Here is a 48,266-nt window from a genome sequence, read left to right on the forward strand (position 1 = left end):
CATCGCGGCCGGAGGCCGCTCCCACGACCCTGGCTCAGGCGGCTGGCTTCTTCTCGCCGATGCGGGGCTCGGTGCCTCGCATCAGGCGCTGGATGTTGTCGTAGTGACGGGCGTAGAGGAATACCACCATCACGCAGATCGCAGTGACCAGCCAGGGGTCTGGCTGGATCAGGGCGACGTAGAGCGGGGTGGCCAGCGCGGCGATCAGGGCGGCCAGGGAAGAGTACCGGAAGATCGCCGCCGCCAGCAGCCAGGTGAGGACCACCAGCGCCCCCATCGGCGGGCTGATGGCCAGGGTCACGCCCAGCGCGGTCGCGACGCCCTTGCCGCCCCGGAAGCGGAAATAAAGCGGGTACAGGTGTCCCAGGAACGCGGCCAGTCCGACCAGGCCGACCATCCAGCCCGGGTCGTCGGGGCCCAGTTGCATTACGATGAACACCGGCAGCCAGCCCTTCGCGACATCGCCGAGCAGGGTCAGCGCCGCCCCGGTCTTGCTGCCGGCGCGGAGCACGTTGGTCGCGCCGGGGTTGCCGGAGCCGAGGCCGCGCGGGTCCGGGAGGCCGAGCATCCGGCTGACGACAATGGCCGACGAGATCGAGCCCAGCAGGTAGGCCACCAGTACGCTTATGATGATCAGCCCCATGCCCGTGTTTCCAATGCCCCGGCGATCGAAGATGCGCCATGATACGCAACCTGACGCCTCCGCTTCATCCGGGCCGCGGCCGAGGGCGGGATTGCCGCGCCCCCACCCCAGCCCTCTCCCGCAAGCGGGGGAGGGAGGCGGTCGTGTTCAGGAGGGTTCCGGGCCGACCGCGGTGCTGATCCACGGCTGGGGCTTCGACCCGGGGATCTGGCAGCCGCTATGCGAGGCCCTCGGTCCCCGGCGGGTGGTGCTGCCGGCGCTGCCGGGTCACGGCGGGCGCGGGGATGGGGAGCGGCTCGCCGACCCCTCAGCCGCCGCCCGCGCGGTCGAGGAGCAGCTGCCGGCGGACCTGGTCGAACCGGTGTGGATCGGCTGGTCGCTCGGCGGGCTCGTGGCGCTGGCACTGGCGGCGCGCTGGCGCGGTCCGCAACGGCTGGTGCTGGTCAGCGCAACGCCGCGCTTCACCGTCGCCGATCAGTGGCACTCGGCACTCGAGCGGACGGCGCTGGCCGCCTTCGCCGCGGAGCTGGAGCGGGACCGACCCGCGCTGGAGCGTCACTTCGCCGCGCTCTGTGCCGACGGCGCGCGCGCTCCGGGCCGGCTGCGCCGGCAGCTGCTGGCGCGGATGGACGCGAGTCCGGCGGCGCTGTCCGGGCTGCGTGCGGGCCTGCAGGCCCTCGACGCTGGCGACCTGCGGACGGTCTGGGCCGGGCTGGATGCACCGGTTGCCGCCTGGATGGCGCGGCATGACCGGCTGGTTCCGGCCGGGGCCGCCGACGCGCTGATGGCCTTGCGGCCCGACGCGCGCATGCGCACGAGCGATGGCGGGCATGCGTCATGGCTGGAGGATCCGCAGGCGCTGGCCGGCTTTGTCGAGGAGGTGATGGCTTGAGCAATGTGTTCCAGATCGACAAGCGCAAGGTCCGGTCCGCCTTCGATGCGGCAGCCGCCGACTACGAGCAGCACGCGGTGCTGCAGCAGGAGGTGCTGGGCCGCCTGCTCGAACGGCTGGATCTGATCCGGCTGCAGCCGCGGCGGGTGATCGATCTTGGCTGCGGGCCGGGCGATTCGCTCCGGCCGCTGGCCCGACGCTACCGCAAGGCGCGGATCGCCGGTCTCGACCTGTCCCCGGCGATGACCGCGCGGGCCCGCAGCCGGGGCCGCTGGCCGCGGCGGCCCTGGGCGGTCTGCGCCGACATGGAGCGGCTGCCGCTCGCGGACCGGAGCTTCGACCTGGCGGTGTCCGCGGCCGCGCTGCAGTGGGTGAACGACCTGGACGGGGTCTTCGCCGAGGTGCGCCGCACGCTGGCTCCGGGCGGGCTCTGGCTGTTCGCGACCTTCGGGCCGGACACCCTGCGCGAGCTGCGCGCGGCCTTCGCGGCGGTGGACGCCGCCGGCACACCGCATGTGAATGCCTTCATGGACATGCACGACATCGGCGACGCACTGGTCCGCGCCGGGTTCGCGGATCCGGTGATGGACCAGGAGACGCTGACGATGACCTATCCCGACTTCCGCTCCCTGCTGCAGGACCTGCGCCGGATCGGCGTGCGCAACGCGCTGGCGGGAAGGGCGCAGGGCCTGTTCGGCCCGCGCCGGCTACAGGCGGTGGAGGCGGCCTATCGGGCGGAGTTCGCCCCGGAGGAACGTCTTCCCGCGACCTGGGAGGTGGTCTACGGGCATGCCTGGGTGCCGGATGCGCCACCGCCGTCGGGGATGCCCGGACGCTTCATTCCGATCCGCCCCGCGCAATGAATCCCCTGCCGGCGACGCCGGCGAGCCAGCCCGGGAGACGCGTCCGGGTCGCGGGGTGACCGGGTGAACCCGCGCGCCGGGAGTGCGCCGGCCCGCGAAGGGATTCGCCTGGTGATGCCCTGGCGCGGCCACCGGAGAGACCCACCGCGAGTGCTGGTCTTGCTTTTTTCTGGCGGATTCTTGGGGTACAGTTCCCCTCCCCCGGCGCGCCGGGCAGACCGTGTTCCCCGCAGGCAAGGTGGATAATCGTTATGTCGGAAACTGCAGCAACCGCCGGGTCCGTGCCGGCTTCGACGGCTGTTCCCGCGGAACAGTACAACTACGACATCGTCAGGAAATTCTCGATCGCGGCGGTCATCTGGGGCGTGCTCGGGATGGCGGCCGGGGTCTGGATCGCCTCGCAGCTGGCCTGGCCGTTCCTGAACTTCGACATCGCGCAGATCACCTTCGGGCGCTTCCGCCCGGTGCACACGACGCTGGTGATCTTCGGCTTCGGCGGCAACGCGCTGTTCGCGACCTCCTATTACATCGTTCAGCGAACCTGCCAGGCCCGCCTGTACGGTGACCGCCTGGCCCTGTTCACCTTCTACGGCTGGAACCTCGCGCTGGTCCTGGGTGTGATCAGCTACACGTCCGGCATCACGCAGGGCCGCGAGTACGCCGAGTTCGCCTGGCCGCTCGACATCCTGATCGCGGTCACCTGGGTGGTGTACTTCTGGGTCTTCCTGATGACCCTGATGCGCCGCAGCCAGCCGCACATCTACGTGGCGAACTGGTTCTTCATGGCCTTCATCCTGGCCACCGCGCTGCTGCACATCTTCAACAACCTCCAGGTGCCGGTGAGCCTGACCAGCGCCTCGTCCTACTCGCTGTTCTCGGGCGTGCAGGACGCGATGACGCAGTGGTGGTACGGGCACAACGCGGTGGGCTTCTTCCTCACCGCCGCCTTCCTCGGGATGATGTACTACTTCGTGCCCAAGCAGGCCGGGCGCCCGATCTATTCCTACAAGCTGTCGATCATCCACTTCTGGGCGCTGGTCTTCCTCTACATGTGGGTGGGCGCGCACCACCTGCACTGGACCGCGCTGCCGGACTGGGTGTCGACCCTCGCCGCCACCTTCTCGATCCTGCTGCTGCTGCCCTCGTGGGGCGGGATGATCAACGGCATCATGACCCTGTCCGGTGCCTGGCACAAACTGCGGACCGACCCGATCATGCTGTTCCTGATCACCGCGCTGTCGTTCTACGGGATGTCCACCTTCGAGGGGCCGATGATGTCCCTGAAGAGCGTGAACGCGCTGTCCCACTACACGGACTGGACCGTGGGTCACGTGCATTCGGGAGCGCTCGGCTGGGTGGCGATGATCACCTTCGGTTCGCTGTATCACCTGATCCCGCGGTTGTGGAACACGAAGATCTTCAGCCTGCGGCTGATCTACATCCACTTCTTCCTGGCCACGATCGGCATCGTGCTGTACATCGTGTCGATGTGGGTGGCCGGGATCGGTCAGGGCCTGATGCTGCGGGCCTTCGATCAGTACGGCAACCTGGCCTACACCTTCACCGAGTCGGTGGTCTTCCTGCACAAGCCCTACGTGGTGCGGGCGATCGGGGGCGGTTTCTTCCTGCTCGGCATGCTGCTGATGGCCTTCAACATTGCCATGACCATCCTGACGGCGAGGCGTGCGGCGCCGGTGGCCGATGAATCCCGCGCCACCGCTGCCAGCGCATCCTGAGGGGAGTAGCCAGACCATGAAGCATGAAAGTGTCGAGACCAACGCCGGTCTGCTGGTCATTCTGACCCTCGCGGTGATCAGCATCGGCGGTCTGGTCGAAATCGTGCCGTTGTTCTACATCGACGACACCATCGAGGAGGTCGAGGGCGTGCGCCCGTACACGCCGCTGGAGCAGCGCGGCCGGGACATCTACTTGCGCGAGGGCTGCTACACCTGCCACTCGCAGATGGTGCGCCCGTTCCGTGACGAGATGCTGCGCTATGGCCACTACTCGCTGGCCGCGGAATCGCAGTTCGATCATCCCTTTCAGTGGGGGTCCAAGCGCACCGGGCCGGACCTCGCGCGCGTCGGTGGCAAGTACTCCAACGAGTGGCAGGTGCAGCACCTGATCAAACCGACCTCGCTGGTGCCGGAATCGATCATGCCCGGCTATCCGTGGCTGGCCAGCACGCCGCTGGACTTCTCCGACGTCGAGGATCGGATGATCGCGCTGAAGCGGGTCGGCGTGCCCTACTCGATCAACCAGCAGGAGCTCGAGGCCAACGTCGAGCGCTTCGGTGAGGAGACCGCGGCCATGCTCGACATCAACCAGGCAGAGGACAACCTGATCGCGCAGGCCCAGCAGGAAAATTTCGACGGCGACCCGTCGTTCATCTCCGAGATGGACGCCATCGTGGCCTACCTGCAGGTGCTGGGAACCATGGTGGACTTCAACGAGTACTCCGAGGGCGAGTTTGCGGACTTCCGCTAGCGGACCACGAGGCTGCGGGAACACGGCATGAGGATCTGCAATGGCTGAGTTCTGGAGCTGGATCACTGATCTGGGCAACAGCAAGATCGTCGCGCTGCTGCTGTTCATGGGCACGTTCATCGCGATCGTGATCTACCTCTTCTCCAGCAGCCGGCGTTCCACGCGGTTCGAGTCCTACCGCTACATTCCGCTGGACGACGAGGATTCCCCGATGGATCCGAATGCCGCCTCCGGCGATCGCAACAAGGGCGAAAAACAGTCATGAGCACGAACGAGAAACCGAGCAAGAAGCCTGGTGAGGTCGATACCACCGGCCACGTCTGGGACACGAACCTGGAGGAGTACAACAACCCGCTGCCACGCTGGTGGTTGTGGGGCTTCTACGCGACGGTCGTGTTCGCGGTCGTGTACTGGATCCTGTTTCCCGCCTGGCCGGTCGGTGACGGCTTCACCAAGGGGCTCAATACCGTCACCTTCACGGAAGACGGCGAGGAGGTCACCACGCACTGGAATACCCGCTCGCTGCTCGCCCGCGACATGCAGACCGGCACCCAGGCGGTACGTCAGCGCGAGATGCTGGAGACCGTGGGCGCGATGGAGTACGACGAGATCCTCGCCGACGTCGACGCGATGGGCTTCGTGAACGCCTACGCGAAGGGCTCCTTCGGGACCTGGTGCGCGGCCTGCCATCAGACTGGCGGGGCCGGCGTGGTGGAGCAGTACCCGAACCTGCGCGATGACCACTGGCTCTGGGGCGGCACGGTGGAAAAGATCGAGGAGACCCTGGTTCTGGGTCGCCTGGGTTACATGCCCGGCTACCGCGAGAGCCTGAACAGCGACCAGCTGGAAGAGGTCGCCTCGTACGTGCTCTCCCTGAACGGTTACGAGATGAACGACGAGGCCGTCAGCGCCGGAGCCGAAATCTTCACCGGTGAACTCGGCGGCTGTTTCCAGTGCCACGGCATGGATGCGGCTGGCCGCACCTCCCAGGGCGCGCCCAACCTGACCAACAACATCTGGGGACTGGTGGACGTACCCGGAGCAGCAGACGATGCCGAGCGGGTCGCGCGGGTCGCATCCTACGTGAGCGGCGGCGTCCAGCGCGTGATGCCCGCCTTCTCGGATCGCCTGTCGCCGACGGAAATCAAGGTGCTCGCCGCCTACGTGCACTCCCTGGGCGGCGGCCAGTAGCACGGAAGACCCGCCGGCGCCCGCCCCTGGGCGGGCCGGGCCGCCCGGGTGCCGCGCGGCCTCCCACAAGCCCGCCATGCCTTCTGGTCAACCCGGGGGGCTCGGGGTCTAGAATGACCGCGACGATCGGAACCGGTCATGCACAGGACGGCCCCCCGGCCGAGGCGTCACACGTTGTTGTATCCGCGAAGCATGCCGGCAGACGCCGGCCGGTGAGTCCGTGATGTCCCAGACGCTGTTCGAGGCACGCACCCCGATCCATCCGCGATCGGTGAGCGGGCGTTTCCGTAACCTGAAGACCGGCATTCTGCTGCTCGCCTACGGGGTCTTCTTCCTGCTGCCGTGGCTGCGCTGGGAGCGCGAGACGGGCCCTTCACAGGCCGTGCTGTTCGACATCCCGAACCGGCGCTTCTATCTCTTCGACCTCATCGTCTACCCGCAGGACATCTTCTGGCTGGCCGGTCTGCTGATGATCGCGGCCCTGCTGCTGTTCTTGGTCACCGGTATCGCCGGACGGGTCTTCTGCGGCTATTTCTGTTTCCAGACCCTGTGGACCGACGTCTTCATGTTCCTGGAGCGCCGGATCCAGGGCGAGCGGCCGGCGCGCATCCGGCTGTCGAAACAGCCGTGGAACGCCGAGAAGATCCTGAAACTCGGCGCCACCCACGCCAGCTGGCTGCTCGTCGCCTTCGCGACCGGTCTCGGCTTCGTGCTCTACTGGGGCGACGCGCCGGCGCTGGTGCGTGCCTTCTTCACCGGCGATGCGGCCAATGCGGCGTACATCACCGCCGGCCTGCTCACGCTGACGACCTACACCTTCGCCGGACTCGCCCGCGAGCAGGTCTGCACCTACATGTGTCCCTACGCCCGGTTCCAGTCGGTGATGTTCGACCGCGACACGCTGATCGTCTCCTACGACCAGACGCGCGGCGAGGGCTCCGCCGGGCGGGCCAGGCCCACGCGCGACCTGAAGAGCCGCGAGCAGCGGCAGGAGGCGGGCGTGGGCGACTGCATCGACTGTGGCTACTGCGTTCAGGTCTGCCCCACCGGCATCGACATCCGCGACGGACTGCAGATCGAGTGCATCCACTGCGCGCTGTGCGTCGATGCCTGCGATACGATCATGGACAAGCAGGGCTGGCCGAGAGGCCTGATCCGCTACACCTCCGAGAGTGCGCTGGAGGGCCGGAAGACGCGCTTCCTCAAGCTCAAGACCGTTGGCTACGGCAGCGCAATCCTGGTCGTCACCGGCCTGCTGGTGCTGAGCATCCTCGGTCGGGCGGAACTCGATGCCAGTGTGAGCCAGGTACGCCAGCCACTGTTCGTCCAGATGTCGGACGGCAGCACCCAGAACAGCTACGAGATCGCGCTGAACAACAAGACCCAGCGCAGCCTCGACCTCGACATCGAGGTCGTCGGTCTGGAGGGTGCCACGCTCGACCTCGGACGGATCGAGGAGATCGAACTCGAACCCTCGCAGCGCACCACCGTCCTCGCGCGCGTGCGCTACCACCCCGACGAGGAGCATCCCGCGCGTCTCCCGCTGCAGTTCGAGATCACCGACCGCGACGGCACGATGGATCCGGTCCGTGTCAGTTCGCAGATGAGCCTGCGCCCGTGAGTCGCGCGGACGTCGGCAATGGGGTATGTTCAGCGGCCCGACGAGTGGAGCGTTGGGGTTCCAAGCAGCTTCGAAGGGCTGAAGGGGGGCTGCTTCCCGCGGGTGTCGGCAGCAGGGATGCTGCCGTCAAGCCTACATGGATGTATTTACGGCGTCCCGCGGGAAGCAGCCCCCCTTCAGCCCCGTCACCACCTGCAGGATCGCCGAAGCGGGCTCGCCTCCTACAGGGATCGGGAGCGGCACCGGGAGGCGAGCCTACCGGGCGGCATTCCCCGGTCCGGTCAATCGATTCGTTGAGATGATTGCAGCATGGAGAATCTAGTCATCAGTCTCGGAGGCGGCGTCGCGCTGATCGCGGCACTGTTCTTCCTGGTCTACCGGTTCACCAGCCTGCGTGGATACCAGACGGCGGCGCTGATCTTCGTGGTCACGATGGTCGTGTTCATCCCGTACTCCATCCTGAACTGGGCGGGCGCCGATGTCTTCGCGATCCATCTGGCGCTGTATGTGATCGTTCCCTATGGCCTCGGCATCATCACCACGCAGCAGGAATCGGAACGGGCGAAGGACGCGCGGCGCGGCCGCCTGCACTGGGCGCCGTTGATCATCCTCGCCTTCTTCGGCGTGGTCGCGACCGTCAACGCGCTGCTGATCTCCTTCGCCACCCATGGCATGCCCAGCCACCTGGTGGGCGTGCTGTTGCCGGAGCCGCAGAGCCAGGCCGCGGAGGTCACCTCCGGATTCCCCGGCACGGTCGCGCGCGTCAGCGAGCGCAAGGAGGCCCTGGCCGAGGGCTCCAGCTATCTTGGCACCATGCGCCAGCAGCGCCACCTCGGCTGGGAGGTCCGGCAGGGGTGGCTGTCACGGCCCGAGGCCGGCGAGGCCGCGGTGTTCCAGGTGCGCGTCACCGACCGCGACGGGCGACCACTCACGAATGCGGCAATCGAGGGCCAGTTCATGCGCGCGTCCGATTTCAACCTGGACCAGTCCTTCTCCATGCGTGCAGTGGGTGCCGGACTGTACCAGGCCGAGGTGACACTGCCCGCTCCCGGCCGCTGGGACCTGCTGTTCCGGGTGCGCAGCGGCGAGGATACCTTCGAACAGCAGGCCAGTACCCGCGTGCGGGAGAGCCGCAGTTAGCGTGAAGAACGCGGGCAGCGCGCATGCCTTGTTGTCGTCCATGCCACCAGCTCGGCTGCATGGTCGGCGCTCCCTTGCGCTCCGTTCTGGTTGTGGAGTGCGGGAGCTTGCTCCCGCTTTCACCCGCGGAAGTTCGCTTCCGCGGCAGGAGGCGAGCCTCCTGCAGGGCAAAGCGGGAGCAAGCTCCCGCACTCCATACGGCGCGCTCCTGATATCCCTCGCCCGCCTGCGGGGCAGGGTTGGGGAGGCGCCAGCTTGCCCGAGACGCGGATGACGCAGCCTCAGCCCCCTGCGCAGGACAGCCCCGGCGCAACGGACACCGAGGCCGGCTGCTTCCACTGCGGCCTGCCGGTGCCCCGCGGGGCGCATTACCCGGTGCAGTTCGAGGGACGCGCGCGCGAGACCTGCTGTGCCGGTTGCCAGGCGGTGGCGAACGCGATCATCGACAACGGCCTGGGCGGTTACTATCACCACCGGACTGCACCGGCCGGCGCTCCGGGGGAACCGCTGATCCCGGACGAGCTGCGCGAGCTGAAGCTCTTCGACGAGCCCGAGGTGCAGCGCCAGTTCGTCACCGATGAACCCGACCGGGCCTCCGGCCGCATGCTGCGCGAGGCCTCGCTGATCCTCGAGGGCATCACCTGCGCGGCCTGCGTGTGGCTCAACGAGCGGCACGTGCGCACGCTGTCCGGCGTGACCGACTTCTCGGTGAACTACTCCACCCACCGGGCGCGGGTGCGCTGGGATCCGGAGCGCATCGCCCTGTCCGACATCCTGCAGGCGATCCGGAATATCGGCTATCGGGCCCATCCCTACGATCCCGGCACGCGGGACAAGGCCTTTCAGCGCGAGCGTCACGTGGCGCTGCGCCGGCTGGCCGTGGCCGGCCTGGGGATGATGCAGGTGATGATGCTGGCGGTGGCCCTGTGGCTCGGCCACTCCGACGAGACTCATGCCGACCTGCTGCAGTTCATGCGCTGGGTCGCGGCCGGGCTGACGACCCCGGTGGTCTTCTACTCCGCGGTGCCGTTCTTCCGGAGCGCCTGGCGTGATCTTCTGCACGGAAGGCCGGGCATGGACGTGCCGGTGAGCCTGGCGATCCTTGGCACCTATTTCGCCAGCCTCTGGTCGGTAATCCTGGGAACCGGCGAGCACGTCTACTTCGAGTCGGTGGCGATGTTCGTCTTCTTTCTGCTGACCAGCCGCTACCTGGAACTGATGGCGCGCCAGCGCTCCAGCCAGGCGATCGACCGCCTCGACCGCCTGATTCCCGCAGTGGCCACCCGGGTCGCCGCCGACGGCAGCGACGAGCAGGTGCCGGTGGCCGAGCTGGCGCCCGGCGACCGGGTCCGGGTGCGGCCGGGCGAGCCGCTGCCGGCCGATGGGCTGGTCGACGACGGTGAGTCCACGGTGAACCAGGCGCTGCTGACCGGCGAGCCGGAACCGTGCCTGCGCCGGGTCGGCGACGCGGTCACCGGCGGTACGGTGAACGTGGACAGTCCACTGGTCGTGCGGGTGACCCGGGTCGGTGCCGAGACCACACTGGCGGCGATCCAGCGCCTGCTCGACCGCGCACAGACCGACAAGCCCCGCCTGGCGCGCATGGCGGAGAGGGGCACCGGGCACTTCACCGCCGCGGTGCTGATCATGACCGCGCTGGTCGGCGCGGTCTGGTACTTCTGGATCGCGCCCGACCGCGCCTTCTGGGTGGTGGTGGCAATGCTGGTGGCCACCTGCCCCTGCGCGCTGGCGCTGGCGACGCCGGTGGCGATCACCACCACCACCGGCGTACTCTCGCGCATCGGTCTGCTGCTCACGCGAGGGCAGGCGGTGGAGGACCTCGCGCGGGCGCGGGTGGTGTGCTTCGACAAGACCGGGACGCTGACCGTCGGCCGGCCGCAGTGGGTGGCGACCCAGGCACTGGCGCCGGGCATGGAGGAGGGCGAGCTGGTGGCGATGGCGGCCGCGCTGGAGCGCCACTCCGAGCATCCGCTGGCGAAGGCATTGGTGGAGGCCGCCGGGGCGGTGACCGCCCCGCCGCTGGAACGGGTCCGCAACGTACCGGGCCGGGGGCTCTCCGCGCTGCTGGACGGCGCGGAGGTCCGCGTGGGTGCGCCCGGCTTCGTCGGCCTGGACCGGATCCCGGACGGGGTTCGCCCGCCCGCGGCGCACTCGGAGGCGACGGCGGTCTGGCTGGCGCGTGCCGGCGAGGTGCTCGGCGTGTTCTGGTTTGCCGACCAGCCGCGCCCGCGCGTGCGCGAGACGGTGGCCGAACTGAGGGAACTGGGTCTCGAGGTCGTGCTGCTGTCCGGGGACCGGCCCGAGGCGGCCGCCGCGTTTGCCGCGAACGCCGGCATTGCCGAGGCGCATGGGGGCATGACGCCGGAGGACAAGGTGGCGTACGTGCGCGGGCGCCAGGAACGGGGCGAGATCGTGCTGATGGCCGGCGAGGGCATCAACGATGCCCCCGTGCTCGCGGGCGCGGACGTGTCCCTGGCGATGGGCAGTGGTACCCGGATCGCCCAGACCCAGGCGGACCTGGTGCTGATGTCCGATCATCTGGAGGCGATCCCGGCCGCCATCCGGCAGGGGCGCGAGACGCTGCGCATCGTGCGCCAGAACATCATCTGGGCCGTCGGCTACAACGGCGTCGCGCTGCCGGTGGCGGCGACCGGCCTCCTGACCCCGTGGCTGGCCGCGCTGGGAATGTCGCTGAGTTCGCTGATCGTGGTCGGCAACGCGCTGAGGCTGCGACGCGACGTGAAGGAGCTGTTGCCGGAGACGGACACGCGCCGGCCGCTCGCGGCCAACGTGATACGGCCCGCCCGCGACGGCTGAGGAACCTCACCCTGCCCGGGTTGCCGCAAACCCGCGGGAGCCGCCTGCTACACTAGTGCCATGGAAGTGCTCTACATGCTGATCCCGATAGCCCTGATGCTGGTGGTCATCATCGGCGGCGCGCTGTTCTGGGCGATCCGCTCCGGCCAGTACGAGGACATGGAGGGGCCGGCCTACCGCATCCTGATGGATGACGACGATCCGCTGATCCCCGGCAACGAGGACGCGCGCCGTCCTCAGGGCAGCGACGAGGACGCGGAGCCGCCGCGCGAGGACGACCGCCGCTGAGCGGACCTGCTGCCGGCCCGCACGCGTGTTGCGTCCCGGCGTGCTTCGTCATACCCTTCCGCCACAGATTACTGACGGAATCGCCGACGATGCGCGACTGGTTCACCTTCGAGAATCTCCCCCTGACGCTGATCATCATCCTGATCCTCATGTCGTGGCTCAGCTTCTTCTCGGTGATCCTGTTCGCCGACTAGGGCCGGTCCTCCCGCTCGATCCCGATCGGTCTCCAGGGACGGAGACTCGGCCTTCCCGAGCACCTGACCCAGCAGCAGGCGTGCACGATGCGCGATGAAGGCCCTGGAGAGCCTGCGTTTGCGCAGCAGAAGCTGCTGCTGCAGCTCCCGGTCCAGGTACAGCGTCTGCGCCGCTGACGGGTCGTAGGCGCGGTCGACGCTGACCCGCACCAGCTGCCCCAGGTTGATCCCCCGCCCGTCGTCCAGGACGATCATGTGCGGCGCAAGACCGCGCGCCGGGTCCGGACGGGCAAATTCGATCACATCCACCAGCACGTGCGCCTGACCGGTCTGGCGCACGCCCAGCGTGATCGGCGAGGCCGCGAGTTCGACCAGGTAGACCGTCCTTCCCACCGCCGAGCGCAGGCATTCCACCTGGCGCTGGTAGTCCGCGGAGGGCCAGAGCTGACCCGGATGCTGTTGCCCGGGTTCGCTCATCAGCCGTGGCGTGCGTATTGAGGAGCGTCCGCAGTCGGCCGGCGCCGCGCCAGCCGCCGCGCCTCCGTGGCAATCAGGGGCTGCGGTACCGCGGGTCGGACGACGGGTTCAACGGGGATCCGGCGCATGCCGGAAAGGATAGCAACTCGCGCCGGAATCGGATTTGCCACCCCGGATCGCAGGGATTCCGGGATGCGGGGTGGCCCGTGTAGGGTGGGCAAAACGAAGTGTGCCCACCGGGGCGCCGGGGCCGGGATGGTGGGCCCGCTGCGCTTGGCCCACCCTACATTGGGTGGGGGTAGGGTGGGCAAAACGGAGTGTGCCCACCGGGGCGCCGGGGCCGGGCGGTGGGCCCGCTGCGCTTGGCCCACCCTACATTGGGGTGGGGGTAGGGTGGGCAAAACGGAGTGTGCCCACCGGGGCGCCGGGGCCGGGCGGTGGGTCCGCTGCGCTTGGCCCACCCTACGGGTCTACGGGTCAGGCGCCGGGGCCGGGCGGTGGGTCCGCTGCGCTTGGCCCACCCTACGGGTCTACGGGTCAGGCGGCGAGGGCCTCGCGGAGGCCCTTGAACGCGCGGTTCTCGATCTGGCGGATGCGTTCGGCGGAGACGCCGTACTCCGCCGCCAGGTCGTGCAGCGTCGCCTTTGGCTCGATCAGGTAGCGGCGGACCAGGATGTCCCGGGTACGCGCGTCCAGCGTGCTCAGGGAACGCTGCAGCTGTGCCTGGTAGTGGCGGTCCCAGTCGGCATCCTCGACGATCCGCGCCGGGTCGTTGTCCGGCGTGCCGGAGAGCTGTTCCGCCGGTACCCGATGGTTGCGGTCCTCGTCGTCGACCGGGTCCGGGTCGAAGCTGGTGTCGCGGCTGGCGAGACGGCTCTCCATCTCCAGGACATCGCTCTCGGGCACGCCGAGATCCTGGGCCACGGCCGAGACCTCTTCCGGGTTCAGCCATCCGAGACGCCGCTTGGCCTGGCGCAGGTTGAAGAACAGCTTGCGCTGCGCCTTGGTCGTCGCGACCTTCACGATGCGCCAGTTGCGCAGGATGAACTCGTGGATCTCGGCGCGGATCCAGTGCACCGCGAACGAGACCAGACGCACGCCCTGCTCCGGGTCGAAGCGGCGCACGGCCTTCATCAGGCCCACGTTGCCCTCCTGGATCAGGTCGCCCAGCGGCAGGCCGTATCCGGAGTACCCGCGGGCAATGTGCACCACGAAGCGCAGGTTGTGCAGAATGAGGCGCCGCGCCGCGTCGAGATCGTGCGACTCGCGCAGCGACCGGGCCAGTTGCCGCTCCTCTTCCGCCCCGAGGACCTCGATGCGGCTGACCGCCGCCATGTACTGGTCCAGATTGCCGACCGGGACGGGCATGTCCACGTGCCTTGGTACCAGTGCGTGGTTCATGGATGTCCCCCTTGGAAAAACTCGTAAAGTTTAGCAATGTGCCTCTTAGAGTGCTAAATGCCCTGCGTGTTCCGGCAGAAATTCGCCACCGCGTCGGCCCGGCAGGCTCAATCCCGCAGGGCGGCGGCGCTGCCCAGCCGGGCTCCGGTCCAGCCCAGCAGCAGTCCCGCGCCGAGGAGCATCAACCCGATCCGGGCCTGCGGACCGGTGAAGGTGAACGGTATCCCGAAGGCCGTCGCGGCCTCCTCGACCGGGGGCCGGGTCAGGACCACCCCGAGCCCCAGCAGGATGAGACTGAACAGCCCGCCGCCCAGCCCGAGCACCAGTCCCCCGTACAGCGACGGGCGGCGCAGGAAGCGGTCGGTGGCGCCGCTGATGCGCGAGATCGCGATCTCCTCGTGCCGCTCCCGCAGTTCCGCCGCGGAGGCGACCGCAAGGATCAGCGTAATCCCGAGCGCGAGCAGTGCCGAGACCAGCACGAGTACGCGCAGGCCGGCCGCATGCAGGGCCGCGAGCTGGCGCACCCACTCGTGGTCGCTGACGACGGTGGCCTCGGGGAGCAGGGCCGCTAGCTGCCGCTCCATTGCCGCCAGGGCCTCCGGGCTGCGTTCCCGCGGCAGCACCTCGATGATCGCCGGCAGCGGGTTCTCCTCGAGCCAGTCCAGGAGCCCGGGATCGGGCAGGCTGGCCCGGTAGGCGGCCAGCGCCTCGTCGGCTCCGATCGCGGCGACCTCCGCGACGCCGGGCAGCGCATCGATCTGCGCCGCCACCGCGCTCAGCATCTCATCCCCGTCCAGGTCGAGGTACAGCGCGATCCGTGGCTCGTGGTCGACGCCCTCGGAGAGGGCCCGGGCATTGTCCAGCAATAGCCACAGATAGGCGGGCAGTGCGAGGATGAACCCGAGCACCGCGACCAGGATCAGCGTCTGGCCCGGGGCGCGGGCACGCCGCCAAAGGCTCCGGCGGGCGGCCTCCGCATGATTGTAGAGCCAGGCCTCCAGGTACCCGGCGCGGTCGCCCCGGACCTTCACCCGCCGCTCCGGGGCTCGGTCACGTGACGCGCCTCCAGGCGGCCGTTCTCCAGGTGCAGCACCGGCCTGCCGAGCGCGGAGATCAGTCCGAGGTTGTGACTGGCGATCAGCGCGGTCATGCCGACCCGGTTGAAGTCGAGAAACAGCTGGATGATCTCGCGCGAAAGCTCCGGGTCGAGATTGCCGGTCGGCTCGTCCGCCAGCAGCAGTGCCGGGCGGTGCACGATCGCGCGGGCGATGCCCACCCGCTGCTGTTCGCCGGCGGACAGGGTCTGCGGCTGGGCGTTCTCCTTCTGGAGCAGGCCGACCTTGTCCAGCGCCGCCCGCACCCGCTTGCGCGCCTCCGTGCGCCGGTAACCGAGGATCTCCAGCGGCAGCGCGACGTTGGCGTGCACCGGGCGGTCGAACAGGAGCCGGTGATCCTGGAACACCAGGCCGATGTTGCGGCGGAACTGCGGCTCCCGCCGCCGGGCCAGGGACCCGAGGTCCAGGCCGTTGACCATGATCCGGCCCCGGGTTGGGCGCTCCAGCCGCGCGATCAGCCGCAACAGCGTGCTCTTGCCGGCGCCGGACGGGCCGGTCAGGAAGGCCAGGGCGCCGGCGTCCACGCGCAGGCTGACGTTGCGCAGGGCCTCGGTCCCGCAGGCGAAGCGCTTGGTCACACGGTGCAGCCGGATCATGGCCTCGCCGCTCCGCGCGGTCAGCTGTCCGAGCGGTTCAGCAGCGCGCGCACGAAGGCGCGGGCCTCGAAGGGCTGGAGGTCCTCGGCGCGCTCGCCGACGCCGATGAAGCGCACGGGGATGCCCAGCTGCCGGGCCAGCGCAAACAGCACGCCGCCCTTGGCGGTCCCGTCGAGCTTGGTGACCACGAGCCCGGTCACGCCGAGCGCCTCGTGAAACTGCCGGGCCTGGGCCAGTGCGTTCTGGCCGGTCCCGCCGTCGATCACCAGCAGCACCTCGTCGGGTGCGTCGGGGTCGAGACGGCCCATCACCCGCCGGACCTTGCGGATCTCGTCCATCAGGTTGTGCTGGGTGTGCAGACGCCCCGCGGTGTCCGCGATCATTACGTCGGTGCGCCGCGACTGCGCGGCCTGCAGCGCGTCAAAGACCACCGAGGCGGAATCGGCGCCGAGGCCCTGCGCGACCACCGGTACGCCGTTGCGGTCGCCCCAGGTCTGCAGCTGCTCTACCGCCGCGGCGCGGAAGGTGTCACCGGCGGCGAGCAGGACCGAGTAGTCCTCCGCGCGCAGGTGGTGGGTCAGCTTGCCGATGGTGGTCGTCTTTCCGGCGCCGTTGACGCCGACCACCAGGATCGAGAAGGGTCTGCTGCGCTCGGGCGGGATCCGCAGCGGCGCCTCCACCGGTTCGAGGATCTCCGTCATCGACTGCTCGAGGGCCTGCATCAGGGCCTCCGCGTCGCCGAGCTCGCCACGCTTCACCGCTCGCGTGATCTGGTTCATGATCTGCTGCGTCGCGTCCACCCCGACGTCGGCGAGCAGCAGGCGCTCCTCGAGTTCCTCGAACAGCGTATCGTCGATCTTGCGGCGGAACAGCTCGGTGATGTCGGTGCTGAGGACCCTGCCGGTCTTTGCGAGTCCCTGCTTGAGGCGCGCGAACAGGCCGGCGCGCTCCTGGGTCTCCGCGGCGGAGGGTTCTTTTTTTCGGAAACCGAACATGGCGGCCATGGTCAAGACAGATGGTCGCCATGCTATCACGAGGTCCCAAGATGATGAGACGCCTTTTCCCGAGCCTGCTGATGCTCTGCCTGATGCTCGCCCCGCTGGGGAGTTCCGCATCCAGCGGGGTGGTCGAGCACCGCCTCGACAACGGGTTGACGGTGCTGGTGCAGGTGGATGACCGCGCCCCGGTGGTCACCAGCCAGGTCTGGTACCGGGTTGGTTCCGTGGACGAACACAGCGGCATCACCGGCATTTCACACATGCTCGAGCACATGATGTTCAAGGGCAGCGAGGAGTACCCGGCCGGGGAATTCTCGCGCATCGTGTCCCGGCTCGGCGGGCAGGAGAACGCCTTTACCGGTCCCGACTACACCGGGTACTTCCAGGTCATCGGCAGCGAGCACCTGGAGACGATGATGGCGATGGAGGCCGAGCGCATGCACGGGCTGCGGCTCACCGAGGAGGAGTTCCAGCCGGAGTGGCGCGTGGTGGTCGAAGAACGGCGGCTGCGCACCGAGGATCGCCCCAATTCGCTGCTGCGCGAGCAGTTCTACGCGACCGCCTTCCTCAACCAACCCTACGGTGACCCCGTGATCGGCTGGATGACGGACATCGAGGCCTACACCCTTGAGGACCTGCAGGAGTGGTACGACGCCTGGTACACGCCCAACAACGCGGTCCTTGTGGTGGTCGGTGACGTGGAACCGGATGCGGTGATCGCTGCCGCCGAGCGCCACTTCGGCCCGATCCCGGCCCGCGAGCTACCCGCCCGCAAGCCGCGCGCCGAGACCCCGCAGCGGGGCGAGCGCCGCATCGCGATGCGGGTCCCGGCGGAACTCCCGTACCTGATGATGGGCTGGAAGACCCCGGTGCTGATGACGCTGGACGACCCGTCGGATGCCTATGCGCTGATCGTGGCGGCGGGCATCCTCGACTCCGGCGACGCCTCCCGCTTCTCGCGCCGGCTGGTGCGCGGCCATGAGCTGGCCAACAGCACCTCCGCGCGCTACAGCGCCTTCAGCCGCCTCGACTCGCTGTTCACCGTGGCGGCGGTGCCCGCGAGCGACACCGATCTCCAGACACTGGAGCACGCGCTGCTCGAGGAGATCAAGCGCCTGAAGGATGAGCCGGTGGAGACCACCGAGCTGAAGCGGGTGCAGGCGCGCGTGATCGCCTCCGAGATCTTCCAGCGCGACTCGATTCGCGCCCAGGCCTTCGAGCTGGGCATGCTGGAGACCGTGGGTCTTGGCTGGCACGTGTCCGAGGAGTACGTCGAGCGGATCCGGGCGGTCACCCCCGAGGACGTCCAGCGCGTCGCCCGCGAGTATCTGGTACCCGACCGGTTGACCATCGGTGAGCTGCATCCGCTTCCCATCGGAGGTGAGGCATGAAGACCTATCCGCCCTTGGCGGCGCCGGTCCGGGCGCGATCGCGGTCGCTCCTGCGGGCCGCGGCCCTCGCCCTGGTTGCAGCCTTCCTGGCCGCGCCACCGGTGCAGGCGGTCGAGATCGAGGAGTGGGAGACGGAGTCGGGCACGCGCGTGCTCTATGCGCCGGCACCCACGCTGCCGATGGTGGACATCCGGCTGACCTTCGACGCCGGCGCCGCGCGCGACGGCGAGCGCAGCGGTCTTGCCCGGCTGACCAGCGATGCCCTGAGCCTGGGCACCGGGGCGATGGATGCGGACACGCTGGCGGAGCGCTTCGAGGCGGCCGGCGCAAGCTTCAGCACCAGTTCGGCGCGCGACATGGGCATCGTCACCCTGCGCACCCTGACCGAGCCGGACTGGATGGACGAGGCCATGGAGGTGTTCACGGAGCTGCTCGCCGCCCCGGCCTTCCCCGAGGAGGGGCTCGCCCGCGAGCGGCGGCAGATGCTCCAGGCCCTGCAACGCGAGCGCCAGGAACCGGGCTCGGTCGCCAGCCGCCGTTTCTACCAGCTGATGTACGCCGATCACCCCTATGCGAATCCCCCGAACGGTCGGGAGGAAACGATCCCCACGCTGGGCCGCGAGGAGGTAATGGCCTTCTACGAGGAGTTCTATACCGCCGGCAATGCGGTGCTGGCACTGACCGGGGCGATCTCCCGCTCCGAGGCGGAGACGCTCGCGGAGCGCATCTCGTCGGCGCTTCCTGCCGGCGAGCGGGCACCAGCGCTCCCTCGCGTGCCACCGCTCGAGGCTCCGGTCACCGAGCGCATCCCCTTCCCGTCCGAGCAGGCGCACATCTTCATGGGAGCGCCGGCACTGCGCCGCGACGACCCGGACTACTATCCGCTGACCGTGGCCAATCACGCCCTGGGCGGGGGCGGATTCATCTCGCGGCTGTTCCGCGAGGTGCGGACGCAGCGCGGCCTGGCCTACTCGGTCTTCAGCTCCGTGAGACCGATGGCGGCGGAGGGGCCCTTCCTGGTCAACATGCAGACCGGCACCGACCAGATCGACGAGGCCCTGGAGGTCCTGCACAACGAACTGGAGCGCCTGCACCGGGATGGTGTGGACGTCGAGGAGCTGGAGGCCTCCCGGGCCAACATCACCGGGGGCTTTCCGCTGCGTCTCGCGTCGAACCGGGGCATCGTCCAGAACCTCGCGACAATGGCCTTCTACGACCTGCCGCTGGACTACCTGTCCACATACAACGACCGCATCGAGGAGGTGAGCGCCGACGAGGTGCAGGCGGCGCTTCGGCGGCACATCGATCCCGACACGCTGGTGACGGTCGTGGTCGGCGGCGAGGGGTGACCCGGCAGGGGCGCCCGTCGCGGGTGCGCATCATCGGCGGTGACTGGCGCCGGCGCTGGCTGCCGGTCGCCCCGGTACCCGGCCTGCGCCCCAGCGCGGACGCCCAGCGCGAGACCCTGTTCAACTGGCTGCAGCCCGTGCTCGCGCGCGCGGTGGTGCTCGATGTCTTCGCCGGCACCGGGGCACTGGGGTTCGAGGCGGCGTCGCGCGGGGCCGCATCCGTGCTGCTGGTGGAGAGGGACCCGCTGGCCGTGCGGCAGCTCGAGGCCAACCGCGCGGCGCTCGGGGCGGCACAGGTGAGCGTGCAGCGCGCCGATGCCCTGCGCCTGCTCGCCGCCGGGCGCGGGGCCTCGGGGTGGAGTCCGTTCGCGGTGGTCTTCGTCGATCCGCCCTTCGGCAAGGGCCTGGTGGCGCCGGTTCTGCAGGCCCTGCTCGCCGGCGACTGGCTCGCTCCCGCGGCGCGGGTCTACGTCGAACAGGAGAGCGGGTTGCCGGCACCCGAGGGCTGGGCCGTGCTGCGCGAACGCACCGGGGGGCAGGCCCGCGGCCTGCTGCTGTGCCGCGATGCCGGCGCCATCACCGCGCCGGAGGACGGCGGCGCGCCGGGCTGACTTTCGCCACGCCCCCCCAGGCGTCCTCCGCAAGCGGGGGAGGGAGCCTTCAACGTCGAGGGTGGCGACTCGCCACCGAGGTCGGTCAGGCCCGGTTTCCCTCCTGCCCGGAGCCCTCCGGTGCCGCCTCGGATTCGCGGGGCATATCGGGACCGTCCTCCATCGACCGAGCGCCCCCGGTGAGTTTCAGCATCACGTCCCGGTCGCGCTGATCCTGGATCGCGTCGAACACCGAATAATCGCCGTCGCTCACCGCGCGGGAGGTCTCGTCGAGTTCCTGTGCGAGATCCTGCACGCTCCGGATCACGCGGATCAGCCGCTCGCCCGATTTCGACAGCGAGAAGGTGTTGTTGCGCTTGGCCTCCTTGATGCTCTCGTTCAGCTCGCGGATGGTGTCCTGCAGGGTCCGGTTTTCCTCGTGCAGCCTCTCCTGCGCGGACTCGAGCTCCCGGACCTGCCCGCGCAGCTCGTCCTCCCGGCGCTTGTGTTCCGACTCCAGGCGCTCGCGCATCTCGTCCTGGGCCCGCTGCATCGCCGCAGTCGACTCGGCGTGGTCCGCCTTCAGCGACTGCAGCGTCGCCTGGTGTTCGCTGCGCAGGGCCTCGGTCGCATGGTTCTGCTCGTCGCGGAACATCTGCAGGGTCCGCTCGGTTTCCTCCCGCATCCTCTTCGCCTCCGTGCCTTGCTGTTCCTCCAGCGCCTTCTGCGCGGCGTCGTATTCGGCCCTGAGTTCGCGGATGTTGGCATTGTTGGCCTGGTTCATCCGGTCCACCAGCGCCGCGTGCTCGTTGTTCACGCGTGCCAGTTCGGCAGCGGACTCCTCCCGCGCCGCTTCGAGCTCCTTCGCATGCTGGCCACGCAGCCGCCTGAGCTCTTCCGCGTGACCCTCGCGCATGCGTCTGAGGCTGTCCGTGTTGTCGGCCTCGAGGTCGGCAATCGAACGGGTGTGGGTGCGGTTCGCGGCGGCGAGCGCCTCCGCGCCACGCCTCGCCTGCAGGCCATTGCCCAGCGCGAAGCCCAGCAGCGCGCCGACCAGTGCCAGCAGAATGGCGATGAGGACCACCTCGGGATGGAGCAGGACAGCGAAATCCATGATGTCGACCTCGGCTGGAAGAAGGGCGGGTGCGAAACCGGATAGCGACCGCGTCCGGTCCGCCGGTCCGGGAGCTTACCCTAGCACCCGGGCGGGCAAATTTCCTCCGTCTCGACTGCCGGGCGGGCAGCGGGGTCTCCGCGCCTCTCAGCGCAGTTCCGCAAGGAGCCCGCGCGCCATGCGCTCGGCCTGGACCGCGTAACCACCGCCGAAGAGGTTGAAGTGGTTGAGGATGTGGTAGAGGTTGTAGAGTCCGCGCCGGACCGGATAGCCCGGATCCAGCGGCCGGCGCTCGCTGTAGGCGGCGAAGAAGTCCGGCCCCGGGTGCCCGAAGAGTTCCATCATCGCGAGGTCGGCCTCCGGGTCGCCGTAGTACACCGCCGGATCGAACACCGTGGGCGTTCCGTCACGGACGAATCCCCAGTTGCCGCTCCACAGATCGCCGTGCAGCAGGGACGGTGCCGGCTGATGGTCGTCGAGCAGTGCCCCGAGTTCCGACTCGAGCTGCGAGACCGCGTCGATCAGGCCGCGACCAGCGCCGTTGTCCGTTGCCAGGCGCCGCTGGAAGGCGAGACGGTGTTCGCGGTAGAAGGCGGTCCAGTTCGGCTCCGGGGCATTCGGCTGGGGTGTGCTGCCGATGAAGTTGTCCTGCGCCCAGCCGAAGCGCTCGCCACGGATCGCATGCAGTGCCGCGATCGCGTAACCGAGTCTGGCACCGTCCGGGCGTCCGCCCAGGTCCAGGTGCTCCAGCACCAGAAAGCAGGCGTCGCCGTGATCGGCGAGGGTCACCGGCACCGGCACCCTCAGTTGCCTGCACTGCGCCAGTTCGGCGAGTCCCGCGCCCTCGGCCTCGAACATTGCCCGGTGGCGCCGGTGATTGCGCTTCACGAAGAAGCGGCGGCCATCGGTCCCGGTCAGGCGGAAGCCCTGGCTGATCGAGCCCCCGCCGACTCCCGCACGGTCCGCGGGCTCGAAGGCCGTGCCGGTGGCATTCGCGATAGACTTGCAGACGGTTTCGATCCACGGTTCCATGGCTCCTCCGCATCGGCTCTCGGGTCCACACGACTCCGCGCGGAGGATACCCGGATCCCGCCCCGGCGTCAGGAGGCCGCATGCCCTACCGCAGACTGGTGCCCTTGAGCGAGCGCATCGGGCGCGAAGGCATCGAAGGGGTGGTGCGGGTCCTCTACGACCGCCTTGCCGCCGACCCGGCGATCGGGCACCACTTTGCGCGCATCGAGGACCACGAGGCGCATCTGCGCCGGGTCTGCGACTTCTGGTTCCTGAGCCTGGGCGGGAGGCTGGAACGTCCGCCGCAGTTCGACATGGTCGGAAGGCATCGGCCGCTTCGATTGTCGGACGCAGACGTCGACGTCTGGCTCGGGCACTTCCGCGCGGTCACCGCCGAGCGGCTCGAACCCGGGGCCGCCGCCGAGTGGCAGCGGCTGGCCGACGGGATCGCGACGCGGCTGCGCGCGGAGGCGGTGACGGAATGACGGCCCGGCCGCAGGCGGCCGGGCCCTTTTGCGTCAGAGGCAGGACTGGGCGGTGTAGCCCGGGGCGTCGCAGATCTCCTGGCTGGCGATCCGCATCGGGCCGTAGAGCCCGAGCCCGGCCAGGTGGGATTCGCGCGCCTGCGCGAGCCGGTCCGCAGGGGTCACCGGAAACAGCAGCGTGCTCAGGGACGGCGGGGTGACGCCGAGCCGCACTGCGTAGATCACCCGATAGGCCAGCACACGCTGCACGTAGTCGCGGGTCTCGTGAAACGGGATCAGCTCCGCCCAGATGTCGGGATCCACCTGCCCCTGCTCCGGAAGCCAGCTGCGCACGCGGTGGGCCCCGGCGTTGTAGGCCGCGGTGGACAGCAGGCTGTGCCCGCCGAACTTGTCCAGGTTGCGGCGCAGGTAATAGGTTCCAAGCCGCGTGTTGGTCAGCGGGTCCAGGATGTCCCCGTTGCTGCGGATGCTCACCCCGGCGGCGCCGGCCACCGAGCGTCCGGTGGCGGGCATGATCTGCATGATGCCCAGGGCGCCGGCGCTGGAGCGCACGTCGTGCAGGAAGGCACTCTCCTGCCGGGCGATCGCCATCGCCCACGCCGGATCGATGCCCTGGCCGCGGGCGCCGTCCACGATCAGGTCCGAGAACGCGAGCGGAAAGCGCAGGTCGATGTCGCCCCAGCTGCGGGCGCGCGCGACGGTGAAGATCGCCCGGTCATGCCAGCCCCAGTCCGCGAACAGGCGCGCGGCCGCCTCCTGTTCGTCGGTCGACAGGTGGTTGATCATGTGCGCCCATTCGCGGCGCGCCTCGGTGTAGCGTTCGAGCAGCACCAGTTCGCGCATGCGCTGGATCGCCGGGATACCGGCGACCTCCTGCTTGCGTTGTGCCGGGACCGCGAGCGGCTCGTGGCCGATGCGGTAGGGCTGGCCCAGCCGGTCGGCTGCGAGGAAGCCGTGGAGATTGCGCTCGCGCGCGGCCTGGCGGTAGGCGCGCTCCGCCTCGTCCTCCCGCCCCACCTGTTCCAGGGCCCGTGCCCGCCAGTACTGCCACCGGGCCTCGGTACCGGTATCGGGGCCCATTCCGTCGACCGCGGCGATTACCGTGTTCCAGTCCCGGTCCCGCAGACCCGCGCGCAGCTGCCACTGGCGCAGCTGATCGTCGAAGACCGTTTCCGGCAGGGAGGCCATGAACGGAAGCGCCTCCGGCAGCCCGCGCACCGCCAGCCTGAGCGCCAGCGCGTGCTGGATACGCGCCTGCCGCTCCCCATCCAGACCGAGGCGATGACCATGGGCGGTCCACGCCTCCAGCGCGTCCTCGGGGCTGCGCCGGATCAGGCGCAGGAAGCCATCCTCCAGCATCCCGCCGGCGGCGCGGTGGTCTTGCGCATCGAAGTCGGCACCGGTGACCCCTTCGGGATTGGCCGCCAGCTCCAGCCAGCGGTCGGCCCAGGCGCGGTCGGCGGCGGAGAGGTAGCGGCGCAGGTAGCGCGCAAGACCGGTCTGCCCCGCCGCCATCGCCAGTTCCAGCCGCTGCCAGGCCAGTTCCGGGGTCAGACGGTCGGCGTCGCGCCAGGCGTCGAGGACCGGGTCGCAGGCATTCGGGCGGGAGTGGCCGTGCAGCCAGATCGACTCCACGTCGGCGAGGGCCTGCTGCCGCTGGCCAGTCTCCAGCAGGGCCTGCTTGTGGAAGCAGGTCAGCTCGGTGGACAGCGGGCCCCCATAGGCCGCGAAGCGCAGGAATGCCTGCCAGCGCTTCTCCCCGGCCAGGTGGTCGAGGTAGCTGTTGCGCAGCAGGCGGGCGAGGGGGCCGTCCCCGTGGGTCTCGATGAATTCCGCGATCTCCCGCGGATCGGCGGCGCCGAGATTGCGCGCGAGGCGACGGTAGTCGAGATACTGCAGCAGCGGGTAGCCGGTCAGCGCCCGCCGGGTGGTCTGGAAGGCGCGGTCATCGTTGTTCCGCAGTGCACGCTCGGCGAGCACGAACAGCCCGCGCTCGAGACTGAACCCGCTGTCGGCGGCATCGGTTCCGGCCTGGCCCGTGCCGGCAAGCACGAGAAACAGGACTGCACAGGCCATGGTGCCGAGGCGCATTTCACCGACTCCTTCGCGAGGGGGGCAGGGCTTAAGGGGCAGGGCTCAGGTTCTCGCTATCTTCCTCAACAATGGCGGCTACCGCAATGGGAACATGAGGAATTTTTTCGAACGTTCCGGCGCCGCAGCTCAGCGCGAGTGGCCGACTTCCAGGTATTCGCCCGGCGGAATGCCGTCGATGGTCCAGGAGGCGACCCGGTAGCGGACCAGACGGAGGGTCGGGTGGCCGACCGCCGCGGTCATGCGCCGGACCTGCCGGTTGCGGCCCTCGGTGAGCGTGATCGCGAGCCATCGGGTGGGAATCTGGCGGCGCACACGCACAGGCGGGTCGCGCGGCCAGATCTCCGGGGGCTCCATCGGCTCGACCCGGGCGGGCCGGGTCGGACCGTCGCGCAGTTCCATCCCGCCGCGCAGGGCCTGCAATGCCTCGGCTCCCGGCCGGCCTTCCACCTGGACCCAGTAGGTCTTGCCCGCATGGTGGCGCGGGTCGCTGAGCCGGGCCTGCAGGCGGCCGTTGTCCGTCAATACCACCAGGCCCTCGCTGTCGCGATCGAGGCGCCCGGCCGCGTGCACCCGCGGGATCCGGATGTAATCGGCGAGCGTCGGCCGGCCCTCCGGGTCGGTGAACTGGCTCAGCACCCCCCACGGCTTGTTGAACAGGATGATCCGGGCCACTTCAGTCGCAGTGCACGGTGACCTGCTCGGCAAAGTGGCGTCCGAGGTCTGTCCCGCCGGTCTGGCTGAAGTCCAGCGCCAGCGCGCGCGCGACGACTGCGGGATCGGGCCGGGGCTTCACGATGTCCATCCGGCACGGCCCCGTGCTCCGTTCGAACCGTGGCGGCGACTCGCCGTCGTGCAGGATCTCGATGAAGTAGGTCGGGTCGAAGATCGCGTAGCGCAGGGTGCGGGCGTCCGGGTCCACCGCCTCGTCGAGCCGCAGCCGGAAGCGGAAGTGCAGTTGCTGATCCTCCATGGCCAGGGTTGCCGACCCCTCCGGCTGCCCGAACACGCGGCGGTCGTCCGCGCGGACTTCGGTGTACCAGTCGTACTCGGCGAGGTTGTCCAGGATCTCGGCCGCGAGCCTGGCCAGCTTCTCTTCGGGCGTCGCGCCCTCGAACTGCTCCATCGCGTCGTCGTACAGATAGCGGCTGTAGGTGGGGTCGAGGATCCAGGTCTGGCGCAGCGCGATCACGCGGTCGTCGGCGTCGGCCTCGAGTTCGATGCCGACATCGATCCAGGCATGCGGGTGCGCCAGCGCCGCGCCGGACACGCCCAGCCCGAGCAGGCCCGAGAGCAGTGCGGCGAGGCAGGCGGCCATCCCCGCGGAGCGGGGGGCATGCGGGCTGCGCCGGGCGGGGATCACGGATGCGCCATCCGCCGGTGGCCCTCGGCAAGGCCCTCGGCGATCCGCAGCAGACGGGAGCGGTAGGGCGTTGCGACGCCGATCTCCTCGAGACGCTCGCGCGCACCCGGAAGCGGGCCGCGGGGCAGCAGAGCGACCTGGTTCGGCAGCCCGGGGACGTCGGTGACCAGCCCGGTGAGCTGGCGCGCGAGCCGCAGGGCCGCGCCCCCGAGCGCCACCTGTTCCGCGATCCGGGCGGCCCCGCGGATTCCGCAGCGCCGGACGGCCTGCGGATCGGCCAGGATGGCCTCGAGATCCCCGAGCCGGCGCAGCATGCGCGCGGCCGTCGCCGGGCCGACACCGGCAAGTCCGGTAACGTTGTCGCTGCGGTCGCCGGCCAGCGCGAGCATGTCGGCCACCTGCTCCGGGCGGATGCGCAGCCGCCGCTCGATGTCGCGCCGGGTGGCCGTGGTGCCCCGCTCCGGGTCCCGGAGGAGGTCGTCGTCGCCGAGGATCACCTGCGCGAGATCCTTGTCGGCGCTCATCACCTGCACCGGGACCCCCTGGCGGCGTGCCGCCGCGGCCAGTGTGGCGATGAGATCGTCCGCCTCGAACTCGGAGTGGGCGAGCTGCGCCAGGCCAAGACAGTCGAGCAGTTCGCGGATGCGCCCGAACTGTTCGCGCAGGGCCTCGGGTGCCGGCGGCCGGTGGGCCTTGTAGGCGGGATGGAGGCGATGGCGGAATCCGCTCCGCAGGCTGGCGTCGAAGGCGAAGGCGAGCGGGCCCGGCGGTACTGCCGGCAGCCACTGGCAGAGCGAGTGCACGAAGCCGTGCACCGCACCGCCGGGGCGGCCCCGTGCATCCGGCTGCTCGCCGCGGGAGAACCAGGCCCGGAAGACAAAGATGCTGCTGTCGACCAGGGTCGCGGTTCCCGGCGCCGATGGCGCCGCTCCGGGCACGGGGCGCGTTGCGGCCCCGGCTGTTGCGCTGCCGGTCATCTCAGCCGGGCGATGTCGGCCCGGACGCCGGCCAGCGAGCTGTCGAAGTTCGCCTGTTCCTCGGTATTCAGGTCCAGCTCGACGATCCGCTCCATGCCGCCGGCCCCGAGCACGCAGGGCACGCCCATCGCCACGTCGCGGGCTCCGTACTCGCCGTCCAGCAGCGCGACCGTCGGCAGGACCCGGCGCCGGTCGAGCACGATCGCCTCGACCATCGCCTTGATCGCGGCAGCGGGGGCGTCGTAGGCGCTGGAGGTCTGTTTCAGCGCGAGGATCTCGGCCCCGCCGTGACGGGTGCGCTCGACGATGCGGTCGATCGCCGGCTGGTCGAGGAAGTGATGCAGCGGCAGCCCGTTGATGCCGGAAAAGCGCAGCATCGGGACCATCGCGTCCCCATGGCCGCCCAGCACCAGGGTATGGATGTCCCGGGTCGACAGGCCCGTCTCCAGCGCCACGAAGGCGGCCATGCGCGAGGCGTCGAGCACGCCGGCCTGGCCGAAGACCCGCGAGCGGTCCCAGCCGGTCTTCTGCCAGGCCCGGTAGGTGAGCACGTCCACCGGGTTGGATACGACCAGGATCTGGCTGTCCGGTGCCTCCCGCACCACGTCGATGAGGATGGTGTCCAGGATCTCGACATTCTTGTCGAGCACGTCGGAGCGGGACATGCCGGGCTTGCGCGGCAGCCCGGCGGTGATGATCACCAGTTCCGCACCCGCGATCACCCCGGGATCGGTGTCCCCGACCAGCCGGCTGTCGAAGCCGAACAGCGGGGCGGTCTCCTGGATGTCCAGCGCGGCCCCAGCCGCCGCCCCCTCGCGCACGTCGAGCAGCGCGATCTCGCGGGCGAGGTCGGACTCGGCAAGGAACTGGGCGGTGGATTCGCCGACGCGGCCGGCGCCAATGATCGCGATCTTCTTCATCACAGTGTCCTCTGCATCTCTGTTGAAGGCTGACTGGCGCCGATCGCTTCCGCGGCAGGCGCCTTCCCGGGGCCAACGCCGGTCAGATGCGGGCCACCCCGCTGTCGCGCGCCGCCTGGGCCACCGCGGCCGGGATGGTCTCGATCAGACGCGGGTCGAAGGGCGTTGGCAGTATGTACTCGGGCCCGAAGGCCATCGCCTCCCTACCATACGCCTCCAGCACACTCTGCGGCACCGGCTCCCGCGCCAGCTGCGCCAGTGCGTGCACGGCCGCCACCTGCATTGCGTCGGTGATGTGCCGGGCCCGCACGTCCAGCGCGCCGCGGAAGATGAACGGAAAGCCGAGCACGTTGTTGACCTGGTTCGGGTAGTCCGAGCGCCCGGTGGCCATGATCAGGTCGCTGCGGGTCTGATGGGCCAGCTCCGGCATGATCTCCGGGTCCGGGTTGGACAGCGCGAAGATCACCGGGCGCGGCGCCATCGAACGCAGCATCTCCGGGGTGAGCAGATCCGGTCCGGACAAGCCGACAAAGACGTCGGCATCCACGCAGGCCTCCTCCAGGGTGCGCGCCGCGGTCTCCTGGGCGAAGAACTGCTTGTGTTCGTTCAGGTCCATGCGCTGGTCGTTGATCACGCCCTTGCGGTCGACCATGAAGATCCGGGAACGCTGTACGCCCAGGCGCAGCAGCAGGCGCATCGACGCGACGCCGGCCGCGCCGGCGCCGACGCAGACGATCTTCACGTCCTCCAGCTTCTTGCCCTGGATCTCGAGGGCGTTGAGCAGCGCGGCCGCAGTGATGATCGCGGTGCCGTGCTGATCATCGTGGAAGACTGGAATGTCCAGGCGTTCCGACAGCCGCTTCTCGATCTCGAAGCAGGCCGGTGCCGCGATGTCCTCGAGGTTGATCCCGCCGAAGCCGCCGGCGATGCGGGCGACCGTGTTGATGAAGTCCTCGGGTTGCGGGGCGACCACCTCGATGTCGAAGACGTCGATGTCGGCGAAGCGCTTGAACAGCACCGCCTTGCCCTCCATCACCGGCTTGGACGCCACGGCGCCGATGTCACCAAGACCCAGAACCGCGGTGCCGTCGGTGACCACCGCGACCAGGTTGCCCTTGGCGGTGTACTGGTAGGCGGCGTCCGGGTCGTCGCGCACGGCCCGCGCCGGTGCTGCGACGCCCGGGGAGTAGGCCAGCGACAGGTCGTCCTGGGTCGCGGTGGGTTTGGTCACCTCAATGGCGAGCTTTCCGGCGGGTGCGCGCTGGTGGTACTCGAGGGCGCGCTGCTTGAATGATCTGGGCATGGGGAGGGCAGGGTCCTTGGGGGGCTGCCCAGTGTAATCCCCCCGCCCTCCGGCTGCATCGGCGCGCCCCTTGCACGCGGGATCGCGTTGGCGCCGGTCAGCGGACGGGGTGGGTCGGGACGGCGGCGCCGCGCGCCTCCTCGTACAGGGGCTGCATCTGTTCAGCGAGCGCGGCGAGGTCGCGCTGGCGGGATGCAGGGGCCGGGTGGGTGCTCAGGAACACCGGCTGGCTGGCGCCCGCCTTCTCGGCCATCTTGCCCCAGAGGCTCGCGGCCGCCTCTGGCCGGTAGCCCGCCCGCGCCGCGAGCTCGATTCCGATGCGATCGGACTCCGCCTCCATCTGGCGGCTGTTCGGCAGCCGCACCGCGACCAGCGCGGCGAGTGACGCGCCCGTCAGGGCCGCGCCGGATCGATCTCCGGTCACTGCATAGGTCACGAGCGCGAGATTGCTGGCGAGCGCCACGGACATCTTTTCGGCGGTGTGGGCGGACAGTGCGTGCGCGATCTCATGCCCGATGATCTGGGCCAGCTCGTCGTCGGTGAGTTCGAGCTGATCGATGATCCCGGTGTAGATGGCCATCTTGCCCCCGGCCATCGCGAAGGCGTTGATGGTGTCCGGGTCGTCGATCACCGACATCTCCCAGTCCCAATCGGCGGTCTCCGGGCGGAAGCGCACCGCCTGGGCCACCAGGCGCTCGGTGATCCGCTGCACCCGCTGCTTGGTCCCGGGGTCGCTGTCGATCCGACCCTTCTCGCGCGCGGGTGCGAGCATCTCCACATAGGCCTGCTGAGAGGCCGAGATGGCCCTGTTCTCGGACACCAGCATCAGCTGCGAGCGCCCGGTGACCGGGTTGGTGCTGCAACCGGACAGGACCAGCGCAAACGCGGCCAGCAGCATCAGCGTACCCGGCCAGAGCCGGCGGCGGGCGGCGGCGGGGGCAGTCATCTTCGGCAAACCTCCTGCATCCGGGTCGGGATTGGGAAGGATTCTAATCCCCGCGGATGAACGGTGCCTTAAGAAGGCACTGATGCATGCGCTCGTCACTGCCAGCGAAGCGCGGCATTCATGCGCGTGGCGCATCGAACAGCCGAAGGCTGGGCCGCATGGTCAATGTCTTGGGGGTCGCCGTGTCCCGCCACGCTGCGCTCGCGGCCAAGGGCCTCGCGCCTCGCGATGACGGATCAATCAGCGGTTCCCGGACGCGCCCTCTGGCAAGGCCATCAAATGAAACGGCGAACCCGCGATTCAGGGTGCCCAAGGCCTTTGGGATCGGCTGCGCGCCACCCGGCGCGCGGGGGCGGCCGGTCAGAAGCCGTAGCGGCGGCGGAACTTGTCGACCTGCCCGGCGGTGTCGACCATCTTCTGCTTGCCCGTGTAGAACGGGTGGCACTGGGAACAGACGTCGAGGTGCATCTCGCTGCCGCCGAAGGTGGAGCGGGTCTCGAAGGTGTTCCCGCAGCTGCAGATGACCTTGACCTCGTTGTATTTCGGGTGGGTGTTCGCTTTCATGATGGTGGCTCGGGTCGGGTTCCGGCGAAAAGTCGTATAGAATAGCCGCCGCCGGCAGCAGCTGGCAAGTCGGGTGTCCGCGGGCCGGTCATCCTGCGCTGCGGGCGTCGCAACCTGCCGGCATTCTCGGAAACCTGCGCCAAGTGTCTGAGGGTGCGAGGTGAGCGCCGGTGATCCGTGGATGTTGTGGATAAGCTTGTGGACGACGTGTCGCGGGATGCCACCGAGCGTGACCGCTGCTCCGCCACCGGATTCCGGTCACATTTTACTCGATGTCAGCAAATGCATGAAAAAGATCAATAAAATCCCCTGCCCTCCATGGACCGGCGGAGCGCTGATCGCGGCCATGATGCGCAGGGCGGCGTCCTGGAGCCCCTGTGAATAAGCGCGCGCAAATGTCAACCCCGGAGCCGCGTATCGGCTTCGTCAGTCTCGGGTGCCCGAAGGCGCTGGTGGATTCCGAACAGATTCTCTCGCGGTTGCGTGCCGAGGGCTACGACATTGCCCCCGATTACGCCGGCTCCGACCTGGTCGTGGTCAACACCTGCGGTTTCATCGAAAGCGCGATCGCGGAATCGCTGGACGCGATCGGCGAGGCCATGGCCGAGAATGGCCGGGTGATCGTCACCGGCTGCCTGGGCCGCGACGCGGCGCGCATCCGATCGGCCCACCCCGGGGTGCTGGCCGTCACCGGACCGCAGGCGCTGGAGGAGGTGATGGCGGCGGTGCACGAACGGCTGCCGCCGCCCCATGATCCCTTTGCGAGCCTGATTCCGCCACAGGGGATCCGGCTGACCCCGCGCCACTACGCCTACCTGAAGATCTCCGAGGGCTGCAATCACCGCTGCAGCTTCTGCATCATCCCGAGCCTGAGGGGCGATCTGGTCAGTCGCCCGATCGGAGAGATCCTTGCGGAGGCCGAGCGCCTGGCCGCGGCCGGGGTGCGCGAGCTTCTGGTGATCTCGCAGGACACCTCGGCCTATGGCGCCGACCTTCGCTTTCGGACCGGCTTCGTGGACGGCCGTCCGATGCGCTCGGATATCGTGAACCTCGCCGCGGCCCTCGGGGACCTGGGGGTCTGGGTGCGCCTGCACTACGTCTACCCCTATCCGCACGTGGACCGACTGGTGCCGCTGATGGCCGAGGGGCGTCTGCTGCCCTACCTGGACATGCCCCTGCAGCACGGCCACCCGCGCGTCCTGAAGGCGATGCGGCGGCCGGCCGCGGCCGAGCGGGTCCTCGAGCGCATCCGGCGCTGGCGCGAACAGGTGCCGGAGCTGGTGCTGCGCTCGACCTTCATCGTCGGCTTCCCGGGCGAGACCGAGGCGGAGTTCGAGGCGCTGCTGGACTTCCTGCACGAGGCGCAGCTGGACCGCGTCGGCGCCTTCGCCTACTCGCCGGTGGATGGCGCCACCGCGAACGCGCTGCCGGGCGCGGTGCCCGAGGCGGAGAAGCAGTCCCGCCTGGAGACCTTCATGGCGGTGCAGGCCGGCATCAGTGCCACCCGGCTGCAGGGGCGCGTCGGCGGACGCGAGACCGTGCTGGTCGACGGGCGCGACGAAGGCGGCAGGGTGATCGCCCGCTCGCGCGGAGACGCGCCGGAGATCGACGGGGTGGTGTATGTCGACGGGCCGGGCGCTCCCGCCGGCAGCTTCCTCGAGGTCGAGATCACCGGCGCGACGGAACATGACCTGTCCGCGCGGGCGGTGTGACGGACGGGTGCTTCCGTAGGAGCGGCTTCCAGCCGCGATACCCCCTCCGGTCGTGGGAGCGGCTTTCAGCCGCGATACCCCCCTGCGGTCGTGGGAGCGGCTTCCAGCCGCGATCGCTCACCTCGACGCTGCATCGCGGCCAGAGGCCGCTCCCACAACAGGCCGCTCCCACAACAGGCTGCTCCCACATATCTCTCGCAGCTGCCTGCATCCCACCCCAGGACCCATCGCCCGGAGCACAGGCCTTCCATCCCTTCGCCTGTCGGAGCGGCTTCCAGCCGCGATACCCCCTGCGGTCGTGGGAGCGGCTTCCAGCCGCGATCGCTCACCTCGACGCTGCATCGCGGCCAGAGGCCGCTCCCACAACAGGCTGCTCCCACATATCGCTCGCCGGCTGCCTGCATCCCACGCCGGGCCTGATCGCCCACAGGGCAGGCAGGCAGGGGCGGCCGTGCCGCGATCAGGATTCCGGCGGGGGGCAGCGCGCCTGCACGGGCTCCGGCAGCACCTTCCAGACGTGTTCGGCGTATTCGCGCACGGTGCGGTCGATCGAGAAGTAGCTCATGCGTGCGATGTTCAGCAGCGCCGCCTCCGACCACGCCTCAGGATCCAGGTACAGTTGGTCCACCCGGTTGCTCGCCTCGCTGTAGGCGGCGTAGTCGGCGAGCACGAAGAACGGGTCCTCCTCCAGGAGGTAAGTGGCAAGCTGCGCGTGCAGCACCCGCCCGCCGTTGGCAAAGAAGCCGCTTTGCAGCGCGCCGATGATCGAGCGCAGGCGCGGGTGCGAGTCGAGGTGGGAACCCGGTGGAACGCCCGCCGCACGGTGTTCGGCCACCTCGCGCGCGGTCATCCCGAAGATGAAGATGTTCTCCTCGTCCACCGCGTCGCGGATCTCGATGTTGGCCCCGTCCAGCGTGCCGATGGTCAGTGCGCCGTTCAGCGCCAGCTTCATGTTGCCCGTGCCCGAGGCCTCGAACCCGGCAGTGGAGATCTGCTGCGACAGGTCGGCGGCAGGGATGATGATCGCCGCCGAACTCACCTCGTAGTTCGGGAAGAACACGCACTTCAGGCGATCGCCGATGTGAGGGTCGTTGTTGACGATATCAGCCACCTGGTTGATGACCTCGATGATGTTCTTCGCGCGCTGGTAACCGGGCGCCGCCTTGCCCGCGAACAGCACCACGCGCGGCAGCACCTCCTCGCCGTCACGAATGCGCTGGTACAGCTCGATCACGTGCAGCAGCTTTAGCAGCTGGCGCTTGTATTCGTGGATGCGCTTGATCTGCACGTCGTACATCACGTCCGGACGGATCTCGATGCCGGTACGCCGTTTCACCAGCCCCGCCAGCCGCTCCTTGTTCTGCCGCTTGACCTCGCGGAAGGCCGCACGTGTGGCCTCGTCGGAGGCATAGGGGATGAACTGCTTCAGACGGTCCAGATCGTATTTCCAGTCGGTGCCGATCCGCGAATCGATCAGTCCGGTCAGCGGCGGGTTCGCCTGGATCATCCAGAGGCGCGGCGTCACGCCGTTGGTCACGTTGATGAAGCGTTCGGGCCACACCCGGTAGAAGTCCGCAAACAGGGTCTCCTTCAGCAGGTTGGTGTGCAGTGCCGCGACACCATTGACCCGGTGCGAGCCCACCACCGCCAGGTGGGCCATGCGCACGCGGCGGCCGTGTCCCTCGTCGATGATGGACAGTCGTTCCAGCAGGTCGTGTTCGCCGGGGAAGTGATGGCGCACTTCCTCCAGGAATTCGTGGTTGATGTGATAAATGATCAGCATGTGCCGGGGCAGCACGCGCTCCATCAATGCCACCGGCCAGGTCTCCAGTGCCTCGGGCATCAGGGTGTGGTTGGTGTAGGCAAAGACGTTGCGCGTGATCTCCCACGCCTGTCCCCAGGGCAGCCGGTGCTGATCCACCAGGAGCCGCACCAGTTCCGCCACCGCGATCGCGGGGTGGGTGTCGTTCAGCTGGATCGCGACCTTGTCGGCCAGCCGGGTGAGTTCGTAGCCCAGCTTCAGATGGCGATCCAGGATGTCCTGCAGCGAGGCGGACACGAAGAAGTACTCCTGCTTCAGTCGCAGCTCCTTGCCGATCGCGGTGGCGTCATTCGGGTACAGCACCATCGAGATCGTCTCGGACTCGTTCTTGTCGGCGACCGCACGGATGTAGTCGCCCTCGTTGAAGTAGCGCAGGTCGAAATCCCGGGTCGGTTTCGCGGCCCAGAGCCGGAGATTGTTCACGTTGCGCCGCTCGTAGCCGGCGGTCGGGAAGTCGTAGGCCATCGCGATGACCTCTTCGCCATCCTCCCAGGCGTAGCAGTTCTCGCCGTTCTTTTCGTGGTGTTCGACCACGTAGCCGTAGAAATGCACCGGGAAGATCTTCTCGGGGCGGGGGAACTCCCAGGGGTTGCCGTAGCGCAGCCAGTTGTCCGGATGCTCGACCTGGCGGCAGTGCTCGATGTGCTGCTGGAACATCCCGAATTCATAGCGGATTCCGTAGCCGTAGCCGGGATAGCCCTGGGTGGCCATCGACTCGAGGATGCAGGCCGCCAGGCGGCCGAGCCCGCCGTTGCCCAGTGCCGCGTCCTCCTCCAGGCGGGCGATCTCGCGGAAGTCCACGCCCAGTTTCGACAGCGCCTCCTGGGTGGCCTCGAGGATTCCCATGTTACGCAGGTTGGCCTCGAGCATCCGGCCCATCAGATATTCCATCGAAAGATAGAAGACCCGTTTCACGTCCTCCTCGGCGAACTGCCGGCGGGTGACCACGCGGCGTTCGATGATTCGTTCCCTTATCGCGAAGGCAACCGCGTGCAGCCAGTCGCGGGGGGTCGCGAGATCGGGGTCCTTGCCGACCACCCGGACCAGTGCGTCCCGGATCGACTGACGCAGGCTGTCGCTGTCACAGGGAAGCGGTGACAGCTGGCGCCGCGGATTGAGGTTGTCAGGGGCTGCGCTCATCGCAGGGACCTCCGTGTGGTGGTCGTGGAATGCGGGCGGCCGTCGAGACCCCGGCAGGTTTCAGGGGCGTCGATCCAGCGCGCGATGGCCAATGTCGTTCCGAAAGAATATATCGTCGAAGTGGATCATGTGCGAGGCCCGGTAGGCATTCTCCTGTGCGGTCCGGAAATCCGCGCCGAGCCCGACCACGCAGAGCACGCGCCCGCCGTCGGTGACCACGGTGCCGTCGTCGAGCAGCCGGGTGCCGGCGTGGAAGACGCGGGTGCTGTCGCCGTTCGCCGCATCGAGGCCGGCGATCCGGTCGCCCCGGCGATAGTCCCCCGGGTAGCCGCCGGCAGCCAGCACCACGCCGAGGGCGACGCGCTCGTCCCAGTCCGCCTCGACCGCGTGCAGACGGCCGTCGATCGCCGCCTCCACCAGCTCCGCGAGATCGCTGTTCAGCCGCATCAGGATCGGCTGCGTCTCCGGATCCCCGAAGCGGCAGTTGAACTCCAGCACCTTCGGATTGCCGCGCGGGTCCACCATCACGCCCGCGTACAGGAAGCCGGTGTAGCGCTCGCCCTCGGTCCTCATGCCCCGCAGCGCGGGCTCGATCACCTCGGCAAGCAGGCGCCGGTGCAGTTGGGTCGTCACCACCGGGGCGGGTGAATAGGCCCCCATGCCGCCGGTATTCGGGCCCCGGTCGCCGTCGTCCCGCGCCTTGTGGTCCTGCGAGCTCGCGAGCGGCAGCACGTGCTCGCCGTCGATCATGCAGATGAAGCTCGCCTCCTCGCCGGTGAGGTATTCCTCGATCACCACGCGGCGGCCCGCGGTGCCGAAGGCGTTGCCGGCCAGCATGCCGCGGACGGCAGCGATGGCCTCCTCCTCCGTCTGTGCGAGGATCACGCCCTTTCCGGCCGCAAGCCCGTCCGCCTTGACCACGATCGGGGCGCCGTGGGTGCGGATGAAGGCCTCGGCCTCGTCGGTGTCGGTAAAGCTGCCGTAGGCGGCCGTGGGAATCCCGTGGCGCCGCATGAAATCCTTCGCGAAGGCCTTCGAGCCTTCCAGCTGCGCGGCCTTCGCGCTGGGGCCGAAGATGCGCTGACCGCGCGCCCGGAAGGCATCGACGATGCCGGCGACCAGCGGCGCCTCCGGGCCGACCACGGTGAAGGCCACGCCCTCGCGCGCGGCCAGCGCGAGCAGGCCTTCGATGTCGGTGACGCTCACGGGGACGTTTTCGCACCCGGGCTCCATCGCGGTGCCCGCATTGCCCGGCGCCACCAGCACGCGGCTCACCCGCGGCGACCGGGCCAGCTTCCACGCCAGCGCGTGTTCGCGGCCCCCGCCGCCCACCACCAGAACATTCATCACAGTCTCCTTAACGCGAAAATTCAGCCACCCGTAGGGTGGGCCAAGCGGAGCGGGCCCACCGTTCTGGTCCGCCCCTTGGGCCGCGGGACCCCGTGGGGAAACGCTGACTTATCGGCGTTTCCCTGCGGCACACGGAAGTGCCGCCAGAATCGACCGCCGCAGGTGGTTGATTCTGAAGCAAGCTGCAAATCACATTTGCAGCGCAGTGTGCGCCGAGAAAGCCAGTATGGCTTTATTCAGCGCTTCCCTGGTGGGCACACTTCGTTTTGCCCACCCTACGACCGGTTGCCATCCAGGCGTCATCCGTAGGGTGGGCCAAGCGCAGCGGGCCCACCGTTTTGGCCTCGAAGGCCCCGGAATGGCTTCAATGCCGGAAGTGGCGCATGCCGGTGAACAGCATCGCGATGCCGTGTTCGTTCGCGGCGGCGACGACCTCCTCGTCGCGCATGGAGCCGCCGGGCTGGATTACCGCGGTGATGCCGGCCTCGGCGGCGGCGTCGATGCCGTCGCGGAAGGGGAAGAAGGCGTCCGAGGCCATCACGCTGCCCGCTACGCGCAGGCCCTCGTCGGCGGCCTTGATCCCGGCGATCTTCGCCGAGTACACGCGGCTCATCTGCCCGGCGCCGACACCCACCGTCTGCTCGTCGCGCGCGTAGACGATCGCGTTCGACTTCACGTACTTGGCCACCCGCCAGGCAAAGCGGAGATCGCGCTCCTCCTGCTCCGTCGGCGCGCGCCCCGTCACGCAGCGCAGTTCCACCTGCGCGAGGCTGCCGGCGTCCGCGTCCTGTACCAGCAGGCCGCCACCGACGCGCTTGAAGTCCAGGCCTGGCGGAACCTCCGCCGCCGGGATCTCCAGCACCCGGACGTTGCCCTTCGCGCCGGTGGCGCGCAGCGCCCCGGGCCGGATCTCGGGCGCCAGGATCACCTCCACGAACTGGCGGCTGACGATCGCCTGCGCGGTGTCGCCATCCAGCGGGCGGTTGAAGGCGATAATGCCCCCAAAGGCGGAGGTCGGGTCGGTCTGGAAGGCACGCTCGTAGGCCATCAACGGGCTCTGCGCCAGTGCCACGCCGCAGGGGTTTGCGTGCTTCACGATCACGCAGGCCGGTTCCTCGAACTGGCGCACGCACTCCCAGGCCGCATCCGCGTCGGCAAGGTTGTTGTAGCTCAGCGCCTTGCCCTGCAGCTGCCGGAAGCTCGCGAGCGTGCCGGGGGCGGGCGCTATCTCGCGGTAGAAGGCGGCGGTCTGATGCGGATTCTCGCCGTAGCGGAGGTCATCCACCTTCGTGTAGCCCAGATTCAGCTGGCCCGGGAAACCGGCGGCCTTGCCGGCGTCGTCGAGCGCCGACAGGTGGTTGCTGATCGCCGCATCGTAGCGCGCGACGTGATCGAAGGCAGCGACCGCGAGGCGGAAGCGCTGCTCCGCGGACACGCCGCCGGCCTGCAGGGCCTGCACGATCTCCGGATACTGGACCGGGTCCGTGGCGGTGGCCACGTCGCGAAAGTTCTTCGCCGCCGCGCGCAGCATCGCGGGTCCGCCGATGTCGATGTTCTCGATCGCCTCCTCGAGCGTGCATCCCGGCCGGGCCACCGTGGCCTCGAAGGGGTAGAGGTTCACCACCAGCAGGTCGATCGGCGCGATGCCCTGCTCGGTCATCACCGCGTCGTCGACGCCGCGCCGACCGAGCAGCCCGCCGTGGATCTTCGGGTGCAGGGTCTTGACGCGCCCGTCCATGATCTCCGGAAAGCCGGTGTGCCCGGATACCTCCGTGACCGGCAGCCCGTGCTCCGTCAGCAGCTTTGCGGTGCCGCCGGTGGACAGCAGTTCGGCGCCCTGCGCCTGCAGCGCGCGCGCGAGCTCGACCAGGCCGGTCTTGTCGGAGACCGAGAGCAGCGCGCGGCGGATGGGTCGGGAATCGGACATTCGCGGTCCTCTGTGCAGAAAAGCCTGAAAGTATAACGGACCGGGCCCGGCTGCGGAGTCGTGTTGCCGTCCGTTGCGGTCCGGCGGATCGAGGGGCCACCCGGCCCCCGAGGCCGGGGTCGGCGGCTGCGCACGCGAAGGCCCGTTTTCCCACCGCCGTGCCCCAAATCCCGGGCTCGTCGATGCCCCTTCCCCACCCGTTCGCGCAAAATTGGCCTTGAAATCGCCGCGAGAAAGCGTCAGGGTAAATAAGCGTTTCGCCTCGCAGGGGTATTCCGGGGGCGACACGCATCTCCGGTGCCGGACGAACTTCGAACCATCGCGCATCCCCGGCACACCGCCCCCCTCCCGGGGGCTGATCCAGGGCGTGGCCGCAGCAGCCGCGCGCCGACCGGGACGCCGTGAGTGCGCCCGGGGCGACCTCCGCGAAGCCGGAGGCGATCAGGCCGGGTTCAGCGTTCTGTCGAGCCTGCAGGGGATTCCCCCGCCGACGGCGTGGCGTACATGTTCGTTGCGCCATTCGTCACCGCCGGACCTCGGTCCGGTCCGAAGCATGGCGCACAGCGCCCCATTGCCAGCGAGGAGCAGCATGTCAGCGACGATAAAACAGGATTTCGGCGACACTCCGATCGAGCGCCGCGACACGGACAACTACCGTGCCGAATACGTGACGTCCTTCGTGGACAAGTGGGACGAGTTGATCGACTGGGATAGCCGGGCGAGCAGCGAAGGCGACTTCTTCATCCAGGTCCTGAAGGATCGCGGCGCGAAGCGGGTGCTGGACGTCGCCGCCGGAACCGGCTTCCACTCCGTGCAGCTCATGGAGGCCGGATTCGATGTGGTCACCGCCGACGGCAGCCCGGAGATGCTGGCAAAGGCCTTCGAGAACGGCCGCAGGCGGGGCCACATCCTGCGGACCACCCAGGCCGACTGGCGCTGGCTGAACCGGGACATCTACGGCCGCTATGACGCGGTGGTGTGCCTCGGCAATTCCTTCACCCACCTGTTCCGGGAAAACGACCGCCGCAAGGCGCTGGCCGAGTTCTACTCCGCGCTGAACCATGACGGGGTGCTCATTCTCGACCAGCGGAACTACGACGCGATCCTCGACCACGGCTATTCCAGCAGTCACACCTATTACTACTGCGGCGACAACGTGTCGGTGGCGCCGGAGCACGTCGACGAGGGGCTGGCCCGCTTCCAGTATTCCTTCCCCGACAAATCCGTGTACCACCTCAACATGTTCCCGCTGCGCAGGGCCTACGTGCGGCGGCTGATGCGCGAGGTGGGGTTCCAGACCATCAACACCTATGGCGACTTCAAGGAGACCTACCACGAGACGGAGCCGGACTTCTTCATTCACGTCGCCGACAAGCGTTATGCAGAGGAGATCGAATGATGCAGAACTATTCCAGCCCCGTCGCCACCGCGCGCGACTACTACAACAGCCCGGATGCGGATCACTTCTACCACAGCATCTGGGGCGGCGAGGACATCCACATCGGTCTCTACGAGCACGATCGCGAGCCCATCGTGGACGCGAGCCGCCGTACCGTGGCGCACATGGCCGACCTGCTCGGTGAGCCGGAGCCGGAGTGGCGGGTGCTGGACCTGGGCGCCGGTTACGGCGGCTCCGCGCGCTATCTCGCCGACAACCACGGGTGCCGGGTCACCGCGCTGAATCTCAGCGAGGTGGAGAACGAGCGCAACCGGTCGATCAACAAGGCGCGGGGCCTCGATTCCCTGATCGACGTGATCGACGGCAGCTTCGAGAGCGTGCCCGCACCGGATGCGGAGTTCGACGTCGTCTGGTCCCAGGACGCCTTCCTGCACAGCGGTGAACGGGAGCAGGTGATGCGCGAGGCCGTCCGGGTCCTGAAGCCCGGCGGGGTCCTGATCTTCACCGATCCGATGGCCGACGACGCCTGCCCCGAGGGGGTGCTGGACCCGATCCTCGAGCGGATCCACCTCGACAGCCTCGGATCGCCCGGCTTCTACCAGCAGACGGCAGCGGACCTCGGCCTCAAGCCGATCGGCTTCGAGGACCACACCCACCAGCTGCCGCGACACTACGGCCGTGTGCGCGAGGAGCTGGAGTCCCGCGAGGCGGATCTCGCCAGCCAGATCTCGCCGGACTACATCGAGCGCATGAAGAAGGGCCTCGGGCACTGGGTGGACGGCGGTCAGGCCGGTCACCTCGCCTGGGGCATCTTCCGCTTCCGCAAGGCGGCCTGACCGGGCCTCTCTGTCGCGCGGATGCCGCTCCGGGCCCCGATCAGGGGTGCCCGGCGGCGCCGCTGCGCTACGCCCCCGCTCTGCCGGTCATCGAGACGCGAACCGCTTCTGCTTCACGTTAACGAACCCTCAACAAGGAGTCCCACTTCCCATGAGCAAACGCTACCTCTTTACCTCCGAATCCGTGTCCGAGGGCCACCCGGACAAGATCTGCGACCAGATCTCCGACGCGATCCTGGACGCCTACCTCGCCGAGGATCCCAAGGCCCGCGTGGCCGCCGAGACCTTCACCACGACCGGCCTGGTGCTGGTGGGTGGCGAGGTGAAGTCCAGCGCCCGGGTCGAGATCGAGGACATCGTCCGTGAGGTGGTCAAGGACATCGGTTACGACAGCTCCGACAAGGGCTTCGATCACGAGACCTGTTCCGTCGCGGTCACCCTGGGCAAGCAGTCGGCCGACATCAATCAGGGCGTCGACCGCCAGCGCCCGGAAGAGCAGGGCGCCGGCGATCAGGGCCTGATGTTCGGGTACGCCTGCAACGAGACCGAGGTGCTGATGCCGGCTCCGATTCACTTTGCCCACCGCCTGGTTCGCCGTCAGGCAGAGGTGCGCAAGAACGGAACGCTGCCCTGGCTGCGTCCCGATGCGAAGAGCCAGATCAGCTTCCGCTACGAGAACAACCGTGCGGTGGCCGCCGACGCGGTGGTGCTGTCGACCCAGCACGCGCCGGAGATCGAGCAGGAGACGCTGGTCGAGGCCGTGATGGAGGAGATCATCAAGCCGGTGCTGGGCCAGGAATGGCTGCATGAGGACACCCGCTTCCATATCAACCCGACCGGCCGCTTCGTCACCGGCGGACCGATGGGCGACTGCGGCCTGACCGGGCGCAAGATCATCGTGGACACCTATGGCGGCATGGCGCGCCACGGCGGTGGAGCCTTTTCCGGCAAGGACCCGTCCAAGGTGGACCGTTCCGCGGCCTATGCCTGCCGCTACGTGGCCAAGAACATCGTGGCTGCGGGTCTCGCCGAGCGCTGCGAGGTGCAGGTGTCCTACGCGATCGGCGTGGCCGAGCCGACCTCGATCGCGGTCGAGACCTTCGGGACCGGCAAGGTGGACGAGAGCCGCCTGACCGCTCTGGTGCGCAAGCACTTCGACCTGCGCCCCTACGGCATTCTGAAGATGCTGGACCTGGAACGCCCGATCTACCGCCCCACCGCGGCGTACGGCCACCTCGGCCGCGAAGACCTCGATCTGTCCTGGGAGCGCACCGACAAGGCGCAGGCCCTGGCCGACGATGCCGGCATGAGCGCCCGGAAGGCCTCGGCCTGACCATCGCGGCGCTGCACGCCACGCCTCGGAATGGAGTTCACCGTCGCGCATCGCCGTGATGGCCGCCTGTACAGCGGGCGCCGGGGTGGCCGGATGCTGGAGTGCGGGAGTTTGCTCCTGCGCTCCAGGCCGGAGGCGGCGCCAGGGTGGACCCGGTTCAACCGTTTGCACCCGCGCCGAGTCGCTGCCAGCGCCCTCCGATCAGGCCCTCCACCGGCTGGAAACGGGTCTTGTAGCCCATCTTGCCGGACCCCGGGATCCAGTAGCCGAGGTACAGGTGTGGCAGGTCCCGGTGCCGCGCCTCCTCGATCTGTTGGAGGATCGCGAATGTCCCGAGGCTCCGTTCCGGGAGATCGTGGTCGAAGAAGGTGTACATCGCCGACAGGCCCTGGGGTGTGTGATCGGTGACCGCGACGGCCAGCAGTACGGGTCCGCGCCGGAACTCGATCAGGAGCACGCCGCAGTTGCGGTCGCTGAGCATTCCGGCGTAGTCGGTGCGGGTGGTGTGTTCCATCCCCCCGCCCGGGTGCCGGCTGGCGAGATAGCGGCGCAGCAGCTGCACATGCTCGTCGAGGTCCGGTTGCGTCACGATGCAGGCATCGAGGTCGGCATTGCGCCGGAGACAGCGGCGCTGCGCCCGGTTCGGCCGGAACGCGTGCACCGGGATGCGAACGGGAACGCAGGCATTGCAGCGGGGGCACTGGTGGCGGTAGACGAACTGGCCGCTGCGCCGGAAGCCACGAGCCAGCAGGTCGCCGTAATGGCGGTCCTCCAGGCTGAGGGCCGGGTCGACCAGCACCGTCTGCATCTCCCGGTCCTCGAGGTAGGGACAGGTCTGCGGCGCGGTCAGGTACCAGTTGATGGGGCTGCTCTGCACCCGCCTATCGTGACAGCTCCAGATGCCGGCGGGAAAGTGGGCCGGCGGAACCCCGGTAAACGGGCTCCGGAGCCGCCGCGTCCGGCCGGCATCCGTAAGCACCCGCACGCGCGGGGCTTACCCGGTGCGTCCGGGGGCTTGTGGTATTTTTCGCGAACTTTGAAAAGGTTTTGGTTGTAATGACAACGAGCAAAGAGCAGATCGAACAGGCCCTCGCCGAGCGCATCCTGATCCTGGACGGCGCGATGGGGACGATGATCCAGGAATACCGCCTGGAGGAGGCCGACTACCGCGGGGAACGCTTCGCCGACTGGGCCAGCGACCTGAAGGGCAACAATGACCTGCTGACGCTGACCCGCCCGGACGTGATCAGGGCGATTCACGGCGACTACCTGGCGGCCGGTGCCGACATCATCGAGACCAACACCTTCAACGGCACCCGCATCGCGATGGCGGACTACGCGATGGAGGATCTGGTGCCGGAGCTCAACCGGGAGGCCGCGCGTCTCGCGCGCACCGCCGCCGACGAGTGGAGCGCGAAGACGCCGGAGCGGCCGCGCTTCGTCGCCGGCGTGCTCGGGCCGACCAACCGGACCGCCAGCATCTCCCCGGACGTGAACGACCCGGGCTACCGCAACGTCGATTTCGACACCCTGGTCGCCAACTACCGCGAGTCGGCCACGGCGCTGATCGAGGGCGGGGCGGATCTGCTGCTGATCGAGACCGTCTTCGACACGCTGAACGCGAAGGCCGCGGTCTTCGCGCTGGAGACGCTGTTCGAAGAGACCGGGCAACGGGTGCCGGTGATGATCTCCGGCACGATCACCGACGCCTCCGGGCGTACGCTGTCCGGGCAGACCACCGAGGCCTTCTGGAACAGCCTGCGCCACGCGCGGCCGGTGTCCTTCGGCCTGAACTGCGCCCTGGGTGCGAAGGAACTGCGCCAGTATGTGGAGGAACTCTCGAAACTCGCCGACGTGGCGGTCTCCGCACACCCGAATGCAGGCCTGCCGAACGAGTTCGGGGAGTACGACGAGAGCCCGGAGCAGATGGCGGCCGACATCGGCGAGTGGGCCGCATCGGGCTTCCTGAACATCGTCGGCGGCTGCTGCGGCACCACTCCGAAGCACATCAAGGCGATCGCCGCGGCCGTGGCACCCCATGCACCGCGTGCGATCCCCGAAAACGTGCCCGCCTGCAGGCTCTCCGGCCTGGAGCCGCTGAACATCGACGCGGACTCGCTGTTCGTGAACGTCGGCGAGCGGACCAACGTGACCGGCAGCCGGCGCTTTGCCCGCCTGATCCGCGACGAGGATTACGAGACCGCGCTGGAGGTGGCCGCGGAACAGGTCGAGAACGGCGCCCAGATGATCGACGTGAACATGGACGAGGGCATGCTGGACTCGCTGGCGGCGATGGAGCGCTTCCTGAAGCTGGCCGCCGCCGAACCGGACATCTCGCGGGTGCCGGTGATGGTCGACTCCTCGAAGTGGGAGATCATCGAGGCGGGCCTGAAGTGTATCCAGGGCAAGGGCGTGGTGAACTCGATCTCCATGAAGGAGGGCGAGGAGAAATTCATCGAGCAGGCGCGGCTGGTGCGCCGCTACGGGGCCGCGGTGATCGTGATGGCCTTCGACGAGAAGGGCCAGGCCGACACGCAGCAGCGCAAGGAGGAGATCTGTGAGCGCGCCTACCGCATCCTGACCGAGCAGATCGGGTTCCCGGCCGAGGACGTCATCTTCGACCCGAACATCTTCGCGATCGCCACGGGCATCGAGGAACACGACAACTACGGGGTGGACTTCATCGAGGCGACCCGCGGGATCAAGCAGCGGCTGCCTCATGCGCTGGTGTCCGGCGGGGTATCCAACGTCTCCTTCTCCTTCCGCGGCAACGATCGGGTGCGGGAGGCGATCCACGCGGTCTTCCTGTACCACGCGATCCACGCGGGCCTGGACATGGGCATCGTGAACGCCGGCCAGCTGGCGGTCTACGACGAGATCGACCCGGAGCTGAAGGAGGCGGTCGAGGACGTGGTCCTGAATCGCCGCGCGGACGCCACCGAGCGTCTGCTGGACCTCGCCGAACGCTACCGGGGCGGCGGCGGTGCCGCGAAGAAGGAGGACCTCGCGTGGCGGGAGCTGCCGGTGTCCAGGCGACTGGAACACGCGCTGGTGAAGGGCATTGACGCCTACGTGGTCGAGGACACCGAGGAGGCCCGCCTGGAGGCGGAGCGCCCGATCGAGGTGATCGAGGGCCCGCTGATGGACGGCATGAACGTGGTCGGCGATCTCTTCGGCGAGGGCAAGATGTTCCTGCCCCAGGTGGTGAAGTCCGCGCGCGTGATGAAGAAGGCGGTCGCCCACCTGATCCCCTACATCGAGGCCGAGAAGACCGGTGACGGCGACAGCAACGGCCGCATCCTGATGGCGACGGTGAAGGGTGACGTGCACGACATCGGCAAGAACATCGTCGGCGTGGTGCTCCAGTGCAACAACTTCGACGTGATCGACATGGGCGTGATGGTCCCGGCCCAGAAGATCCTGGACACCGCGCGCGAGGAGAAGGTGGACATCATCGGCCTGTCCGGGCTGATCACCCCGTCGCTGGAGGAGATGTCCCACGTCGCCGCCGAGATGCAGCGCCAGGGCTTCGAGGTTCCGCTGCTGATCGGTGGCGCGACCACCTCGCGGGCGCACACGGCGGTGAAGATCGAGCCGCATTACGCCGCCGGCCCGGTGGTCTGGGTGAAGGACGCCTCGCGTGCGGTCGGCGTCGCGCAGAAACTGATCAGCCCGGGACTGAAGGAGAAGTACGCGGCAGAGATCCGCGACGAGTACGCCGAGCTCCGCAAGAGCCTGGCCGGGCGCAAGAAGCGCGTCGAATGGCTGACGCTGGAAGAGGCGCGGGACAACCGTCCGGTGATCGACTGGAGCGCCTACGAGCCGGTGCGCCCGCGTGCGCTGGACCCCGACTGGCAGCCGCCTGCGGGGGTCGAACGTCTCCAGCCCTACGGTCCGGACTCGGTGCTGCTGCGGCTCGACGACTACGACCTGAGAGAGGTCAGCCGGCACATCGACTGGACGCCGTTCTTCCACGCCTGGCAGCTCCACGCCGCCTATCCGCGCATCCTCGACGACGAGGTGGTGGGCGCGGAGGCGCGCAAGCTCTTCGAGGACGGGCAACGGATGCTCGAACGGATCATCGAGGAGCAATGGGTGCGCCTGCGCGGCGTGGTCGGTCTGTTCCCGGCGAACTCCGTCGACGATGACGACATCGAGATCTATCGCGACGCGTCGCGCCGCACGGTGCTGAAGCGCCTGCACCACCTGCGCCAGCAGGTGCAGCGGCGCCGGGGCGCGCCCAGCCACTCGCTCGCGGACTTCCTGGCGCCGAAGGAAAGCGGGGTGGCCGACTGGATGGGCGCCTTCGCGGTCAGCGCCGGCGGCGAGGTGGATGCCCGCGCCAAGGCCTACGAGGCGGCACACGACGATTACCACTCGATCCTGCTGAAGAGCCTGGCCGACCGTCTCGCCGAGGCCTTCGCGGAGGCCCTGCACCGGCGCGTGCGGCGCGATTTCTGGGGCTATGTGCCGGACGAGGAACTCGACAACGAGGCGCTGATCCGCGAGCGCTACCGCGGCATCCGCCCGGCCCCCGGCTACCCGGCCTGCCCGGAGCACACGGAGAAGGGCCTGCTCTGGGAACTGATCGACCCGGTCCGGAACGCCGACATGACGCTGACCGAGAGCTACGCGATGCTGCCGGTCTCGGCGGTGTCGGGGTGGTACTTCGCCCATCCCGAGGCGCGCTATTTCGGACTCGGGCAGATCAACCGCGACCAGGTCGAGGACTACGCGCGGCGCAAGGGCTGGAGCATCGAAGAGGCCGAGCGCTGGCTCGCGCCCAACCTTGGGTACGAGCCGGTCGAGGTGGAGGAGGCGGTGCCACCGGCGGCCAGGACGGCCTGACCCCGGCCTCGACCCTCCCCGCCGGCGGGGAGGGTGTTACTCCCTCTCCCGGTCGCGGGAGAGGGACCGGGGTGAGGGCCGGGGGCCGTGGGTACGACCCCGGCATTCGGTTTCCGGGTCTGCCTGGGATGCCCCTCCCAGGCCTCCGCCGCTCATGGGCGGGCATTGCCGCTTTTTCCTCCTGCCGGAGTGTCCGCTCACGCTTGGCCGTGGCTTCTGGCAAACTTGGCGCTGACGGATTGCCAAGGGGAGGACCATGTCAAACGATAATCAGCCGTCCTACGATTCCCACCCGGCCATGTTCCGGAACCATCCGCTGGGATATCTTTTCATCCTGATATTGATCATTCTGCCGTTCGTGCTCCTCGTGCTGTTCCGGGAACAGATCGCCGCAATGGGCGACTTCCCGCCGGCGCTGCTGCTCGGTGCCACCGGTCTCGGGATTCTGATCCTGCTCTACTGGTTCCTGAAGACCCGGGCCACGCGGCTGCGCATCACGGGGGATGAGGTGCACCTGGAGGAGGGCCTGCTGAGCAAGCACCACGTCGACCTGCATGTGGGTCAGATCCGCGCGGTGCGGGTCTATCAGGACTTGCTGGACCGGGTCTTTCGGGTGGGGCGGATCGAGGTCTTCACCACCGGCGATGACCCCGAGTTCATGGTCGGGGGCATGCCGAACCCGCATCAGGTACGCGACCACGTACGCAACCGCCGGGGGAGCCTCGAGTGAGCGACACCGGTCTGCGCGACAGCCGCTTCGCGCTGCGCATCCTGCTCGGTTTTTCCGCGATCGTCGCCTTTCTGATTGCGCTGCTGGTGCTGGCCGCGGCGACATCGCTGCCGGGGCTCTCGGAGTGGGTCGCGGTCACCTTCGACGACGGCATCGGCCTGCAGAACGCAGCGATCGCGTCGGCGGTGATCAGCGTGACCGTGCTGATCGTGTTCGCGCTGGCGGCGGGGGACGGCGTGATCGGGGAGATCCAGTTCATGATTCCGGGCTTCTTCCTGTTCTTCGTCTTCTTCTGGCTGATGATCGCCTGGGTGTTCTGAG

At 68.8% G+C, this 48,266-nt stretch carries 41 protein-coding genes; 21 read left to right on the forward strand and 20 right to left on the reverse strand.

What is annotated here, in order from left to right; genetic code table 11:
* Nucleotides 1–34 precede the first annotated feature (34 nt).
* Nucleotides 35–643 carry a glycerol-3-phosphate 1-O-acyltransferase PlsY gene (gene plsY / locus ACESMN_RS04505; protein ID WP_373052395.1) on the reverse strand — a complete coding sequence of 203 codons (609 nt, stop codon included), beginning with the start codon at nt 641–643 and terminating at the stop codon, nt 35–37.
* 172 nt (nt 644–815) lie between these two features.
* Between plsY and ACESMN_RS04510 the strand changes: the two genes are divergently transcribed.
* From ACESMN_RS04510 to ccoS, 10 genes are all read left to right on the forward strand, one after another.
* Nucleotides 816–1,535, forward strand: coding sequence for an alpha/beta fold hydrolase (locus tag ACESMN_RS04510; RefSeq protein WP_373052396.1), 720 nt, complete (start codon nt 816–818; stop codon nt 1,533–1,535).
* Complete coding sequence (gene bioC / locus ACESMN_RS04515; RefSeq protein WP_373052397.1) at nt 1,532–2,398, forward strand: malonyl-ACP O-methyltransferase BioC; 867 nt, start codon at nt 1,532–1,534, stop codon at nt 2,396–2,398. Before ACESMN_RS04510 ends, bioC begins: the two co-directional genes overlap by 4 nt.
* 251 nt (nt 2,399–2,649) lie before the next feature.
* Nucleotides 2,650–4,134, forward strand: a complete 1,485-nt coding sequence (gene ccoN, locus ACESMN_RS04520; RefSeq protein WP_373052399.1) for a cytochrome-c oxidase, cbb3-type subunit I — start codon at nt 2,650–2,652, stop codon at nt 4,132–4,134.
* Nucleotides 4,135–4,150: 16 nt separating this feature from the next.
* Entirely contained in the window at nt 4,151–4,885 is a 735-nt protein-coding gene (gene ccoO / locus ACESMN_RS04525) for a cytochrome-c oxidase, cbb3-type subunit II (RefSeq protein WP_373052400.1), read from the forward strand.
* A gap of 40 nt (nt 4,886–4,925) precedes the next feature.
* Nucleotides 4,926–5,150: a cbb3-type cytochrome oxidase subunit 3 gene (locus tag ACESMN_RS04530; RefSeq protein ID WP_373052401.1), complete on the forward strand. Its 225-nt coding sequence runs from the start codon at nt 4,926–4,928 to the stop codon at nt 5,148–5,150.
* Complete coding sequence (gene ccoP / locus ACESMN_RS04535; RefSeq protein ID WP_373052402.1) at nt 5,147–6,076, forward strand: cytochrome-c oxidase, cbb3-type subunit III; 930 nt, start codon at nt 5,147–5,149, stop codon at nt 6,074–6,076. Before ACESMN_RS04530 ends, ccoP begins: the two co-directional genes overlap by 4 nt.
* 223 nt (nt 6,077–6,299) lie before the next feature.
* A complete protein-coding gene (ccoG, locus tag ACESMN_RS04540) occupies nt 6,300–7,697 on the forward strand; it encodes a cytochrome c oxidase accessory protein CcoG (RefSeq protein WP_373052403.1) in 1,398 nt (465 codons plus the stop codon).
* Nucleotides 7,698–8,006: 309 nt separating this feature from the next.
* On the forward strand, nt 8,007–8,837 hold the full coding sequence (locus tag ACESMN_RS04545) for a FixH family protein (RefSeq protein WP_373052404.1): 831 nt from the start codon (nt 8,007–8,009) through the stop codon (nt 8,835–8,837).
* A 270-nt stretch (nt 8,838–9,107) separates the two neighbouring features.
* A complete protein-coding gene (locus tag ACESMN_RS04550; protein WP_373052405.1) occupies nt 9,108–11,675 on the forward strand; it encodes a heavy metal translocating P-type ATPase in 2,568 nt (855 codons plus the stop codon).
* 60 nt (nt 11,676–11,735) lie between these two features.
* Nucleotides 11,736–11,963: a cbb3-type cytochrome oxidase assembly protein CcoS gene (gene ccoS / locus ACESMN_RS04555; protein ID WP_373052406.1), complete on the forward strand. Its 228-nt coding sequence runs from the start codon at nt 11,736–11,738 to the stop codon at nt 11,961–11,963.
* Nucleotides 11,964–12,031: 68 nt separating this feature from the next.
* Here ccoS and ACESMN_RS04560 read toward each other — a convergent pair whose 3' ends face one another.
* From ACESMN_RS04560 to ftsY, 5 genes are all read right to left on the reverse strand, one after another.
* Entirely contained in the window at nt 12,032–12,634 is a 603-nt protein-coding gene (locus ACESMN_RS04560; RefSeq protein ID WP_373052437.1) for a hypothetical protein, read from the reverse strand.
* Nucleotides 12,635–13,171: 537 nt separating this feature from the next.
* Nucleotides 13,172–14,035, reverse strand: a complete 864-nt coding sequence (rpoH, locus tag ACESMN_RS04565) for an RNA polymerase sigma factor RpoH (RefSeq protein WP_373052407.1) — start codon at nt 14,033–14,035, stop codon at nt 13,172–13,174.
* A gap of 107 nt (nt 14,036–14,142) precedes the next feature.
* Nucleotides 14,143–15,066, reverse strand: a complete 924-nt coding sequence (locus tag ACESMN_RS04570; protein WP_373052408.1) for a cell division protein FtsX — start codon at nt 15,064–15,066, stop codon at nt 14,143–14,145.
* Nucleotides 15,063–15,746, reverse strand: a complete 684-nt coding sequence (gene ftsE / locus ACESMN_RS04575; protein WP_373052409.1) for a cell division ATP-binding protein FtsE — start codon at nt 15,744–15,746, stop codon at nt 15,063–15,065. The genes ACESMN_RS04570 and ftsE overlap by 4 nt, the downstream gene beginning before the upstream one ends.
* 20 nt (nt 15,747–15,766) lie before the next feature.
* Nucleotides 15,767–16,741 carry a signal recognition particle-docking protein FtsY gene (gene ftsY / locus ACESMN_RS04580; protein WP_373052410.1) on the reverse strand — a complete coding sequence of 325 codons (975 nt, stop codon included), beginning with the start codon at nt 16,739–16,741 and terminating at the stop codon, nt 15,767–15,769.
* Nucleotides 16,742–16,821: 80 nt separating this feature from the next.
* Between ftsY and ACESMN_RS04585 the strand changes: the two genes are divergently transcribed.
* The 3 genes from ACESMN_RS04585 to rsmD are packed head-to-tail and all read left to right on the forward strand — an operon-like array spanning nt 16,822 to nt 20,095.
* Nucleotides 16,822–18,135, forward strand: coding sequence for a M16 family metallopeptidase (locus tag ACESMN_RS04585; RefSeq protein ID WP_373052434.1), 1,314 nt, complete (start codon nt 16,822–16,824; stop codon nt 18,133–18,135).
* The gene (locus tag ACESMN_RS04590) at nt 18,132–19,484 is read left to right on the forward strand and encodes a M16 family metallopeptidase (protein WP_373052411.1); all 1,353 of its coding nucleotides are present in this window, start codon (nt 18,132–18,134) and stop codon (nt 19,482–19,484) included. Before ACESMN_RS04585 ends, ACESMN_RS04590 begins: the two co-directional genes overlap by 4 nt.
* Nucleotides 19,485–19,507: 23 nt before the next feature.
* Nucleotides 19,508–20,095: a 16S rRNA (guanine(966)-N(2))-methyltransferase RsmD gene (gene rsmD / locus ACESMN_RS04595; protein WP_373052412.1), complete on the forward strand. Its 588-nt coding sequence runs from the start codon at nt 19,508–19,510 to the stop codon at nt 20,093–20,095.
* Nucleotides 20,096–20,180: 85 nt separating this feature from the next.
* Here the strand turns inward: rsmD and ACESMN_RS04600 are convergent, their stop codons facing one another.
* On the reverse strand, nt 20,181–21,188 hold the full coding sequence (locus ACESMN_RS04600) for a hypothetical protein (protein WP_373052413.1): 1,008 nt from the start codon (nt 21,186–21,188) through the stop codon (nt 20,181–20,183).
* A gap of 147 nt (nt 21,189–21,335) precedes the next feature.
* Nucleotides 21,336–22,220, reverse strand: coding sequence for a fructosamine kinase family protein (locus ACESMN_RS04605; RefSeq protein WP_373052414.1), 885 nt, complete (start codon nt 22,218–22,220; stop codon nt 21,336–21,338).
* Nucleotides 22,221–22,300: 80 nt separating this feature from the next.
* On the opposite strand from ACESMN_RS04605, the gene ACESMN_RS04610 reads away from it, so the two are divergent.
* The gene (locus ACESMN_RS04610; protein WP_373052415.1) at nt 22,301–22,684 is read left to right on the forward strand and encodes a truncated hemoglobin; all 384 of its coding nucleotides are present in this window, start codon (nt 22,301–22,303) and stop codon (nt 22,682–22,684) included.
* Nucleotides 22,685–22,717: 33 nt separating this feature from the next.
* On the opposite strand, the gene ACESMN_RS04615 is transcribed toward ACESMN_RS04610, so the two are convergent.
* The 8 genes from ACESMN_RS04615 to rpmE all read right to left on the reverse strand — a co-directional run bounded on the left by ACESMN_RS04615 (nt 22,718) and on the right by rpmE (nt 30,848).
* Nucleotides 22,718–24,760: a transglycosylase SLT domain-containing protein gene (locus ACESMN_RS04615; protein ID WP_373052435.1), complete on the reverse strand. Its 2,043-nt coding sequence runs from the start codon at nt 24,758–24,760 to the stop codon at nt 22,718–22,720.
* 144 nt (nt 24,761–24,904) lie between these two features.
* Complete coding sequence (locus ACESMN_RS04620; protein ID WP_373052416.1) at nt 24,905–25,450, reverse strand: pseudouridine synthase; 546 nt, start codon at nt 25,448–25,450, stop codon at nt 24,905–24,907.
* Between the two features lies 1 nt (nt 25,451).
* Nucleotides 25,452–26,138 carry a DUF1007 family protein gene (locus ACESMN_RS04625; protein WP_373052417.1) on the reverse strand — a complete coding sequence of 229 codons (687 nt, stop codon included), beginning with the start codon at nt 26,136–26,138 and terminating at the stop codon, nt 25,452–25,454.
* The gene (locus tag ACESMN_RS04630) at nt 26,135–27,115 is read right to left on the reverse strand and encodes a 5'-3' exonuclease H3TH domain-containing protein (RefSeq protein WP_373052418.1); all 981 of its coding nucleotides are present in this window, start codon (nt 27,113–27,115) and stop codon (nt 26,135–26,137) included. Before ACESMN_RS04630 ends, ACESMN_RS04625 begins: the two co-directional genes overlap by 4 nt.
* Nucleotides 27,112–28,035 carry a malate dehydrogenase gene (mdh, locus tag ACESMN_RS04635; RefSeq protein ID WP_373052419.1) on the reverse strand — a complete coding sequence of 308 codons (924 nt, stop codon included), beginning with the start codon at nt 28,033–28,035 and terminating at the stop codon, nt 27,112–27,114. The genes ACESMN_RS04630 and mdh overlap by 4 nt, the downstream gene beginning before the upstream one ends.
* An 82-nt stretch (nt 28,036–28,117) precedes the next feature.
* Nucleotides 28,118–29,338 (reverse strand): malic enzyme-like NAD(P)-binding protein, encoded by a 1,221-nt coding sequence (locus tag ACESMN_RS04640; protein ID WP_373052420.1) that lies wholly within the window; start codon nt 29,336–29,338, stop codon nt 28,118–28,120.
* A 97-nt stretch (nt 29,339–29,435) separates the two neighbouring features.
* A complete protein-coding gene (locus tag ACESMN_RS04645) occupies nt 29,436–30,284 on the reverse strand; it encodes a M48 family metallopeptidase (protein ID WP_373052421.1) in 849 nt (282 codons plus the stop codon).
* A 360-nt stretch (nt 30,285–30,644) separates the two neighbouring features.
* Entirely contained in the window at nt 30,645–30,848 is a 204-nt protein-coding gene (gene rpmE, locus ACESMN_RS04650) for a 50S ribosomal protein L31 (RefSeq protein ID WP_373052422.1), read from the reverse strand.
* A gap of 395 nt (nt 30,849–31,243) precedes the next feature.
* On the opposite strand from rpmE, the gene rimO reads away from it, so the two are divergent.
* Nucleotides 31,244–32,560, forward strand: a complete 1,317-nt coding sequence (gene rimO / locus ACESMN_RS04655) for a 30S ribosomal protein S12 methylthiotransferase RimO (protein ID WP_373052423.1) — start codon at nt 31,244–31,246, stop codon at nt 32,558–32,560.
* 460 nt (nt 32,561–33,020) lie between these two features.
* On the opposite strand, the gene ACESMN_RS04660 is transcribed toward rimO, so the two are convergent.
* From ACESMN_RS04660 to purH, 3 genes are all read right to left on the reverse strand, one after another.
* Nucleotides 33,021–35,522 carry a glycogen/starch/alpha-glucan phosphorylase gene (locus ACESMN_RS04660; protein WP_373052424.1) on the reverse strand — a complete coding sequence of 834 codons (2,502 nt, stop codon included), beginning with the start codon at nt 35,520–35,522 and terminating at the stop codon, nt 33,021–33,023.
* Between the two features lie 60 nt (nt 35,523–35,582).
* Nucleotides 35,583–36,869 (reverse strand): phosphoribosylamine--glycine ligase, encoded by a 1,287-nt coding sequence (purD, locus tag ACESMN_RS04665; RefSeq protein WP_373052425.1) that lies wholly within the window; start codon nt 36,867–36,869, stop codon nt 35,583–35,585.
* Nucleotides 36,870–37,236: 367 nt separating this feature from the next.
* Nucleotides 37,237–38,799: a bifunctional phosphoribosylaminoimidazolecarboxamide formyltransferase/IMP cyclohydrolase gene (gene purH, locus ACESMN_RS04670; RefSeq protein WP_373052426.1), complete on the reverse strand. Its 1,563-nt coding sequence runs from the start codon at nt 38,797–38,799 to the stop codon at nt 37,237–37,239.
* 589 nt (nt 38,800–39,388) lie between these two features.
* Between purH and ACESMN_RS04675 the strand changes: the two genes are divergently transcribed.
* From ACESMN_RS04675 to metK, 3 genes are all read left to right on the forward strand, one after another.
* Complete coding sequence (locus ACESMN_RS04675) at nt 39,389–40,198, forward strand: class I SAM-dependent methyltransferase (RefSeq protein ID WP_373052427.1); 810 nt, start codon at nt 39,389–39,391, stop codon at nt 40,196–40,198.
* Nucleotides 40,195–41,034, forward strand: coding sequence for an SAM-dependent methyltransferase (locus ACESMN_RS04680; protein ID WP_373052428.1), 840 nt, complete (start codon nt 40,195–40,197; stop codon nt 41,032–41,034). The genes ACESMN_RS04675 and ACESMN_RS04680 overlap by 4 nt, the downstream gene beginning before the upstream one ends.
* 151 nt (nt 41,035–41,185) lie before the next feature.
* A complete protein-coding gene (gene metK / locus ACESMN_RS04685; protein ID WP_373052429.1) occupies nt 41,186–42,367 on the forward strand; it encodes a methionine adenosyltransferase in 1,182 nt (393 codons plus the stop codon).
* 157 nt (nt 42,368–42,524) lie between these two features.
* Here metK and ACESMN_RS04690 read toward each other — a convergent pair whose 3' ends face one another.
* Complete coding sequence (locus tag ACESMN_RS04690) at nt 42,525–43,244, reverse strand: arginyltransferase (RefSeq protein ID WP_373052430.1); 720 nt, start codon at nt 43,242–43,244, stop codon at nt 42,525–42,527.
* Between the two features lie 179 nt (nt 43,245–43,423).
* On the opposite strand from ACESMN_RS04690, the gene metH reads away from it, so the two are divergent.
* The 3 genes from metH to ACESMN_RS04705 all read left to right on the forward strand — a co-directional run bounded on the left by metH (nt 43,424) and on the right by ACESMN_RS04705 (nt 48,265).
* The gene (gene metH, locus ACESMN_RS04695; RefSeq protein ID WP_373052431.1) at nt 43,424–47,215 is read left to right on the forward strand and encodes a methionine synthase; all 3,792 of its coding nucleotides are present in this window, start codon (nt 43,424–43,426) and stop codon (nt 47,213–47,215) included.
* A 394-nt stretch (nt 47,216–47,609) separates the two neighbouring features.
* Complete coding sequence (locus ACESMN_RS04700; RefSeq protein WP_373052436.1) at nt 47,610–47,945, forward strand: PH domain-containing protein; 336 nt, start codon at nt 47,610–47,612, stop codon at nt 47,943–47,945.
* Nucleotides 47,942–48,265: a hypothetical protein gene (locus tag ACESMN_RS04705; RefSeq protein ID WP_373052432.1), complete on the forward strand. Its 324-nt coding sequence runs from the start codon at nt 47,942–47,944 to the stop codon at nt 48,263–48,265. Before ACESMN_RS04700 ends, ACESMN_RS04705 begins: the two co-directional genes overlap by 4 nt.
* Nucleotide 48,266 lies beyond the last annotated feature (1 nt).

The sequence above is a fragment of the Thioalkalivibrio sp. genome (genome assembly GCF_041690275.1).
GTDB lineage: Bacteria > Pseudomonadota > Gammaproteobacteria > Ectothiorhodospirales > Ectothiorhodospiraceae > Thioalkalivibrio.

Excerpts from the sequence above, each read along its gene's own strand:
- plsY (WP_373052395.1), bottom strand. The coding sequence starts at position 643 with ATGGGGCTGATCATCATAAGCGTACTGGTGGCCTACCTGCTGGGCTCG.
- ccoN (WP_373052399.1), top strand. The coding sequence starts at position 2,650 with ATGTCGGAAACTGCAGCAACCGCCGGGTCCGTGCCGGCTTCGACGGCT.
- ccoO (WP_373052400.1), top strand. The coding sequence starts at position 4,151 with ATGAAGCATGAAAGTGTCGAGACCAACGCCGGTCTGCTGGTCATTCTG.
- ACESMN_RS04530 (WP_373052401.1), top strand. The coding sequence starts at position 4,926 with ATGGCTGAGTTCTGGAGCTGGATCACTGATCTGGGCAACAGCAAGATC.
- ccoP (WP_373052402.1), top strand. The coding sequence starts at position 5,147 with ATGAGCACGAACGAGAAACCGAGCAAGAAGCCTGGTGAGGTCGATACC.
- ccoG (WP_373052403.1), top strand. The coding sequence starts at position 6,300 with ATGTCCCAGACGCTGTTCGAGGCACGCACCCCGATCCATCCGCGATCG.
- ACESMN_RS04545 (WP_373052404.1), top strand. The coding sequence starts at position 8,007 with ATGGAGAATCTAGTCATCAGTCTCGGAGGCGGCGTCGCGCTGATCGCG.
- ACESMN_RS04550 (WP_373052405.1), top strand. The coding sequence starts at position 9,108 with ATGACGCAGCCTCAGCCCCCTGCGCAGGACAGCCCCGGCGCAACGGAC.
- ccoS (WP_373052406.1), top strand. The coding sequence starts at position 11,736 with ATGGAAGTGCTCTACATGCTGATCCCGATAGCCCTGATGCTGGTGGTC.
- ACESMN_RS04560 (WP_373052437.1), bottom strand. The coding sequence starts at position 12,634 with ATGAGCGAACCCGGGCAACAGCATCCGGGTCAGCTCTGGCCCTCCGCG.
- rpoH (WP_373052407.1), bottom strand. The coding sequence starts at position 14,035 with ATGAACCACGCACTGGTACCAAGGCACGTGGACATGCCCGTCCCGGTC.
- ftsE (WP_373052409.1), bottom strand. The coding sequence starts at position 15,746 with ATGATCCGGCTGCACCGTGTGACCAAGCGCTTCGCCTGCGGGACCGAG.
- ftsY (WP_373052410.1), bottom strand. The coding sequence starts at position 16,741 with ATGTTCGGTTTCCGAAAAAAAGAACCCTCCGCCGCGGAGACCCAGGAG.
- ACESMN_RS04585 (WP_373052434.1), top strand. The coding sequence starts at position 16,822 with ATGCTCTGCCTGATGCTCGCCCCGCTGGGGAGTTCCGCATCCAGCGGG.
- ACESMN_RS04590 (WP_373052411.1), top strand. The coding sequence starts at position 18,132 with ATGAAGACCTATCCGCCCTTGGCGGCGCCGGTCCGGGCGCGATCGCGG.
- ACESMN_RS04600 (WP_373052413.1), bottom strand. The coding sequence starts at position 21,188 with ATGGATTTCGCTGTCCTGCTCCATCCCGAGGTGGTCCTCATCGCCATT.
- ACESMN_RS04605 (WP_373052414.1), bottom strand. The coding sequence starts at position 22,220 with ATGGAACCGTGGATCGAAACCGTCTGCAAGTCTATCGCGAATGCCACC.
- ACESMN_RS04610 (WP_373052415.1), top strand. The coding sequence starts at position 22,301 with ATGCCCTACCGCAGACTGGTGCCCTTGAGCGAGCGCATCGGGCGCGAA.
- ACESMN_RS04615 (WP_373052435.1), bottom strand. The coding sequence starts at position 24,760 with ATGGCCTGTGCAGTCCTGTTTCTCGTGCTTGCCGGCACGGGCCAGGCC.
- ACESMN_RS04630 (WP_373052418.1), bottom strand. The coding sequence starts at position 27,115 with ATGACCGGCAGCGCAACAGCCGGGGCCGCAACGCGCCCCGTGCCCGGA.
- mdh (WP_373052419.1), bottom strand. The coding sequence starts at position 28,035 with ATGAAGAAGATCGCGATCATTGGCGCCGGCCGCGTCGGCGAATCCACC.
- ACESMN_RS04640 (WP_373052420.1), bottom strand. The coding sequence starts at position 29,338 with ATGCCCAGATCATTCAAGCAGCGCGCCCTCGAGTACCACCAGCGCGCA.
- ACESMN_RS04645 (WP_373052421.1), bottom strand. The coding sequence starts at position 30,284 with ATGACTGCCCCCGCCGCCGCCCGCCGCCGGCTCTGGCCGGGTACGCTG.
- rpmE (WP_373052422.1), bottom strand. The coding sequence starts at position 30,848 with ATGAAAGCGAACACCCACCCGAAATACAACGAGGTCAAGGTCATCTGC.
- rimO (WP_373052423.1), top strand. The coding sequence starts at position 31,244 with ATGTCAACCCCGGAGCCGCGTATCGGCTTCGTCAGTCTCGGGTGCCCG.
- ACESMN_RS04660 (WP_373052424.1), bottom strand. The coding sequence starts at position 35,522 with ATGAGCGCAGCCCCTGACAACCTCAATCCGCGGCGCCAGCTGTCACCG.
- purD (WP_373052425.1), bottom strand. The coding sequence starts at position 36,869 with ATGAATGTTCTGGTGGTGGGCGGCGGGGGCCGCGAACACGCGCTGGCG.
- purH (WP_373052426.1), bottom strand. The coding sequence starts at position 38,799 with ATGTCCGATTCCCGACCCATCCGCCGCGCGCTGCTCTCGGTCTCCGAC.
- ACESMN_RS04675 (WP_373052427.1), top strand. The coding sequence starts at position 39,389 with ATGTCAGCGACGATAAAACAGGATTTCGGCGACACTCCGATCGAGCGC.
- ACESMN_RS04680 (WP_373052428.1), top strand. The coding sequence starts at position 40,195 with ATGATGCAGAACTATTCCAGCCCCGTCGCCACCGCGCGCGACTACTAC.
- metK (WP_373052429.1), top strand. The coding sequence starts at position 41,186 with ATGAGCAAACGCTACCTCTTTACCTCCGAATCCGTGTCCGAGGGCCAC.
- metH (WP_373052431.1), top strand. The coding sequence starts at position 43,424 with ATGACAACGAGCAAAGAGCAGATCGAACAGGCCCTCGCCGAGCGCATC.
- ACESMN_RS04700 (WP_373052436.1), top strand. The coding sequence starts at position 47,610 with ATGGGCGACTTCCCGCCGGCGCTGCTGCTCGGTGCCACCGGTCTCGGG.